Annotated in this window: 42 protein-coding genes and 1 pseudogene (2 of these 43 running past the window's edge); 13 read left to right on the forward strand and 30 right to left on the reverse strand. The window is 33.9% G+C overall.

The genetic code is table 11. The features are described 5' to 3' along the window. Nucleotides 1–448, reverse strand: partial view of a BamA/TamA family outer membrane protein gene (locus IPN31_00725; GenBank protein ID MBK8680442.1) — the start only. Its footprint begins 860 nt before the window's first position; 448 of the gene's 1,308 nt are visible here — the first part of the coding sequence; its start codon is at nucleotides 446–448; the stop codon falls past the left edge of the window. Between the two features lie 220 nt (nucleotides 449–668). Between IPN31_00725 and IPN31_00730 the strand changes: the two genes are divergently transcribed. Beyond that, nucleotides 669–1,676: a T9SS type A sorting domain-containing protein gene (locus tag IPN31_00730; protein MBK8680443.1), complete on the forward strand. Its 1,008-nt coding sequence runs from the start codon at nucleotides 669–671 to the stop codon at nucleotides 1,674–1,676. 75 nt (nucleotides 1,677–1,751) lie between these two features. Here IPN31_00730 and hppD read toward each other — a convergent pair whose 3' ends face one another. The 3 genes from hppD to IPN31_00745 all read right to left on the reverse strand — a co-directional run bounded on the left by hppD (nucleotide 1,752) and on the right by IPN31_00745 (nucleotide 4,575). After that, nucleotides 1,752–2,882, reverse strand: a complete 1,131-nt coding sequence (hppD, locus tag IPN31_00735) for a 4-hydroxyphenylpyruvate dioxygenase (GenBank protein ID MBK8680444.1) — start codon at nucleotides 2,880–2,882, stop codon at nucleotides 1,752–1,754. 60 nt (nucleotides 2,883–2,942) lie between these two features. Beyond that, the gene (locus IPN31_00740; GenBank protein MBK8680445.1) at nucleotides 2,943–3,293 is read right to left on the reverse strand and encodes a four helix bundle protein; all 351 of its coding nucleotides are present in this window, start codon (nucleotides 3,291–3,293) and stop codon (nucleotides 2,943–2,945) included. Between the two features lie 124 nt (nucleotides 3,294–3,417). Further along, entirely contained in the window at nucleotides 3,418–4,575 is a 1,158-nt protein-coding gene (locus IPN31_00745; protein MBK8680446.1) for a homogentisate 1,2-dioxygenase, read from the reverse strand. Between the two features lie 196 nt (nucleotides 4,576–4,771). Here IPN31_00745 and IPN31_00750 point away from each other — a divergent pair, with 196 nt between their 5' ends. Then, nucleotides 4,772–7,309: a T9SS type A sorting domain-containing protein gene (locus tag IPN31_00750; GenBank protein MBK8680447.1), complete on the forward strand. Its 2,538-nt coding sequence runs from the start codon at nucleotides 4,772–4,774 to the stop codon at nucleotides 7,307–7,309. On the opposite strand, the gene IPN31_00755 is transcribed toward IPN31_00750, so the two are convergent. Beyond that, complete coding sequence (locus IPN31_00755) at nucleotides 7,290–8,486, reverse strand: proline dehydrogenase family protein (protein ID MBK8680448.1); 1,197 nt, start codon at nucleotides 8,484–8,486, stop codon at nucleotides 7,290–7,292. The genes IPN31_00750 and IPN31_00755 overlap by 20 nt on opposite strands. A 68-nt stretch (nucleotides 8,487–8,554) precedes the next feature. On the opposite strand from IPN31_00755, the gene IPN31_00760 reads away from it, so the two are divergent. From IPN31_00760 to IPN31_00785, 6 genes are all read left to right on the forward strand, one after another. Beyond that, on the forward strand, nucleotides 8,555–9,856 hold the full coding sequence (locus IPN31_00760; GenBank protein MBK8680449.1) for a Type 1 glutamine amidotransferase-like domain-containing protein: 1,302 nt from the start codon (nucleotides 8,555–8,557) through the stop codon (nucleotides 9,854–9,856). Between the two features lie 10 nt (nucleotides 9,857–9,866). Then, complete coding sequence (locus IPN31_00765) at nucleotides 9,867–10,511, forward strand: hypothetical protein (GenBank protein MBK8680450.1); 645 nt, start codon at nucleotides 9,867–9,869, stop codon at nucleotides 10,509–10,511. A gap of 2 nt (nucleotides 10,512–10,513) precedes the next feature. Continuing rightward, on the forward strand, nucleotides 10,514–10,987 hold the full coding sequence (locus IPN31_00770; protein ID MBK8680451.1) for a tryptophan-rich sensory protein: 474 nt from the start codon (nucleotides 10,514–10,516) through the stop codon (nucleotides 10,985–10,987). 59 nt (nucleotides 10,988–11,046) lie between these two features. Beyond that, a complete protein-coding gene (dnaX, locus tag IPN31_00775; protein MBK8680452.1) occupies nucleotides 11,047–12,771 on the forward strand; it encodes a DNA polymerase III subunit gamma/tau in 1,725 nt (574 codons plus the stop codon). Nucleotides 12,772–13,125: 354 nt separating this feature from the next. After that, nucleotides 13,126–15,900, forward strand: coding sequence for an insulinase family protein (locus IPN31_00780; protein ID MBK8680453.1), 2,775 nt, complete (start codon nucleotides 13,126–13,128; stop codon nucleotides 15,898–15,900). An 87-nt stretch (nucleotides 15,901–15,987) separates the two neighbouring features. Beyond that, nucleotides 15,988–17,313, forward strand: a complete 1,326-nt coding sequence (locus IPN31_00785) for a pyruvate dehydrogenase complex dihydrolipoamide acetyltransferase (protein MBK8680454.1) — start codon at nucleotides 15,988–15,990, stop codon at nucleotides 17,311–17,313. Between the two features lie 209 nt (nucleotides 17,314–17,522). Here IPN31_00785 and fabD read toward each other — a convergent pair whose 3' ends face one another. From fabD to IPN31_00830, 9 genes are all read right to left on the reverse strand, one after another. Continuing rightward, on the reverse strand, nucleotides 17,523–18,401 hold the full coding sequence (fabD, locus tag IPN31_00790; protein ID MBK8680455.1) for an ACP S-malonyltransferase: 879 nt from the start codon (nucleotides 18,399–18,401) through the stop codon (nucleotides 17,523–17,525). Nucleotides 18,402–18,422: 21 nt separating this feature from the next. Beyond that, a complete protein-coding gene (gene folE, locus IPN31_00795) occupies nucleotides 18,423–19,034 on the reverse strand; it encodes a GTP cyclohydrolase I FolE (GenBank protein ID MBK8680456.1) in 612 nt (203 codons plus the stop codon). 269 nt (nucleotides 19,035–19,303) lie between these two features. After that, on the reverse strand, nucleotides 19,304–21,718 hold the full coding sequence (locus IPN31_00800; protein MBK8680457.1) for a TonB-dependent receptor: 2,415 nt from the start codon (nucleotides 21,716–21,718) through the stop codon (nucleotides 19,304–19,306). Between the two features lie 60 nt (nucleotides 21,719–21,778). Continuing rightward, nucleotides 21,779–22,141: a hypothetical protein gene (locus IPN31_00805; protein MBK8680458.1), complete on the reverse strand. Its 363-nt coding sequence runs from the start codon at nucleotides 22,139–22,141 to the stop codon at nucleotides 21,779–21,781. A 107-nt stretch (nucleotides 22,142–22,248) separates the two neighbouring features. Further along, the gene (locus tag IPN31_00810) at nucleotides 22,249–23,214 is read right to left on the reverse strand and encodes an NAD(P)-dependent alcohol dehydrogenase (protein ID MBK8680459.1); all 966 of its coding nucleotides are present in this window, start codon (nucleotides 23,212–23,214) and stop codon (nucleotides 22,249–22,251) included. Nucleotides 23,215–23,268: 54 nt separating this feature from the next. After that, the gene (locus IPN31_00815) at nucleotides 23,269–23,640 is read right to left on the reverse strand and encodes a VOC family protein (GenBank protein MBK8680460.1); all 372 of its coding nucleotides are present in this window, start codon (nucleotides 23,638–23,640) and stop codon (nucleotides 23,269–23,271) included. A 175-nt stretch (nucleotides 23,641–23,815) separates the two neighbouring features. After that, entirely contained in the window at nucleotides 23,816–24,190 is a 375-nt protein-coding gene (locus IPN31_00820; protein MBK8680461.1) for a cupin domain-containing protein, read from the reverse strand. A gap of 96 nt (nucleotides 24,191–24,286) precedes the next feature. Continuing rightward, nucleotides 24,287–24,640 (reverse strand): ribose-5-phosphate isomerase, encoded by a 354-nt coding sequence (locus IPN31_00825; GenBank protein MBK8680462.1) that lies wholly within the window; start codon nucleotides 24,638–24,640, stop codon nucleotides 24,287–24,289. Between the two features lie 591 nt (nucleotides 24,641–25,231). Next, a complete protein-coding gene (locus IPN31_00830; GenBank protein ID MBK8680463.1) occupies nucleotides 25,232–28,666 on the reverse strand; it encodes a pyruvate carboxylase in 3,435 nt (1,144 codons plus the stop codon). Between the two features lie 197 nt (nucleotides 28,667–28,863). On the opposite strand from IPN31_00830, the gene IPN31_00835 reads away from it, so the two are divergent. The 3 genes from IPN31_00835 (at nucleotide 28,864) to IPN31_00845 (ending at nucleotide 32,272) form a co-directional block, all read left to right on the forward strand. Beyond that, nucleotides 28,864–29,088: a hypothetical protein gene (locus tag IPN31_00835; protein ID MBK8680464.1), complete on the forward strand. Its 225-nt coding sequence runs from the start codon at nucleotides 28,864–28,866 to the stop codon at nucleotides 29,086–29,088. 102 nt (nucleotides 29,089–29,190) lie between these two features. Continuing rightward, entirely contained in the window at nucleotides 29,191–31,575 is a 2,385-nt protein-coding gene (locus IPN31_00840; protein ID MBK8680465.1) for a DNA translocase FtsK 4TM domain-containing protein, read from the forward strand. Nucleotides 31,576–31,627: 52 nt separating this feature from the next. Continuing rightward, entirely contained in the window at nucleotides 31,628–32,272 is a 645-nt protein-coding gene (locus tag IPN31_00845; GenBank protein MBK8680466.1) for an outer membrane lipoprotein carrier protein LolA, read from the forward strand. Nucleotides 32,273–32,358: 86 nt separating this feature from the next. On the opposite strand, the gene IPN31_00850 is transcribed toward IPN31_00845, so the two are convergent. The 16 genes and pseudogenes from IPN31_00850 to IPN31_00925 form a co-directional block, all read right to left on the reverse strand. Continuing rightward, nucleotides 32,359–36,399 (reverse strand): lamin tail domain-containing protein, encoded by a 4,041-nt coding sequence (locus IPN31_00850; protein ID MBK8680467.1) that lies wholly within the window; start codon nucleotides 36,397–36,399, stop codon nucleotides 32,359–32,361. Nucleotides 36,400–36,652: 253 nt separating this feature from the next. Then, nucleotides 36,653–37,018, reverse strand: a complete 366-nt coding sequence (locus IPN31_00855; protein ID MBK8680468.1) for a DUF1304 domain-containing protein — start codon at nucleotides 37,016–37,018, stop codon at nucleotides 36,653–36,655. 72 nt (nucleotides 37,019–37,090) lie between these two features. Next, nucleotides 37,091–37,771 (reverse strand): hypothetical protein, encoded by a 681-nt coding sequence (locus IPN31_00860; GenBank protein ID MBK8680469.1) that lies wholly within the window; start codon nucleotides 37,769–37,771, stop codon nucleotides 37,091–37,093. Nucleotides 37,772–37,789: 18 nt separating this feature from the next. Continuing rightward, nucleotides 37,790–38,419 (reverse strand): hypothetical protein, encoded by a 630-nt coding sequence (locus IPN31_00865; protein ID MBK8680470.1) that lies wholly within the window; start codon nucleotides 38,417–38,419, stop codon nucleotides 37,790–37,792. Next, entirely contained in the window at nucleotides 38,416–39,444 is a 1,029-nt protein-coding gene (locus tag IPN31_00870) for a GNAT family N-acetyltransferase (protein ID MBK8680471.1), read from the reverse strand. Before IPN31_00870 ends, IPN31_00865 begins: the two co-directional genes overlap by 4 nt. A gap of 1 nt (nucleotide 39,445) precedes the next feature. Beyond that, nucleotides 39,446–41,716, reverse strand: a complete 2,271-nt coding sequence (locus tag IPN31_00875) for a hypothetical protein (GenBank protein ID MBK8680472.1) — start codon at nucleotides 41,714–41,716, stop codon at nucleotides 39,446–39,448. Then, nucleotides 41,706–42,551 carry a hypothetical protein gene (locus IPN31_00880; GenBank protein ID MBK8680473.1) on the reverse strand — a complete coding sequence of 282 codons (846 nt, stop codon included), beginning with the start codon at nucleotides 42,549–42,551 and terminating at the stop codon, nucleotides 41,706–41,708. Before IPN31_00880 ends, IPN31_00875 begins: the two co-directional genes overlap by 11 nt. A gap of 2 nt (nucleotides 42,552–42,553) precedes the next feature. Next, nucleotides 42,554–43,630 carry a DUF3419 family protein gene (locus tag IPN31_00885; protein ID MBK8680474.1) on the reverse strand — a complete coding sequence of 359 codons (1,077 nt, stop codon included), beginning with the start codon at nucleotides 43,628–43,630 and terminating at the stop codon, nucleotides 42,554–42,556. 141 nt (nucleotides 43,631–43,771) lie between these two features. Then, nucleotides 43,772–44,545 carry a CDP-alcohol phosphatidyltransferase family protein gene (locus tag IPN31_00890; protein ID MBK8680475.1) on the reverse strand — a complete coding sequence of 258 codons (774 nt, stop codon included), beginning with the start codon at nucleotides 44,543–44,545 and terminating at the stop codon, nucleotides 43,772–43,774. Nucleotides 44,546–44,704: 159 nt separating this feature from the next. Next, entirely contained in the window at nucleotides 44,705–45,001 is a 297-nt protein-coding gene (locus IPN31_00895; protein MBK8680476.1) for a MerR family transcriptional regulator, read from the reverse strand. Next, nucleotides 44,998–45,891 (reverse strand): DnaJ domain-containing protein, encoded by an 894-nt coding sequence (locus IPN31_00900; GenBank protein MBK8680477.1) that lies wholly within the window; start codon nucleotides 45,889–45,891, stop codon nucleotides 44,998–45,000. Before IPN31_00900 ends, IPN31_00895 begins: the two co-directional genes overlap by 4 nt. A gap of 291 nt (nucleotides 45,892–46,182) precedes the next feature. Continuing rightward, entirely contained in the window at nucleotides 46,183–47,337 is a 1,155-nt protein-coding gene (locus IPN31_00905; protein MBK8680478.1) for a DUF1016 family protein, read from the reverse strand. Between the two features lie 147 nt (nucleotides 47,338–47,484). After that, nucleotides 47,485–49,680: a glutamine synthetase III gene (locus IPN31_00910; GenBank protein ID MBK8680479.1), complete on the reverse strand. Its 2,196-nt coding sequence runs from the start codon at nucleotides 49,678–49,680 to the stop codon at nucleotides 47,485–47,487. A gap of 120 nt (nucleotides 49,681–49,800) precedes the next feature. Continuing rightward, nucleotides 49,801–50,385, reverse strand: a pseudogene (locus tag IPN31_00915) (virulence RhuM family protein). A gap of 230 nt (nucleotides 50,386–50,615) precedes the next feature. Beyond that, a complete protein-coding gene (locus IPN31_00920; protein ID MBK8680480.1) occupies nucleotides 50,616–51,872 on the reverse strand; it encodes a hypothetical protein in 1,257 nt (418 codons plus the stop codon). A 93-nt stretch (nucleotides 51,873–51,965) separates the two neighbouring features. Continuing rightward, entirely contained in the window at nucleotides 51,966–53,201 is a 1,236-nt protein-coding gene (locus tag IPN31_00925; GenBank protein ID MBK8680481.1) for an NAD(P)/FAD-dependent oxidoreductase, read from the reverse strand. Nucleotides 53,202–53,419: 218 nt separating this feature from the next. Between IPN31_00925 and IPN31_00930 the strand changes: the two genes are divergently transcribed. Together IPN31_00930 and purL are read left to right on the forward strand one after the other, a co-directional pair. Then, nucleotides 53,420–55,417 carry a cation:proton antiporter gene (locus tag IPN31_00930; protein MBK8680482.1) on the forward strand — a complete coding sequence of 666 codons (1,998 nt, stop codon included), beginning with the start codon at nucleotides 53,420–53,422 and terminating at the stop codon, nucleotides 55,415–55,417. 73 nt (nucleotides 55,418–55,490) lie between these two features. Continuing rightward, nucleotides 55,491–57,671, forward strand: the 5' portion of a protein-coding gene (purL, locus tag IPN31_00935; GenBank protein ID MBK8680483.1) for a phosphoribosylformylglycinamidine synthase subunit PurL. Its footprint extends 54 nt past the window's final position; only the first 2,181 of its 2,235 coding nucleotides appear in the window; the start codon lies at nucleotides 55,491–55,493; its stop codon lies off the right edge, out of view.

A 57,671-nucleotide genomic window follows, 5' to 3' on the forward strand; every position in this document is an offset into this window, starting at 1 on the left:
CTAAACCATAAGTAGATTGAGAAAATATTTGATAGCGCCAGTCGCCACTTAAAAAGATACGTTCATTTTTGGTGTAGATATTATTCTTTAATAGGATAAGAAACTGACCTTTTGTAGTTAATTGAAGGCTACCTGATAATAAAGAATATAATTCGCTACCTAAAGTTTGAAATGCAAATTGCCCACCTACACCAACCATAAAACCGGTTGCAGGATTTGATCCGATAATGGGCAGTAATATCAGCGATGCACTTTTGGATGTTGTATCTATTTTTGGTGGTTTATTTAGCATTCCACGCAATACATCTCCCAACTCTTCTTGTTGGCAATCTTCAGTTTCCACTTTAAGTGTATCTGTAGATTGAGAATAGGAAAATGATATCACACAGATTAGAGCTGTAGGTAAATAAAATAATTTAAAACTATTGAGTGAAGTAATCAGGCGCATTCTTTTCATTTGCTTCAAAGATATATTATAATGAAAGGAGTTAAATTATTTATAAATCCATTATAAAATAATTGCTATAGAAATGTAAAAATTTTATCTTCATTTCAATAGTGTTATTATAATTGTACCATAGTCAGGACAACCGCATAATTTTAAACATGTCTATTGAAATTAGTAAAAGAGTAAGCTATTAAATTTGTTGTCAACTAAAAAAGTTACTATGAAAAAAATAATGTTCTCTTGCTTATCTATGATACTCACACTTTCTGTTTTTGCACAACCCACTTTCGACAATTCTTTAATGGGCACTATTGGAGGTTCCTATACATTGACCGATTGGGATGCTACGGATTTTAATCCGGGTGAAGCTGGTGCAGGGGTTATTTGGGATTTTAGTGCTATAACTATCACCGGACCTGTTACAGTTTTTAATAATGTGAATCCTGCTGCAACTCCTTATGCTGCATCTTTTGGTTTAGCTACTTTAGCAGTCACTCCTGATAATACTAATTTCGGTTATTTCCAGGTAACTGCAGCGCAATACAATAGCTTAGGTGTAGGTACACCGGGTGCTTCAATTTCTTATAGTAATGCGGAAACAATTTTCAGTTTCCCGCTAACTTATAATACTACCAATGATGACACTTTTGCAGCATCTTTTGTTTCTACGGGAGTGGGTTTTAATAGAAGCGGAAATGTACACATGGAAGCCGATGGCTATGGCACTTTAATATTGCCTAGCGGCACTTTTACAAATGTGTTGCGTGTGAAAGTAGAAGAAGATTATTCTGACGAATCAATAGGGCTGCCGGTACCCTTAAGTATTGAATATGAAACTGAATTATATTACTGGTTTATGGAAGGGCTAACCGGACCTTTATTTTATTATGCTAATATGGTAACCTCTTCAATTACCGGAACTACTACCACAGAATTAGGATCATTAAATCCGGAAGCCGTTGTTTCTATTCAAAATGTAACATTGCCGGAGAATTTAATTCATGTATTTCCAAATCCGGCTACAGAAAATTTGTATATCCAGAACATGAATAATATTGAATTTGAAAATATTGCATTGTATAATATGATGGGACAATCTGTATTAAATCAGACAATGAATAACGAGACCATTACAGCAATAAATATTGAAGAATTACCAGCAGGTATTTATACTTTACAACTAAGGAATGAAAGCGGAACACTTTCTAAAATGATAAGTATCGAATAAGTATAAATGTTTTGTTATTACAATAAAAAACCCTTTCGATATCGAAAGGGTTTTTTATTATTGATATGTTTGGAATTATAATGTTCCTCTCAGTTCCTGTTCTCTTTCAATAGATTCAAACAAGGCTTTAAAGTTTCCTTTACCGAATGACTTTGCACCACAGCGTTCAATAATTTCAAAGAATACTGTTGGTCTGTCTTGTACAGGTTTGGTAAACAATTGCAATAAATATCCTTCCTCATCACGATCAATCAGGATATTTAATTTTTTAAGCTCTTCATAATCCTCATTTATTTCACCCACTCGCTCCATTGCTTCAACATAATAAGATTCAGGTACATATAAAAATTCTACACCACGGTTGCGCATTTCTTTTACTGTGGCTATAATATCATTTGTTGCAACAGCAATATGTTGAACACCTGCACCTTTATAAAATTCTAAATATTCTTCTATCTGCGATTTTTTCTTTCCTGCAGCAGGTTCGTTTATCGGGAATTTTACATATCCATTTCCATTGCTTACCACTTTACTCATCAGTGCAGAATATTCAGTAGAAATATCTTCATCATCAAATGTAATCAGCAGTTTAAAGCCCATTACTTTTTCATAAAAATCCACCCACATATTCATGCGACCTAACTCAACATTTCCTACACAATGATCAATAAATTCCAGACCGATAGGTTTTACTTTGAAGGGTGATTGTTTAGGTTTATATCCCGGTAAAAAAGCACCTGTATAATTTTTGCGCTCTACAAATTTGTGAACGGTATCACCGTAAGTTTCAATAGCTGAAATAATTACTTCGCCATTTTCATCTTCAAATTTTGTGGGAGACATATAAGGCTTAGCACCTCGTTTCACTGTTTCTTCAAATGATTTTGTAGCATCATCTACCAATAGCGATAAAAATTTAACGCCATCACCATGTCTGCGAACATGATCTGAAATATCTGAATCCGGATCGAATGAGCTGGTAAATACAAGGCGTATTTTTCCTTGTTGTAATACATACGATGCTCTGTCTTTTACACCGGTTTCAAGTCCGGCATAAGCCACCAAATCAAAACCAAATGCACTCATATAAAAAAATGCAGATTGTTTTGCATTACCACAATAAAATTCGATATGGTCGGTGCCATTTAATGGTAAGAAATCTTCCTGAGTTTTCTCTTCCTGTTTTGTTAATTCTTTTAATTCCATAATTTTTTAATTTAATGTGCAAATGTGCAAATGTGCGAATTGCGTCTTTGCGTGTTGTTTCTATTTTTTTGATGAATAAATTATTTTTCCTAATATTTTTTCTATCACATTAATTTTTTCCAGTAATGTATCTACCGGAGGATAGCTATCAGAATGTTTACATAGTAATAACCAATATTCAGTTTCTCCGGCTTCTTTAGATGCAATTTTCATTTTATGAATAAAATCTGCACGACTTTCCGCATTTTGGGCTTCTCTAACATTTGCTCCAATAGATGTTCCTGACCGAAATAACTGATTTATCATATTATACTTATTCGCTGTTTTAAGAATCTCAGAATACTCCATAATTTTTAATGCAAATTCAAAAGTGTATTGTAAAATTATATTCTCCTCATTCTTATTATGCATAATTATTTGTTATTGAATATTGAATTAATCTTCTTTTAAAGAATTATAAAATCTCCTACATTCTCACATCTGCACATTCTCACATTTGCACATTTGCACATCAGCACATTTGCTCATCGGCTAATCATTCAAGCCAACTCAAATAATAATCCTTCTCTTCAATACCCAATGCTTCTTCAGTTAATTGCAGTGGATTAAACGGATCAATCATCACAGCCAATTCATGTGTTTCTTTTTTGCCAACACTTGCTTCATAAGTACCGGGATGCGGACCATGTGGAACTCCACCGGGATGTAATGTAATCTGTCCACGCTCTACACTTTTTCTGCTCATAAAATCTCCATCTACATAATATAACAATTCATCGCTATCAATGTTGCTGTGATGATAAGGTGCAGGAATAGATAGTGGATGATAATCGTACATACGAGGAACAAAAGAACATATCACCATATTGCGGGCTGCGAATGTTTGGTGAATAGGAGGAGGCAAATGCACACGACCTGTTATTGGTTGAAAATTATGAATGCTGAATGCATAAGGATACATATATCCATCCCAGCCAATTAAATCAAACGGATGATTTGCATAATGATATGGATACATAACACCTTGCTTCTTAATAAGAAAAAAGAAATCACCTTTTTCATCATGCGTAATTAAATTCTGTGGTGTTTTAATATCACGTTCGCAGAAGGGTGCATGTTCTAATAACTGACCTACTTTATTTTGATAATGACTTGGAAAAGTAACCGGACTGAATGATTCAATAATCAGCAAACGATTTTTTTCATCATTAAATTGAATCTGATAAACTATTCCTCTTGGTACAACAACATAGTCACCATATTCAAATGCAATTTCGCCAAATTCCGTAAGCAATTTACCACTGCCTTCGTGAATAAAAATTACTTCATCCGCATCTGCATTTTTATAAAAATAATCCGTCATAGATTTACGTGGTGCAGCAAGTGAAATATGCAAATCATTATTCACCAATAATGTTTTACGACTCTTCAAATAATCATCTTCCGGTTGAATTTTAAACCCCTTAAAACTGCGGGGTTGTAAATGTTTACTCATAACTACTTTTGGCGCTACGCTAAAAGGTTCTCCCACTTGTTTAATCCGGGTTGGTGGATATAAATGATAGAGTAAAGAATAAATATTTGAAAATCCTTCGGTAGAAAATAATTCTTCCTGATAAAGACTACCATCAGGTTTGCGAAATTGCGTATGTCTTGTGGGCGGTATTTGCCCAGCTTTTATATAGTATGCCATGTTTATGCTTTTGTTCAAAGTTAAGGAATCAACCACGGAGTAAAATGGTGATTTTTATCAAATGCATAAATGGAGAAAAAAAGCCAGTATTAGTAAAGGGTATGTCGCTTATATGTAAATAAATTTCTAATACTTTGGATAAAACAGATGCTAAAATATTTTAAGTGTTAAATTTATTTTTTTAAAAATTACTAAAATGAAAATCCGAATTACTCAAATTATTTTAATTGCAAGTGTATTTTTTCTTTTATTTTTTTCTCTAAAAGTAAATGCGCAATCCAGCAACGTAACTATTTATGATTTAGATACACCACTCACAATTGTAATTGATGTGGCTCCACATTGGGATGGTGGGTATATGATGGCATGCAGAGGGGGAAATCCCGGTATTCCTTATGAGTTTTTTTTGTTGCGAACAGATCCTTATGGCAATATTATATTCAAGAAAACTTATTTGCGCAGCACCAATGCAACAGTAGTAAGATTAAAAGAAACTGCTGACGGTGGATTTTTATTATTTCATTATCAGAATAATCCTACTCCTTATAACACAGATTATCCTGCACTGATGAAAGTGGATGCAAATGGTGATTCTTTATGGATGAAATTATATCTTGACTATCCCATCAATGGTGAGTATGTGGATGTAAGCTGGACTGATGACGGTGGATTTATAGCAGGGTTTTTTAATAGCTATGCACCAGATGATATTGTGGATTTAGTGAAAGTGGATTCTGATGGTGAAATTGAATGGGAAGAACAAATTTTGGAAGATCCATCACCCTATTATTTTGGTTTATTTACTGTAAGGCCAATTGAAGATAATTATGTGGTTGTTTTTTCTGAGGAAATTGATGATGTTATAATAGGGCAAGTGCAGTTATTCAGTTCCTCCGGAGAATTACTTGACAGCTATTCTCGTGAAGCATCATTTTCCGGGATACGAAGTGAATATCCTACAGGGTTTAATAACTCATTTTATTTATTAGAAGTGGTAAATGCCGATACATTAATCGGTTACCGGGTAAGCAGAATAAATGTAGACCTTGAAGAAATATGGCATCTTGATATCCCTTATGAATTTCTGGAAACTATTCGTACATATTCTGTAGATGATGCAGGTAATCTTGTTTTTGTTACACAGTCTACTACTGTAATTGATGATCATACTATGCACTTGTTTAAGGTTTCACATTCAGGAGAATTATTATGGAGTAATACAATTGCTGACGATCTGGATTTAATTGGTGCAAAAACAAAATTTATACCCGATGGAAGAATTATAATTTCAGGATATTATACACCTGATTTTGTTTCGTTTAAAGGCATGGTTTCTCTTGCAGATCAATTAGGAAATTTACACTATTCCACTTTACAGGGAAATATATTTTATGATATGAATGGCAATGATGAAAAAGACAGTGGTGAACCGGGTATTCCGGATTTAATTGTGCAAAATGTTCCTGGAAGCTTATATGGCGTAAGCAATGAAAATGGTGACTATAAAATTCATGTTTTTGATACTGCAGAGTATCAGATTTCAACAGACACACCTTTATATTTCAGTTTAAGTTATCCTGATGATTTTCATACAGTAATTGTAGATACACCTTATGATTCAATTAATAATCTTGATTTTGCCTTCGTTGCTGATGAACTTGTATCAGATATTTCGGTGCATTTAAATAATTCAATGCTTACACCCGGCTCGGTTAATCATTATCAATTAACTATTAATAATTTCGGAACTATAGCGGCAACTGCACCGGATTTAAATTTATCCATACCGGAATTTCTTTCAATAGATTCTTCTTCAAATATTTTTATTGATTCTATTGTTCCTGACCTTAAATGGTCGCTGTTGGATTTATCTCCGTTTGCAGAAATACAAGTTGATTTATATTGTTCCTCAGTATTTGATACTCTATGGATTGACTCAGTTGTTACATCAATTGCGTCTGTTAACAGCTTAACGGAAGATGCTAATATTTTAAATAATACAGATACACTTAACCAAATCGTTTACTCAAGTTTTGATCCTAATATCATTTCTGTTTCACCCTTACCTGAACAACCTTCCGGATTCACCAACCCTGCAATTGAAACTTTAGAATATACTATCGAATTTCAAAATACAGGAAACTATCCTGCGCATTTTGTGCATTTGGAAAATCAATTACCTGAAGAATTACAAGTGTTATCTTTTCGGATGTTAGCTTCCAGTCATCCTTACAATATCGAGTTGGACAATTCCGGATTAATTAACTGGTATTTTAATGATATTATTTTACCCGATTCTTCTGAAAATTATTTGGAGAGTATGGGTTTTGTAACTTATGCAATTGATGTGGTTCCAGACTTATCTTTAGGAACTACAATTATTAATAGCGCAGAAATTTACTTCGACAATAATCCGCCGGTGTTTACCAATAATGCAATTACGATTTTGGATACTGTTGTAGGTACAAATGTTGAAAATAATTTTGATGATAAAATTCAATTGCTAACTCTGTATCCGAATCCTGCAACTTCTACTATTTGTTGGCAACAAGAAAATCAAGTGCAACAAATTTCAATATTTTCCTTAGTAGGTGAATTAGTTTTCTTTAAAATAAATATTGAAAATAATTGCATTGATATAACAGCATTGCCTCAGGGAATTTATGTATATCGAATAACAACTGGGGATGGAATGGAACAACAGGGAAAAATAATTAAATCTGACGTCTGGTAATTTCCTTATGAATCAAATTTAAATCTCTGCTCATTTGTCCGGCTACAGAAGTATTTTCTTCTGCACGACGCATTAAGTAAGGCATAACATCTAATACAGGACCATACGGTAAATATTTAGTTACGTTGAAACCCGCTTTTGCAAGATTATAGGTTATCTGGTCATTCATACCATACAATTGTGAAAACCAAAAATGAGAATGGTCTCTTGCAATATTTCTCTTATCCATTTCTGTAGCAAGTAATAAAGCACTTTTTTCGTTGTGAGTTGCAGCACAAAAACCAATCTGTTCTTTATTATCTAATGCAAGAATTATTACGGCATCATAATCACGATCGGTAGCTGCTTTATCCGGCTGAATTGGTGAAGGATATCCCATATCGGCAGCTCGTTTTCTTTCCTTCTCCATATATGCGCCACGCACAGGTTTCAAACCTAAAATGTAATTATGTTTTTTCGCATCTTCTAAAGAACGTTTGCAAAATTCCAATCTGTCGTGCCGATACATTTGTGGTGTGCTGAATACTACTGCTTTTTCTTTATTGTATGTGCGCATTAAATCAAAAGTAAGTTCATCCACCGGATCCTGAATCCATGTTTCTTCTGCATCAATAAACAATCCGATCCCGGCATCTTTTGCATGTGAAGCTATCTGATGCATACGCTCATACAACTGTTGTTTTTCTTTTTCTTCTTCTGCATGTAAAACTTCACTCTTCTGCATTTTTTCTAATAATGCAAAACGCACTAAGCCGGTTATTTTACTGCTGATAAATGGAATATTCGGATTGCCTTTTGCAAACTGAATAGTATGGAGCAATTGTGATTTAGTGCGCTCAAATTCTGCTTCATTTTCTTTTCCTTCCACACCATAATCCAATATGGTTTTTATATTATAATTTTTCAGAGTATCTATTACATGTCGGGTTTCTTCTAAAGTTTCACCACCACAAAATTGTTTATAGATAGTAGCCTTTATAAGCCCCTTTACAGGCAATCCGTATTTTATGGCAAACATGGTCGCTTTAATTCCTATGCTCACCAATGTGTTGTTATTCATTAATTTAAAAAGCCGATATTCCTGCTTCAGTTCAGAATTTGTTTTGCCCGAAAAGGCAATGGAAGTATCATCAAAAGAAAAAGAATCCACAGTAAATATTTTGATGCAAATATACATGTGCAATCGCATAGATATTGAAGCCTATATCACAGTGAGATACATTGTAATTTAGCAGAATGAATTACATGAAAATTTTGATGCTTTTATTTACAGTGGTTTCACTTGAAACGGGAATAGCACAATCTTATACCAACTATATCACCGGCGATAGTGCAGATGTGGTAACCATTCCCTTACCCGGAATTGTATTGGCAGGCGGTGCCACCGACAATGATGATGCAATGATTTGGATGTTGCAACGGGCAGCCGGAGGTGATGTGTTGGTGATTCGTGCTTCGGGTGAAGATGGGTATAATGATTATTTCTTTTCGGATTTAGGAGTGGAAGTAAATAGTGTGGAAACCATTGTTTTTAATTCTTCAGATGCATCTTATGATGAATATGTATTACAGCAATTAGAAAATTGCGAACTGCTATTTATTGCCGGTGGCGATCAATGGGATTATGTTTCCATGTGGCGCAATACTCCTGTGGAGGATAAAATAAAATATTTGATTCACGATAAAAAAATAACTATCGGTGGAACCAGCGCCGGATGTGCAATAATGGGTGATGCTTATTTTTCTGCAGAGTTTGGTACAGTTACTTCTGCGCAATCTCTCAGCAATCCTTATCATCCTGCAATGGCAATTGGTTATCATGATTTTATTGATCATGCAATTTTATTAAATACAATTACCGATACACATTATAATAATCCCGACAGACAAGGAAGGCATGCTGCTTTTCTTGCAAGATTAGTTACCGACTTTTCCATTCCTGCAAAAGGTATTGGTGTGAATGAATATACCGCAGTTTGTATTGATGAAAATAATTTGGCAAGAGTGTTTGGAGATTATCCTGACTATGAAGATTTCGCATATTTTATTCAGACGAATTGCATTGAAGATAATATTCCTGAAACTTGTGAATCGGGAAATGATCTTACCTGGATTGCAGAAGAACAAGCAATTAAAGTTGCAATAATAGCAGGCACAACAGACGGCAGTAATTATTTCGATTTGAATGACTGGCAAACTGCAAATTCTGTTTTTGCATGGCAGGATTGGTGGATAGATAATGGTGAATTAGAAATACTTTCAGAAAGCACTCCTGCTGATTGCAATGCAGTTACTAATATTTCTGAATCAAAAGGAAATAGTATTTCTGTTTATCCCAATCCGGCAAGTGATTATATTGTAGTGAAAAATATTACGGACGATATGCAAATAATGCTATATGATATTTTTGGGAAACAAATTGCAGATGAAATAGTGGGTGTAAATAACTATATCACATTTGATTTAAAAGCTTTTACTCCCGGGATGTATTTTATATTTGTTCAGAATGGAATACAAAATAAAATGTTTGCTTTTCAAAAAATATAAAAAATATTAAATGAAAATTCCTGATCGAAAAATATTGAAAACATTGTATTGGATTCATGCTGCAATCCGAAAGGATGTGGTACGCTTAGAAACGATTGTAATTAAATTGGACTTATATAACGCAAACGGAATGCGCTATGCACAACACTGGTTTCAACATCATGTAAAAGCAATGCACCATCATCATCATCTGGAAAAGGATTTTCTCACTTTTGAATTACACAAACACTTATCAGATTCTAAAACAAAAATGGATTTGTTAGAACGACAGTATAATGATTGTACTAAATGCATGCATATTATTGATGATTCATTTAAATTATTGACAATGGATAATGATGATGCAGCGGAAAAAGAAAAATTAAAACAATCCATACTAAAATATGGAGATGCTATTGCGTCTCTTTTAAAACAAAAGGAATTGCTGATAGAAAAAATAGTGGCAAATGTAAAAGAAGAAGAAATACTTAATTTAGATCAGAAATTTATTGAAACTATGCCACTAGAAATTAAAGTGCATACACTTCCCTGGATATTTGATGCAATGGCCGAAAATGACAAAAATGATTTAATGAACAGGTTGCCTTTTAAAACTAAACTGATGTATAATTTTAGATTAAAATCAAAATATAATAAACTAGTAAGTAGCCTGTAATTATGAAAATAACAAGACTAATTCTTTGCGTTTTTCTTTGTGTAATCGTTGGCAGTGTCAGCGGATTTTTTACCGTTGGTGAAATTGAGGGTTGGTATGCTACATTGAATAAACCCGGTTTAAATCCACCAAATTGGATTTTCGGTCCGGTATGGACATTATTATATATCATGATGGGTGTTGCACTTTATTTTTTTTGGATTACAAAATCAGAAAAAAATAAGCGCAGTGGATATGTTTTATTTTATATTCAATTGGCGTTAAATTTTTTGTGGAGTCTGTTTTTTTTCAAAATGCATAATCCTATAATTGCATTGGTGGACATCGTGTTATTAATTATTACAATTCTTACAACGATGTTTTTATTTCGGAAAATATCGGTTAACGCATTTTATCTTTTAATACCTTATCTGTTGTGGGTTTGTTTTGCTACATGGCTGAATTATCAGATAATACAATTAAATCCCGGCATTTAATTTCTGCATTTGCTTAATGCGCAGTGCATATCTGCCTTAGTATTTCTATCTTTATGACTATGCAAAGTTTTGTTGTATCTGCGAGAAAATACCGCCCTGCCACCTGGGACGATGTGATAGGGCAGGAGCATGTGGTTACTACATTGCGCAATGCAATTAAAAATAATCATCTTGCACAATCCTTTTTATTCTGTGGGCCAAGAGGTGTAGGTAAAACTACTTGTGCAAGAATTTTAGCTAAAACAATTAATTGCGAAAATCTGCAGCCCGACGGAGAGGCTTGCGATACATGCGAATCTTGTAAATCATTTCGACAAAATGCATCTTTTAATATCCATGAAATTGATGCGGCTTCCAATAATTCTGTAGAAGATATTCGCAGCCTCACAGATCAGGTGCGATATGCGCCTCAAGAAGGAAAGTATAAGATTTATATTATTGATGAAGTACACATGTTATCCGCAGCGGCATTTAATGCATTTCTAAAAACATTGGAAGAACCGCCGGCGTATGTAAAATTTATTCTTGCAACTACAGAAAAACATAAAATTATTCCCACCATACTTTCACGTTGTCAGATTTTTGATTTCAATCGCATTCATGTAAAAGATATGATTAAGCAGTTGAAAAAGATTTGCAAAAGTGAAGATGTGAATTGTGAAGATGAAGCTATTCATTTAATTGCGCAAAAAGCGGATGGTGCCATGCGGGATGCACTTTCTATTTTTGATCGCATCACCACATTTGCGGGAAAAAATATTACTGGAAAGGATGTAATTGAAAATCTGAATATTTTAGATTATACTTATTATTTTAAAATTACTGATGCATTATTAGCGGAAGATGCCGCTTCAGTATTATTATATTTTGATGAGATAATTTCCAAAGGTTTTGATGGTGATACATTTCTGATTGGTTTATCAGAACATTTCAGAAACTTACTTGTGTGCAAAGATCCAAAGACAATTAAATTGTTAGAACTCAGTGAAACTGTTATTGAAAAATATCAGCATCAATCGGAAATTGTTTCTGCTTCATTTTTACTCAGCGGATTAAATATTTTAAATCAAGCAGATGTACAATATCGCATAAGTAAAAACAAACGCTTACATGTAGAGCTGGCACTGTTGAAATTATGTTATATCCACGGCGCTATTCATACTTATCAAACAGAAGGAACTTTACCGGAAAAAAAAACTCCGGTAGTTAAAACTCCAAAACAATTTTCACCGGAAAAAGTAAAAACAGAAACTACATCTGAAGAAAAAGCGGAATATATTCCTGAAAAGAAAAAAGAAATATTACATTCTGCAGAAACGGTGAGCATGCCTAAAAAAGGGAGTTTAAGACAAAACATTCTCAATAAAAATTCAGAAATATCCGCAGAGAATAAAGAAGAAATAAAGCTCGATAAAAAAACGGTTATACCTGAGTTATTTATTTTAGCTTGGAAGGAATATGCAGATAGTATTCGCAGTGATTTGCAAAGAGTAGCAGTATTAATGGATCATGCAGTGTTGACATTTAGCAATGAAGCAGAAATAAGTATTGGATTGGATTCGCAGGTGGAAATAAATATTATGCAAACGCATATCACCGATTTAAAATCATTTTTGTACGATGCAATTGACAATAATACTTTTGACATTCAGTTAAACGTAATTGAAAAAACAAAAGCAGCAAAACGTCCTTATACTGCTATTGAAAAATTTAAAAAAATGGCAGAAGCAAATCCATTGATACAAGAAATAAAAGATACACTTGGTTTCGAATTAGATTATTAAACAACAATTATGATGAACAGAATTTTTGCACTAACTATTTCAATTATTTTAACAACAGCTGTTTGGGGGCAAGTGCCACCTTCCAAGTCTTCCACCTCCAATTCAACTTCTAACAATCAAAATAACGGACAATCAAATACACCTCCTCCGGGGCAATTGGCAACACCGCCGTATGAACCGGGTAAATCATCTACCAACACTCAACAGATTCCCGGATATACAAATCCATTAGATTTATATACCAATAAACCTTTGTTAGGAGCTGCACCAGGAAAAGCACCGGTAAGAGATGTACCTTATATATCTGTGGAAGGTGATCTGACCGGTACCAGAATTTATCGCCTCGATAATGGAATGTTGGTTTATCTGTCGCAGAATAAATTAGAGCCTCGTGTGCAAACGTATATAGCAGTGAAAGCAGGTTCAAAAAATGATCCGCCACAAACTACAGGTCTTGCGCATTATCTGGAACACATGTTATTTAAAGGAACAAGTAATATCGGTACAATTAATTGGGATCGTGAAAGATTAATTATTGATGCCATTGCACAGAAATATGAAGAACATCGCAAAGAAAAAGATCCTGAAAAAAAGAAAGCAATTTATGATGATATAAATAGATTATCGCAAGAAGCAGCAAAATTTGCAATTCCGAATGAATATGATAAAATGATTTCGTCTCTTGGTGCAAAAGGAACAAATGCTTATACAAGTTTAGAACAAACCGTGTATGTAAATGATATTCCTTCTGCTGAATTAGAAAAGTGGTTGATATTGGAAAGTGAAAGATTTCATCAAGTAGTATTGCGGTTATTTCAAACAGAATTGGAAGCCGTGTATGAAGAATATAATATGAGTCAAGATCGTGATTCCAGAAAAGTATGGAAAGCATTTATGCTAGCGATGTTTCCGACATATACTTATGGAACACAAACAACAATTGGTGAAGGGGAACATTTAAAAAATCCCTCTATGTATAATATCACTAATTATTTTATTCAATACTATGTACCCAATAATATGGCGATTTGTATTTCGGGAGATATTAGTTATGAGCAAACAATTGCATTGGTAGAGAAATATTTTGGTGATTATAAATCTCGTATGATACCTGAATGGCAGGTGAAAAAAGAAGCACCTATCACAGAAGTACAACGCAGAGAAGTAGTTGGGCAGGAAGCTGAGAATTTGGTAATGGGTTATCGCTTGCCAAAGTCTTTGGACAAAGACGTAATGGTTGCAAAGCTTGTTGCTGCAATCTTATATAATGGTCAGGCGGGCTTAATAGATCTGGATTTAAATCAATCGCAAAAAGTACAATCAGCATTTTCGTATGTATATGAATTAAAAGATTATGGTGTTTTTGAATTTGGTGCAACCCCTCGTGAAGGTCAATCCTTAGAAGAGTGCGAACAATTATTATTAAAAGAAATTGATAAAATTCGCAAAGGTGAATTTGATGAATGGCTGATGAAAGCTGCAATTAATGATATGCGTTTATCGCAAACAAAATCTTTTGAAACAAATCAAGGAAGAGCAAGTGCATTTGTAAGTTCTTTTATTCTTGGAAAACCCTGGGATGTGTATTTGAATGAAGATGATAAGATGGATAAACTTACTAAACAGGATGTAATAAATTTTGCAAATACTTATCTCGGTACTGATAATTATGTGATTGTTTATAAACGCAAAGGTGTAGATACAAATATTGAAAAAGTAGACAAGCCTGTGATAACCCCGGTAGAAGCAAATCGTGATAATGAATCTGCATTTTTAGAGCGTTTTTCTGAATTGCCTTCACAAAATACAAAACCTGAGTTTGTAGATTTTCAATCGAAAATTAAAGCAGGTACGCTAACATCCGGTGTTTCTTTATCCTATATGAATAATGAGTTGAATGATTTATTTGAATTGTATTATATACTTGATATGGGTAGTGATAATGATAAAATGTTATCGCTTGCAGTGGAGTATTTGCCATACTTAGGAACAGATAAATATTCAGCCGCACAATTGCAGGAAGAATTTTTTAAATATGGATTAAGCTTTAATGTATTTACATCGCAGGATAGAAGTTATGTGCAGTTAAGTGGCATGGATGCAAATCTGGATAAAGGCATTGAATTGTTTGAAAATATTCTGGCCAATGTGCAGCCCGATAAAACGGCGTATGCAGAATTAGTTACCACTATTTTAAAAGACAGACAAGATGCAAAATTGAATAAGGGAATAATACTGAATGCGGCATTGGCAAATTATGCAAGGTATGGTGCTGTTTCTCCTTTCACTGATATTATTTCTGAAAAAGAATTGAATAGTATTAATCCAAATAAATTAGTGGAGCAAATAAAAAGTATTACATCTTATAAGCATCGTATTTTTTATTACGGACAAAAATCGCAGGAAGAAATTACGCAAGCATTAAATACATATCATAAAGTTCCGGCACAATTGCAATCTTATCCAACAGCAAAAAAATATCCTGAACTACCCACCAAAACCAATACTGTATTATTTGTAAATTATGATATGGTGCAAGCACAAGTATTGATGATGAGCAAGGATGCATTAAATGATAATGCATTGCTGGCACCGAGCCGTATATTCAATGAATATTTTGGCAGTGGTTTATCCTCTATTGTATTTCAAGAAATTCGTGAAACCCGTGCTTTGGCATATAGTGCTTATGCAAGATTTAGCACACCACTAAACAAAGACGAAGCACATTATGTGAGAGCATTTGTTGCAACACAGGCAGATAAAATGCCCGATGCAGTGACGGCTATGGAAGAAATTATGAATGAAATGCCTAGAGCAGATAATCAATTTCAACAAAGTGTAGAAGCGGTTACAAAACAAATTGCAAGTGAACGTATTACTCGTTCCGGAGTTTTCTGGACGTATGAATCTTTGCAACGCAGAGGAATTGATTACGATATCCGAAAAGATATTTATCAGCAAGTGCAGGGCATGACGATTGATGATATGCAAACTTTCTTCAATAAATATATTGCAGACCGTACTTACACAATTTTGGTGATTGGCGACCGCACCAAACTCGATATGAATTATTTGCAAGGTTTAGGAGAGTTTAAAGAATTGACATTACAGGAAATATTTGGCTATTGATTTCATTGAATTTAAAATACCATTTAATATGACTTTTATAAAAAGCAAAAGTGGTATTTGTATCTTCGCAACACAAAATAAAACACTATGGCGGAAGTAATTCGAATGCCTCGTATGAGCGATACCATGACTGAAGGCGTATTTGTGGAATGGCATAAAAAAGTAGGAGATAAAGTAAAGAGCGGTGATGTACTTGCAGAAGTAGAAACCGATAAGGCCACTATGGAATTGGAAAGTTATAACAATGGCGTTCTGTTGTATGTAGGTGTAGAAAAAGGAAAAGCAGCACCGGTGGATTCTGTAATCGCAATCATTGGAAAAGAAGGTGAAGATTATAAAGAATTGCTTGCAAAAGAAAGTACGGCAGATACTTCAAAAGAAAATAAGGATGAACATAAATCTGCACCCAAAGAAGTGAGTGAAGAGAAAACAGAAAATAAAAGTGCAGAGAAAAAAAATGTAGCAGAGGAAAAACCCGAAGTGAAAGTAAAAGAAGTGGAACCTCAAGTAAAAGAATTAAAAGAAGAAGATGAACAAACTGAGGCCGATGAGAATGGACGAGTAAAAGCATCACCACTTGCAAAAATGATTGCCAAAGAAAAAGGTGTTGATCTTGCAAAAGTGGAAGGTAGTGGTGATGGTGGTCGTATTGTTAAAAAAGATATTGAATCCTATACACCTGCTGCGGATAAAAAAGAAAAGTCATTAAGTTTTGCACCTGTAACCGGTGAAGAAGGATATACTGATGTAGCAGTTTCTCAAATGCGCAAGACAATTGCAAGTCGTTTAGCACAAAGCAAATTTGCTGCACCGCATTTTTATCTTACGGTAAGTATTGATATGGATAATGCAATAGCTGCAAGAAAAAGTATGAATGCAGTTGCACCCGTAAAAATTTCATTTAATGATATGATTGTGAAAGCTTGTGCTACAGCTTTAAGACAACATCCGCAAGTAAACAGCAGTTGGTTGGGCGATTTAGTGCGCACATACAAACATATTCATATCGGAATTGCTGTTGCAATTAATGATGGATTAGTGGTTCCTGTTATTCGTCATGTAGATGGAAAATCATTAGCGCAAATTTCAGTGGAAACTAGAGATCTTGCAGAACGGGCACGCAATAGAAAATTACAACCACAAGATTGGGAAGGAAATACATTTACCATTTCTAATTTAGGTATGATGGGTATAGAAGAATTCACTGCAATCATAAATCCACCGGATGCATGTATTCTTGCTGTTGGTGGAATTAATGAAGTACCTGTAGTGAAGAACGGACAAATTGTTCCTGGAAATATTATGAAGTTGACGATGAGCTGCGACCACAGAGTAGTGGACGGCGCAACAGGTGCAAAATTTCTACAAACACTAAAAGACTTTTTAGAAGATCCGGTGAGGATGCTTATTTAGTTTTTTTTAGGAAGGCTGTTAGCTAAGTAAATTGACAGTTGACAATGGACAGTTGACAATGAAAAAAAACTTAGACTATTGGCTTTTTAAATTGACAATGGAAAGTGGACAATTGACAATGAAAAAAGTTTCGGGTTTCGTGTTTCAGGTTAATTAAATTCATTACTGATTACTCATCACTGATCTTTTCATTCACCACTCACCATTCACTATTCACCAAAAAAAACTTCCACTTCGGGACTTATTTTTTTTACTAATCCTTGCAGTACTTTTCCCGGACCTACTTCAATAAAATGTGTTGCTCCATCTTGCGTCATTGCCTGCACACTTTGTGTCCATCTTACAGGGGCTGTTAATTGTGCAATTAAATTTTGTTTTATTAATTCAGGATCAGTTACCGGAAGTGCAGTTGCATTTTGATATATGGGACATATTGGATTATTAAATGTTGTGTCATCAATTGCTGCCCGTAATTCATCTTGTGCAGGTGCCATTAATGGTGAATGAAATGCACCACCAACCGGTAAAATAATTGCTCGTTTTGCACCGGCTGCTTTCATATTTTCACATGCAGTTTGCACTGCTTCCAATTCACCACTTATTACTAATTGTCCCGGACAATTATAATTTGCAGCTACTACAATTCCCGGAGTGTCTGCACAAATTTGTTCTACCATTTCATCGGCAAGTCCTAACACTGCTGCCATTGTGGATGCTTGTTTTTCACATGCTTTCTGCATCGCCATTGCTCGTTTGCTTACAAGCAGTAATGCATCTTCAAATGATAATGTATTGTTTGCAAACAATGCCGAAAATTCGCCGAGTGAATGCCCTGCCACCATATCGGGTTTGAAATTTTCTATGGTAGTGGAAAGAATTACTGAGTGTAAAAAAATTGCAGGCTGCGTAACTTTTGTTTGTTTTAAATCTTCATCCGTTCCGCTAAACATAATATCTGTAATTCGGAATCCGAGTAATGTATTTGCTTGTTCAAATAAAAGTTTTGCATGGGAATTCGTATCGTACAACTCTTTTCCCATGCCGGAAAATTGAGAACCTTGTCCGGGAAATATATAAGCTTTTTTCATGCTTAAATTTATTAAAAATACTTAACTCAGTTTTGCTGCAATCAAGCTGATAAATTCGCTGCGGGTTTCTACTTTTTGAAATTGACCTGTGAATGCAGAAGTAGTAGTAACACTATTTTGTTTTTGCACTCCCCGCATCATCATACATAAATGACTTGCTTCAATAACCACAGCAACACCAAATGGCTGTAATGTATTTTCAAGGCATTGCACTATTTGATGAGTAAGCCGTTCCTGCACTTGTAATCGTCTTGAAAAAATATCTACTACTCTTGCAATTTTACTTAAGCCAACAATTTTATTATTTGGAATATAAGCAACATGTGCTCTGCCGAAAAAAGGCAACATGTGATGTTCACACATGGAATATAATTCAATGTCTTTTACAATTACCATTTCATTACACTCCTCATGAAACATCGCAGATCTAACAACCGCTTCTGCATCTAAGGAATATCCTTGCGTCATATATTGTACTGCCTTTGCAATACGTTCAGGTGTTTTTAATAAGCCTTCTCTGGTAACATCTTCACCAATGCTATCAATAATACCTGAATAATGCCCTATTAATTTTTCAGTAATCTCAGGATTATATTTTTCCTGACGTGTGTAACCTTCTTCTATACCATTCATAATTTTGTTGTTTTAATCGCCGAAGTATTATGTATAAATATTTTCGGTTTCCTGTAATTTAATTGATTGTAATTTTTACTTGGTGATATGGTTTTTAAATATCACAGATTAGCTTAACAAAGTTTTTGCAAGAAGGTTGAACATCGCTGAAAATTGGAATACGCATATTCAGTTTCTTATTATCTCACCTTTTAAAATGTATTAACCTTGTTTGGCCTATCCTTCTACAAATTTAAAAATTAGATAAAAGAGATCTGGGTAATTATTTTTTACATATTGAAAATCAGTTTCAAACTAAAATTTCTTCCCATATTATAAACTCCCATCCTTCCTGTGAATGGATTTTCGGGTGCATACTTCAACCTGCTTAAATGACTTTGATAAGCAACATCCGCCAGGTTTTCTGCATTGATAAACACACTTAAAATATCTTTTTTACCAAATATAGAAATATCAGCACCTACTCCTGCACTTAATAAAGTATATGCAGGTGTTGCTGTTTCGGTGCCATAAGCTGCAAAGTATTTATTCTGTGGGAAATAATAATCTATACCGAACTTGATAAAAGTATTGTTCAGTTTTTTTCCTGTGGTTTTAAATTGTGCACGCAGCACACCACTGTATTTTGGTGCAGGAATAAAAGGTAAATACTTTGTGCTGTCCGGTTGATTTTTTTGAATGGCCTGCACAAATGAAAATGCATTTTCAATATGTAACCAATCGAGTGGATGCGGATGGACATCTACAAAAATTTCAGCACCTGTTAATTGCGCATTGCCCTGAGTAAATTGAAATGCAGGAGTGGGGTTATCAATATCAGGAATTGAGTCGCCACCAAAAACACTATTTAATTTTTCAGAAAAAATATAATTGGAAATAAGATTTATAAACGGTGTTAATTCAATTGAAATATGATCGGCATTTAAAAAATAAGCAATATCAAATTGATGACTTATTTCTGCTTTTAAATCTGTATTACCATATTCATAACGGAAGGTTCCTTCATGTTGTCCGTTAGAAGCAAGCTCTGCAATATTAGGTGCACGAAATCCTCTTGAAATATTTAATTTAAAAGTAGAGTGTTCATCTGCTTGATAAGAGGCGCCAATACTTCCGGAAAAGCTGTTGTAAGTATTTTTAAATCCGGGGAATTTTAATTCGTTTGTATAATTAGAATTTGCAGGTAAGCCCAAACTATCTAAATATAATTCATCACCTTCAAGTTGTCGGTTATCATATCTTAATCCACCGGCAAGCATCCATTGTTTATTTATTATTTTTTGTGTGAATACAAACACACCAAAATCAAAGAGAGTATAATCAGGTATAATAAATTCAGAGCCTTTATTGGTATTTATTTGATACATGCCACCTGCACCAATAGATGTGGACCAACCATCCGCTTCATTAAAATTATAGCGGAGATTATAATTAAAAGTTTGCAAATCAAAATATAAATCCGGATCATCTAGATTTAATACATCACCAAATTCTTTGCGGATATTTTTCTGATAGCCCAAATCAAAATTCAGAGTCCCTGCATTTAGAATCAGATAATTATTTGTCAATGCTCTATAATGATTTACTACCTGATGCGGAAAGCCAATGTTATAACCTTTTAAATCATCATCTGTTGCTGTTACAATTATTGCAGAATCTTCAGTAATAGGTTTTTCAAAAATAAAATTTCCAAGACTATCTCTATCACCTTCCACTATATTTAAAGTTGTATTGAAAATGCTGAAATCAAAATTTGAATAGCCCCAACTTTTATTTACACCTGCAAATACACTTGCAGCATATTCATTGAAACCGGAATTATACACTTTGCCATCATAGTTGTTTTGATAGTTGCCTGCATATTTATTGCTGAATCTTCCCAGCCATTGAAACCCATTTTTATTTCCGGAGTTTGAAAGCGAATAACCAAATAAATTATTATTGCTTTGATAATTACTGATAAGTTTTGTTTCTATTTTTCCTGCAGGCGGTGTAACATCTGCAAGAAAATTTATTACACCTGCAATGCCATCAGAACCATATAATAAACTGCCGGGTCCTTTTACTATCTCGATTCTATCAATTGCATATTCATCTATTTCAATTCCATGTTCATCTCCCCATTGTTGACCTTCCTGCCGAATGCCATTATATAAAGTAATCACACGATTATAACCTAAACCACGAATAGTAGGTTTTGAAATTCCAACACCTGTTGTTATCTGATTAATGCCCGGAATATTTTTTAGCGCATCAATTAAATTGGTAGAACTGTTTTGATTTAACTCTGTAATATCAACCGGTTTTATAATTACCGGACTTAATTTTAATTCAGTGGAATGTGTAACTGCCGTAACAACTATCTGATTTAATTCTGTAGGTGATTCTTCTAATATAAAGTTGAGAATAGTATCGCCGGTAATCTGATAACGGTTAACTATTCTTTTATAACCTACATAACTAACTTCAATTAAATATGCACCCGGTTTAATATTATTAATAGAATATTTGCCATTGATGTCTGTTACACTTCCTGTTTTTAAATCACTGATATAAATAGAAACACCGGGTAAACTTTCTTTTGTTGCCTTATCATTTATAGTTCCTTGAATGGAAATTTGAGCATAGATGCTATTATAAAAAATTATAAATACTGCGAATAGTAAGAATTGAAAATATTTCATTTGCTTGAATTAAATAAATAAAATGAATTACAAATAATTGTCGGCTATTGAGCAAAACAATTACACACTTGCAAATGAAACTTCCGGCGGCCCCCGGTTAGTGTAGGGAATAATCTTCGAATAATTGTGTATTGTCGCTGAAGGAATAGAAATAGAATAATTATGTGTACTGATATTCTCTGTTATAAATACAGAACTTGCATGAACGGATAACGTATGGTTATCACACAAAGCACAGCGTTTTTCTAACTGATGTAATTCAGAATTAGATTGAAAACCAGAAACACCATTTTCTATAGTTGTAATAGAATAACTTTCCTGTGAACTATTGTGGTGATGAAATTTTATAAACGGACTGTTGCTGAATGTATATAACAACAACAGCAGAATTGCGCAGACCTGTTTATATGAATTGTATTTCAAGAATTATAGATGTGCTTCAAAATTATAAAAACATTCGGGACTACTTTTTTAATTCACATAGATTAACACAATGATATTAAAATAAAAAAAGTATTGTAAAAGGTAAATTATATAGCTATATCAATTATTACATTCCCTGTCTTCTGCCCACTTTCTACATAAGTATGCGCTTCCATAATATTATCAAGCGGAAAATGTCTGTCGATTACCGGTTTAAATTTACCGGATATTACCAGCTCTTTTAAGAATATTACATCCTCTTTTGTAATAGTAGGAATTGGAAACAACACTCGTTTGCCTTTAGCAAACTGAGTAATTATTGCATAAAAAACATTCTCTGAATTTTTACCCAATTCTGTGGAAATATAGATTCCTTTTTTAGTAAGAATAGGTTTGCATTTTCCAAAGGAAGTTTTGCCAACAGCATCAAAAACAAAATCAAATTTTTGTTGTGTTTGTGTAAAGTCTTCTTGCAAATAATCAATCACAGCATCTGCACCAAGTGATTTTACTAACGCCACATTATTTGTATTACAAACTGCGGTGACATGTGCTCCAAAATGTTTTAGTAATTGTACAGCAGCGGAACCGATTGCACCTGTGGCACCATACACCATTACATGTTGACCGCTCTGCACTTTTGCCGCCCGAATATCAACGAGTGCATAATGCGCACCTTCAGTAATACAAGCTGCTTCAATAAATGAAATAGTATCAGGAATAGATGCAATTGCATCCGCTTCCCGCACGATCATATATTCCGCATGTCCACCAAAATGTGTATCATTAAATCCAAAAATTCTATCACCAATTTTAAAAGAGGAAACGCTGCTGCCAATTTGTTCAATTACACCGGCAAATTCATTACCCAACACTTTATACTTTGGCTTAAACAGTCCTGTGAAAAAACGTGAAATAAAATATTGTGCACTTCGTAATCCGGTATCGGTTCTATTTACAGTGGAAGCTATTACTTTAATTAAAATTTCATCTTCTTTTGGAATAGGTTTATCTATTTCCTGAATAGAAACAACATCGGGAGGTCCATAGTGATTATAAATTGCTGCTTTCATTTTATTTTATTTCAACTATCGGTTGGTATATCACCAACCGAAAATTTTTATAAATTATCTATGCTGATCCAATAATATTTGATTGCCATCCGGATCAATTAAAACAATACTTGCCGGACCACTTGTTTTTTCATCCGCTTCTGAAACTAAAGTAACACCTTTGCTTTTCAACTGCTTTTGAATATCTCTTATATCAGTAAATTCTTTCACCTCTTTTGCATTTTCATCCCAACCCGGATTAAAGGTTAGAATATTCCCTTCAAACATTCCTTGAAATATACCGATGAGTGCATTGCCATTTTTCATGATGAGATAATTGTTTTTAATGTCACCACCAAAAACAGTGAATCCAAGATTTTCATAAAATGTTTTTGAAGCATGAATATCCTTGACATTCAAACTCATTGAGAATGCGCCTAATTGCATATTTTCTAAATTGTTTGGTTGTTGATTAATTTGTAATGGATTATTGTTTGGTAATTCAGAATTTGTATTTGCAAACAAATTGTATTTCGCAAAACCAATTCCTGTGATTAACAAACTCATTTTCTTTATCCAGTTTCTTCTGTTTGTTTTCATAATATGTATTTTAAAAAGTGATTTAAATCCAGTCTAATTTTTTTACTGTCAATGCACTCTCCACATCTCCTGTATGCTGTGTGGCTTTCGGTTCGAATAATAAATTAAAAACTATTTCACCGTTAGTATGTGGCCTGTGTTCAACACCTTTCGGTACTATTATTATTTCGCCTTCTTTTACTTCTACTGTTTTCTCATCTCTGAAATCCATAAGTAAAGTGCCTTTAAAAACCATAAATAATTCATCTTCATTTGCATGACTATGCCACACAAAATCATCTTTCAGTTTACAAAGTTTTACATACTGACCATTCAGTTCACCAATTAGGTGCGGCGTCCATAGCGAGTCGAATAATGAAAATTTTTGTATGATGTTTATTGGCTTAATATCTTGCATAGTGTAATGTTTTATATTGAAATAAAATTGAAATAGAAAGTGTTGAATATGCAAATTAAAAGTATAAATTATTTTCGAATGTGGAAGTAATTGCACTTAATTAAACCAAACAGCATATCCTTTTCTGCGCAGATTCCAGGCGAGTTTTTCTTCCATCTTTAAAGCTTCTGCTCTTGTCATTGGTTTTTCATTAATGGCATCGTATAAACTTGGTCGAAGATAGGTTCCATATTTTTCTACAATATTGGATGAGAGTTTATTTCCATTTTTATTTCTGTAACCTGTTTTGTGTTGTTCAAATCGCTCTTTCGGTGTTTTGCTTGTCATACCTACATACAAACATTCGAGGACGCCATTGAATTGTGGATTGGCATTTCTGAATTTATAATTTTCAGTAAATACCCGTTTGGATAATTCAATTACATATACTTTGTAATTCAAAATTGAAATCAATTAATTTATGGAAGGATATATATTTTTTTTATCATTAGCATTCCAATAATGCACAGAACGGAAATTATAATCATGATATTATACTTGCGGTAATAGTTAAGTATAGTCATACATAATATTACAAAAGCACATAATAAAGACGCTAATAAAAAAGGTTTAACTTCTATATAACTTATGCTGATTGCAGAAATACTTTGTAAACGGAATGGTTCGTACAAGCTGCGAAGTAATGCTATAAAAATAATGATGGTAGCAATTTTTGAAAGCTTCTTTCTGTCTTTAAAAAAATGTTTGAGTGCCACGGTATTTATTTATAACATCAAATTTCAACTTATTTTTTGAGAGTGAAAGAAATGCAGCCACTTATGTATAAAAGAAATGAAGCCTTGAATGCAAATAAAAAAGCAGCCACAAATACAAAAAGAAATGCAGCCACGAATGCACGAATATTTATATTACACGAATGCACGAATAAATTTTTTATTTATAAATAATTAAAGACGATTCGTGCATTCGAGTTTTTTATTCGTGCATTCGTGGCTGCATTTCTTATTAGTACGATTTGCAATTCGAATTTAAATTTCAAACTTACTCCATCTCTACTACCACATCATCGGCTTCCAACATAGTGCGTTCTGCTAATACAATTGTTTTTATTTTACCATCTGCATTTGCAGTAATCGTAGTTTCCATTTTCATTGCTTCAATAGTAAACAGCGGTTGATTTTTTTTCACTGCATCACCTGCTTTCACAAATATTTTAGCAAGGCTACCTTGTAAAGGAGCACCAATTTCTTTATCGCCGCTCACCTTTTTATGCAGCACTCTTTTTACCTCAATATTTTTATCAGCACATTCAATTACTCTTGTTTGTCCGTTTAATCTGAAGAACACAGCACGCATTCCATTTTCATCCGCAGGTAAAATATTCAGCAAGCGCACCATAATGCTTTTGCCTTTATCAATGGTGATGAGTATCTCTTCATTTTGTTGCAAGCCATAAAAGAAATAAGGTGTAGGAATTACACTTACATCACCGTATTCTTTTTTATGATTGAAATAATCTTCATACACTTTCGGATATAATTTATAGCTCAGAAAATCTGTCATTTCCACACGGTTACCAAATTTTTCTTTGAATGCAGCAAACTCTTTTTCGAAGTCAACAGGTTCCAAATGTTTATTCGGTAAATCAGTATAGGGTTTTATATCTTTTAAAATTATTTCCTGCAAGGTTTTTGGAAATCCACCATATGGCTGACCAAGATCACCTCTGAAAAATCCAATTACTGATTGCGGAAATGAAAGTGTTGCGCCTTTATTAAAAATATCTTCTTTCGTAAAATTATTGGTTACCATAAACATCGCCATATCGCCAACTACTTTACTACTTGGTGTAACTTTTACTACATCGCCAAACATTTCATTCACATCTTCATACGCTTTTTTAATGTCGGGTAATTTTTCTCCCAATCCTAAACCAAAAGCCTGTGGACGTAAATTAGAATATTGTCCTCCGGGAATTTCATTGCGATATACTTGTGCTGTTCCTGCTTTTAATCCACTTTCAAATGGATAATATATTTCACGCACATTTTCCCAGTAATCTGAAAACTGATTTAAAGAATGTAAATTAAAATCTGTTTGATACGGCGTATTACGCAAACTCTCCACCAAGCTTTCAAAATTCGGTTGCGATGTAAGTCCACTCATACTTCCCAAAGCAACATCCACCACATCCACTCCGGCTTCAATTGCTTTTAAATAAGTGGCAGCTTGCACAGATGAAGTATCATGTGTATGCAAATGAATTGGAATATCAATTGCCTTTTTTAATTCGGTAACCAATAGAGAAGCAGCATATGGTTTTAATAAACCGGTCATATCTTTTATAGCAAGAATATGTGCACCGGCATCTTCTAATTTTCGTGCAAGATCTAAATAGTATTGTAAATTATATTTTGTTCTGTTCGGATCCAAAATATCACCTGTATAACTGATAGCAGCTTCTGCAATTCCACCCGTTCTTTCTCTCACCGTTTTTATACTCACTAACATACTGTCCACCCAATTCAATGAATCGAAAATGCGGAACACATCATTGCCATTTTTCCACGCTTCTTCAATAAATTTTTCTACAAGATTATCGGGATAAGAAGTATATCCAACTGCATTAGAACCACGCAACAACATTTGCAATAAAATATTCGGCATTGCTTCACGCAGTAATTGTAATCGCTTCCATGGATCCTCATATAAAAATCGCATCGCTACGTCAAAGGTGGCCCCACCCCATACTTCCATACTAAAAGTTTGCGGATGATTTTGTGCATAGCTCGCTGCCACTTTCATCAGGTCTGTTGTGCGCACTCTTGTTGCCAATAAACTCTGATGTGCATCCCGCATTGTGGTGTCCGTAAACATCACTTGCTTTTGCGACTTTAACCATTGTGCAAATTTTTCAGGGCCTAGTTCATCCAATAATTGTTTGGTGCCTTTTGCTGGAATTTTATCTGCATCATAATCAGGAATAATTGGTGTAATAAATTTTTTATTCGGGTCATAATTTTTTACATCCGGATTTCCATTCACACATACTTCCGCAAGATATTTTAAAATACGTGTGCCTCTGTCGAGCTTTGGTGGAAATTGCAATACATCAGGATGTTCCTCCAAAAAGTTTACGGTAATATTTCCTTCCTGAAAATCAGGGTGATCTAAAATATTTTCTAAGAAAGCAATATTTGTTTTTACACCACGAATTCTAAATTCAGCAAGTGTTCTTCGCATACGTTGAATCGTACCTTTAAAAGTGCGACCGGAGGCAGTAACTTTTGCAAGCATAGAATCAAAGAAGGGAGAAATTTTTACACCGGGATACGAACTGCCTTCATCAATACGAATTCCAAAACCACCTGCATTGCGATAAGCAATCACAGTCCCGTAATCAGGTTTAAAATCTTGTGTCGGATCTTCTGTGGTAATTCTACATTGCACTGCAAAACCATTCAGCGCAACTGTTTCCTGTGATTGAATAAATATTCCTGACGAATCCAAACGATGACCGCTTGCAATTAAAATTTGCGAACGAACAATGTCAATTCCTGTAATTACTTCTGTAACTGTATGCTCCACCTGAATACGTGGATTCACTTCTATGAAATAAATATTCTGGTCCTTGTCCACTAAAAATTCAACAGTACCTGCATTATTATAACCCACATGTTTTGCAATGCGCAATGCATAATCATATAATTTATTTTTTACTTCCTGCGGTAAATTTGGTGCAGGAGCAATTTCAATTACTTTTTGAAAACGGCGTTGCAATGAACAATCTCTTTCATATAAATGCACGATGTTGCCATGGCGATCACCCAGAATTTGCACTTCAATATGTTTTGGCTGCACCACAAATTTTTCCATGAACAGTGTATCATCTCCAAATGCATTTCCCGCTTCTCGTTGTGCTTCATTAAAACCTTTTCTTAATTCTTCATCACTATACACTCTGCGCATTCCACGACCACCACCACCGGCAGCAGCTTTCAACATAATAGGATAACCGATTATTTGTGCTTCCGCCAATGCAATTTCTACTGAAGTTAGCGGCTCTTTATTATCTGGAATTACAGGCACCTTTGTTTCAACCGCAACTTTTTTTGCAGCGATTTTATCACCCAATTGCTCCATCACTTCAGGATCTGGTCCAATGAAAATAATGTCCTCATCACGACAGCGTTTTGCGAATTGTACATTCTCACTTAAAAAACCATATCCCGGATGAATGGCATTTACACCTTCACGTTTTGCGACACGTATTATTTCTTCAATATCCAAATAAGGTTTCAGCGGATCAATATCTTTTCCTACCTGATATGCTTCATCGGCTTTGTAACGATGCAAAGAATAGCGGTCTTCAAAAGTGTAAATAGCTACCGTGCGGATTCCCAACTCGGTGGCGGCTCGCAATACACGTATGGCTATTTCACCCCGGTTTGCCACCATCAATTTAGTAATTTTCATAAAATGGATTTGATTTTAAGTAATGCAATATTATAAACAGAACAGGATTAAAATACAAAAAATATTAAAGTTGGAAATTACAAGATTGTTTTTGTGATTTCTTTTTTTAGCTAAAAAGAAAATGTATTTAAAAATATGTGGATACCAATTTCTCTTTCTATTTAGCGAAACAGTAATTTCGCAGCGCAAAATAAATCATGAAAAAATCTGTATTACTCTTAACTCTTTTAGCTGCCTTCAGTTTCTTATTCAGCGCTTGTCAGCAATGTTCCACCTGTACATATGAATATACAGTGAGTGGCAATCCCGCTACTTACTCCGAAGAATATTGCGGAAGCAAAAGTGAAGTGGATAAATTTGAATCCGACTTTGAACAGGATGCAGCAGCAGTTCAGGCAAATGCGGCATGCACTCGTAAATAGAATGTATAATTCCGTTTCCATTTTCGACTACACCGGATAACAGTGGTGTATAAAATGCGTTTCTTCTACCTATACCTTTCATTACTTTAGCCCGCAGAATCCATGGCCAAATCCAAGAAAAATACTACTGCCAATAAACTCACTTTTAAAGGCTTTATACGTGATGAACGCACTCGTCAGATTAGCGGGGTGATGATGATATTATTTAGTTTCTTTTTGCTGGTAGCATTTATTTCCTATTTGCTTACTTGGAAGCAAGATCAGGATATGGTGTGGACTCAGCCATGGAAACAATTGTTTAATTCTGAAGTGAAAGTGAATAATCATCTGGGGAAATTGGGTGCAGTGGTAAGTCATCAATTTTTTTATCGCTGGTTTGGAATCAGCAGTTTCTTTTTTGTAGCGTGGTTTTTTACATTAGGGATAAATACATTTTTTGGAAAACGTGTTTTTAATAATCGTAAAATTATCGGGCAAGGAGTTATCATACTTATATGGTTAAGTACAACGCTTGCATTTATTTTATACAATACAGGTTTCCCTTGGGGTGGGGCATTTGGAAAAGGCACTTATTTAACTCTGGAAGGATTGATGGGGAAAATTGGTGCTGCCGCTTTTCTTTTAGTGTTTGCAGTTATTTATCTGATTGTTTTTACAAATATTGATTTCAAGGCGCTTTTAGAATTATTAAAGCCCAAACCAAAACCCATATTAAGCGAAGAAGAAATTGCTGCTGAAAAAGCTGAAGCTGTTCCTATTCCACCAACCTATTCTTCTGTAAAAGATTTGGAAGAGAAAAAGGAAGTGGAGATGGAATTGAAAATAATTGAGCCCAAACCTGTTCAACAAATTCCAATTGAGTTGGAGAAAGAAGAAAAAATTGAAGTGGAAGAAGTGGAAGAACCGGAGTCCGAAGATGAACATGAATTAGAAGTGGCAGAATCCGTGGATGAAAAAGTATTGCATGAATATTCCAATTATAATTTTGATCCGACATTAAATTTACCGGGATATAAATATCCGGTGATACAATTATTAGAGGAATATTCCAATGATGGAATTTCTATTAATACCGAAGAATTAGAGCGCAATAAAGATCAGATTATCGGCACACTGAATAATTATAATATTCAGATATCAAAAATTAAAGCAACGATAGGTCCAACGGTTACGCTGTATGAAATAATTCCAGCAGCAGGTGTGCGCATCAGCAAAATAAAAAATCTGGAAGATGATATTGCATTAAGTCTTGCCGCTTTAGGAATTCGCATTATTGCACCCATTCCGGGTAAGGGAACTATTGGTATTGAAGTGCCAAACGTGAATAAAGAAATTGTAAGTATGCGTTCGCAAATTGCATCTGAAAAATTTCAGAATGCAAAAATGGATTTACCCATTTGTTTGGGTAAAACAATTTCATCTGAAAATTATATTGCTGATCTCACTCGTATGCCGCACTTATTAATGGCAGGCGCAACCGGTCAGGGAAAATCTGTTGGTATCAATTCCATTTTGATTTCATTATTGTATAAAAAACATCCATCGCAATTAAAATTTGTAATGGTGGATCCAAAGAAAGTGGAGTTGAGTTTATTCAGTGCAATTGAAAAACATTTCTTAGCAAAACTTCCGGGTGAAGAAGATGCAATTATAACAGATACCAGAAAAGTGGTGAATACACTAAATGCATTGTGTATTGAAATGGATACCCGTTATGAATTATTAAAAAATGCACAGGTAAGAAATATAAAAGAGTACAATGCAAAATTTACTCGTATGAAATTAAGTCCGAAAGAAGGACATATATTTCTTCCTTATATTGTATTGGTGGTGGATGAGTTTGCAGATTTAATTATGACTGCAGGTAAAGAAGTGGAAATGCCGATAGCAAGAATTGCACAATTGGCAAGAGCAGTAGGAATACATTTAGTAATTGCAACACAACGGCCATCTGTAAATATTATCACCGGAACTATTAAAGCAAACTTCCCTGCACGTATTGCATTTAAGGTTGCTTCTAAAGTTGATTCAAGAACTATTTTAGATACGAGCGGAGCCGATCAATTGGTTGGTAGGGGAGATATGTTGTTGAGTATAGGCAGTGATATTTTGCGCTTGCAATGTCCCTTTGTAGATACCCCGGAAGTGGATCGGGTTGTGGAATTCATTTCCCAACAAAAAGGATTTGATGTAGCATTTTTATTGCCGGAATATGTAGATGAAAAAGAACAAAAAGAACGCATTGAATTCGGCAGCAACGATAGAGATGATTTATTTTCTGAAGCTGCAAAAATAGTTGTACAACATCAACAAGGTTCTACATCATTAATACAACGTCGTTTAAAATTAGGTTATAATCGTGCAGGTCGTTTAATGGATCAATTAGAAGATGCAGGTATTGTTGGACCCAATGCAGGAAGCAAAGCGAGAGAGGTGTTATACTCTGATATGGCTTCACTGGAACGGTTTTTGCAAACTTTGGTTTAGCCAAAAAATCAAATCAATTACAGTATTTAATTTTGAATCATATAAATAATTTATGAAAAAAACATTTTTAGCCATTGCCGCATTTTTTATTGCATTTACAACTATCGCTCAATCAAATGCAGAAGCTGTTAAACTTTTAAAAACAGTTACTTCAAAATATAATGGTTACAAAACCATGAGCATGGATGTAAACCTGACTATTGAAAATCTGGAATCGAAAACAAAAGAACAACGCAAAGGAAAGGCAATGTTAAAGGGAAATAAATTCAACCTGAATTTAGAAAATCAACAAGTGATTTGCGATGGAAAAACTATTTGGGTGTATGTAAAAGATTATAATGAAGTGCAGATAAATAATTTTAATCCCAAAGAAGAAATGATTACTCCTGATCGTATTTTTAAAATTGCAGAAAAAGATTATCTGGTAATGATGGGAGAAAAGGTAAGTGAAGGTGGAAAAAGTTTACAGATAATCGAATTGACACCCAATGATAAATCACAGAGCTATAGCAAAATAAAAGTATATATAGATCCATCAGATAACTCAATTCAAAAAGGTGTTGTGTTTGATAAGAATGCTATTCATTTAACTTATGCTATCAGCAACTTTAAAGCAAATGGCGAAGTGAGCGATACAAATTTTACATTTGATAAATCAAAATATTCTGGGGTTGAAGTAATAGATCTCAGACAATAAGTTACCCCATTCTATATATAAGAAGAAAACCACAAGCGCATCGCTTGTGGTTTTTTTTATAATTATTTTTTATCCAGAATATCACTTTATAGCTTGACTACTTGTTCAATAAATTGTTCGCCGTTAATGGTAATCTCTACCAGATAAATTCCTGCATTTATTGTTTCCAGATTGCAATACAATGTTTGAGATCCTGTTGCAACAATTCCATCATAAAATATTTTCACCATTGCACCTTCCAAACTTATCAGTTGAATTTTAAGTGTGGATGATTTTGGAAAATCAGATTCTATTGCTAAATAATTACTCGCCGGATTTGGATAGATTACAATATTATCCGTAATCATCTCTTCAAGAAAAACAGGAACAGTATCTACCACTTCACATGGTTTACTTGGTGCAGAACCTGGCGAACCTTCCAAACAAATCGTTGTCCAGTTTTCACCTGCATTCATTTTACCTAATGCATCTACAAGTTCTAAGGTATAACCTGCACCATCAGCATCAACCGGCCAGGGTGATTTATCATTGTAATACACAGATAATTGTAATCTGCCGGAGGTATCATACATTCTTATCCATTCGCCATTGCCATTCAGATTGAAATAAAATGATGCATCATAATTTGTAACAAACGGATGTTGTGCAGTAAATTTTGAAAGTGTTTGTGCAAATACCCATCGTTCATCCGGATTTAAAATTCTTCCTTCGGGAATTATATAAGTATGTTCATCGCCGATAGAATCATCCATAAATATCCAGTTTGAAATATCAATTGCTTCATCAGAAATATTCCATACTTCTATCCAATCATCTGCATCTAATGTATCAGAAGAATTATAATTTATTTCACTAAAAACAAGTGGTACATCACAAGGTGTATATGGTAAACCCGGTGAGCCGCCAATGCAACCGTCAAACCAATTCAACGGATTATTTAAATCTGCTGTCGGATCATTTAATTCCAAAGTTCTGCCTTGTGCATCTGCACCTTTTGGCCAGGGTAATGAATCAAAATATTGAATTTCTACTTTTGGAAAATCTTGTTGTGTAAATAATTTTACAAAATCTGTTTCTCCCGAAAATCCAAAACCAATCGGACCGATAAAATTTGTTATCTCCGGATTTTCTGCTTTAAACAATGCAGTATCTTCCACTAACACCAATCGTTCTCCCGGCAATAAATGAATACCATCAGGAATTATAAATTCATGTAGTGGATTTGCATCCTGAATTTTCCATTTACTGATATTTACTTCTGCTTCACCATAGTTATATAATTCAATCCAATCTCCTGCATCCACACTTGCTTCCGAATTATAATTTATTTCACTAACTGTAATTTCTTCCGGCATTGCACTGCCAGTAAATACTGCTGTAAATGTGGTGTTGTAGTTTAAGTTTAAAGTTTGTCCGGGAATAGTTTCATCATCAATTAATGGATGCGAACTCCAATGCGAAAATGTATAACCGGTATTTGCTTCTGCAGTCATTGTAATAGGTACCGCTTGAAAATACACTCCTTCCCAACCTGTATTATAAATTGTCAATGTATTTAATTGAATGCGACCAGCACCTTCAGGTTCAATTTGTAAAGTGATATCGTTTTGTTCTTCCAAATCAAAATAATCTTCTAAATGATTGCGCACTTCCGGCGTACGATATTCAAAATCGCTTCGGATTGCAGAACGATAATCTAAAAAAACATTTATCTGATCTAAAATTGGAGAGCCATCTCCCCAAGTATCTAATTGTCTTCCCATTGCAGGCATCACTTGAGCGAAAATAGAATCTTCAATTGCTAAAGTGCGCTCGGGTAAAAAAGTAGAGTTCATTAAATCTGCATAGCGATTAATAAAGTAATCATGAAACTGCGGATTCGACATCAATGTAATTATCGGACAAGTGTATTCATTGTAATCCATCATATAACTAATCATATCCGAATAAATATTACTCCAGCCATAACCAATTCCCCATTCCAAATCTATCACTGCATATTTCCATTTATTATCGCCACCACGATCACGATACATTTTAATATTATTCCAGGGCCAATCATAATTTCCCATCCATGTTTCAGCAATCATATAATCTGTAAATGATTTCAAATCAAGTTGTGCATCGGCAAGATTATAAAATAATGTATCCGTCGGTGTGGGATATTCATAAATAAAATCACGCATGTTATACCAACTTGTATCCGAACCTTGGAGAGTACGCAGAACTAAACCATACCAATAACTCATGCTCAATAAATCGAGATCATCTTTCTCAATTAAATTCGCTTGTTTGTATCTGCCCGGATCTAATTTTTCACGCAATTCATAAAGGCCCCAATATTCTCCATTCAGATAAACTATCACCGGCGTATATGCCATTGGATCATTGAGAGTGCCATCTAAAGTGCGTTCCATAAATGCATCTTTGTAAGGCAACACATTCCAGAAATTACTGCCGTTGCGTAAATAGAAAGTTTCATAATTCTGGACAAACCATTTACGGGGAATTAATGGATAATTTAAAACACCATCACCATAAGAATCATTGAATGGTTCTATACGAAAACTTTTTTGTGGAAGTGATCGACTACCACCTGCACCCCCATCAATTTTAATTGCAGAATTCCATCCAAACTGTTTTATTTTATCTTCATTAAAATATTCTATGTAGCATGGTTTTTTCCAATCCAACCACCAGTAATCATAAATTCCATTGTCGCCAAATAAATTTTCTTCATCCGTTGTAATTGAAATTACTGGTAATGAAACTGCATCCTCAATAAAGTAAGTTTCTATATGTGGTTTGCTTTGTAAATAATTTTCATCTTCATCCACACACACCGCTTTTAATGCAGTGGTTTCAAAAAGTGTAATTGCTTCCGAATAAAAATTATCATCCGTTGTTGGCGTATTCCCGTCTGTTGTATAATATATTTCTGCAAGTGGATTCGGACATGTAATTCCAATAGTTAAACTATCATTATAAAACCCACCAATACTATCGAATGTTGGCATTTCCATATATCCCAGATAAGGTGTAGAAGTATTATTACTTGCATTAGGTGTTGCAATTTCAAACACAGCAAAATCTGTTGCACCATCCGTGGCTCTTCCATATGAATTATCTGTTTGCTGATTGATTACAAATACAGAATCTATCATTATTCCATCTGCATTACTCAAGAAAATAGTTTCACCTTCGGGTGCAATTTTAAAATTTGTATGTATTGCATCAAAATCAGAATTGGCATCAAACCAATCAGGGGTTGCATCAAATAATGTTGTTGAATCTGCAATACCAAATAATAAAAATGGCTTTGCTGTCAGGTCTGTTGAGAATTCTGAATTATTATGCACTTGCACAGCAAATACATTTGTGCCTTCTACTACTAATAATTTAAAAGCTGACCAATCCAAATAAAATTCATCAGGAGCATATCCTTGATATAATAAAGCTTCATGGTTTGTTGAAGATGCAGCATTATAATCAGGTGTTCCACTTAAGCCATCCATTGCGAATGCAGTTCCATTTATATATGCAATAAATCCATCATCATAATCCATAAAAAAACGAGCTGCAGAAATTAATGAAGTATCGTCAATAGTAAATTCGAATCGTAAATAAACCGACATTGAAGTACTGGCAATCAAGGATGAATCATCACTATCTGCAAAACCAATACTTGCCTTTCCATTTAACCATTCTGCGCCCGTTATATAATCGGGATTCATCCAATCGCTTTCAGTTGCAGCTGTCGGAACTATATAATCATAATAAGTAAGGTCACCTGCCACAGTTTCCCAATGATTTACAAAGCCGGTAGGTTTTCTATCTTTTCCGGAGGCATAAATCAGCAGAAAATCAGAAGGTGATAATATTATATTTGGGAAAGTCCACTTTGCTAAATCTGTTACATCATCACTCAATGCATAATTATATAAATGCATTGTATCTGTGCTTGAATTGTACAGTTCAAGCCAATCTTCATACTTGCCTTCTTCATCTGTTATTTGAGATGCATTGCGATTGCCTGCTTCATTAATTACTACTTGTGCATTTGCGTTTGATAAATAGCAAATTGATAGAAGAAGTATTAAAACAAATTTAGAGAAGACTTTTTTCATGCAATAAAAATACGAAGGGTTTTGATGTAAGTGGGAGAGGTGAATGAGTGCAGGGTGGAAGGCACAGGGTAAAAGGCGAAGTGTGCAGGGCAAAAAGGCAGAAGGTAAGTGGTGAGGCTATTACGTTGAGATTTTTAGTTTTCAAACTAGTATAATTTGAAAAAATTGGCGAAATAATTTAATCTGATTTTGAAAAAGTTGCTATTTGCAAATAATAAAAATTGATTGCCTATTAAAGTAAAGGGAATATTTTTTAGTTGATATACATCAGTATAATCGTTATTAATGCCGGCAAAGCTTGTATATAAAATATTCTTTTCGAAACTGAATATGCGCCATATAATCCTGCGATGGAAACACAACTTAGAAAAAATAATGCAATGCAAAAATGCCAATGCATATCTTGAATAAAAAATGTCCAGGTTAATCCTGCAGCAAGAAAACCATTATACAATCCCTGATTTGCAGCAAATGTTTTTGTCTTTGCAAACATCTCATCGGGTATCGCTCCACGAAAAGTTTTTTTACCCAAAGTTTCCCATGCAAACATTTCCATATAACAGATATAAAAATGTTCGAAGGCGATGAGTGCGATTAAGAGTTTGATTAGAATTTCCATAGTGGGTTATTTGATATTTGGATTGTAGTTAATGTAAACAGTGATGAAGCTAAAGAAATCAGTTCAAAATATTTATTTGTTTTTCACAGATACACCGTCACGCCATTTCATATACCATTTACCAAATGATTTCCACTCACTTTTAGTATTTATTTGTTGAGCGGCAAAAACCTGTCGTTGATATTCAATAGCCTGTGCAGGTGTTAGATTAAAAGTTCTTTTTGCATTACCATATAAGCCGGGTACAACAATCCAATTGCCATTAATAAAAAATAAAGTGTGTGCTGTAAAATTTGTTTTATCCGGACTGTTTAAATACACATGTATGTGATTTTCTATTCCTGCTAATTTTTGTTTTGCAGCGTTACTGAATTGCGCATTTGCCATAGCAGATTGTGTAAGCGGCGTAAATAATACACTCATAATATTAAAGGATTCAATTGAATCTATTATGCCGTCCTTGCCATTCTCTTCCATAGTAGAAATATTATACAGAGATAGCTGCACATTATAATCCACCTTCCCCGAATCTATCCCTTTTACAATTTCAAAATGATCACTTTTATTCAATACGGTAAATTGCTCACCAGTTTCAATAACTATAATTCCCAATGAGTTGAATATGCCGCTAAAATATTCAGTCATGCCCGGCATATTAAGTAGCTTATCCCAACTTCTATATATTTCAGTTTGAGAGTAAACGAGCACTGTGCTGTTAAGTGCAATAAGTGCAAGAAGTATATATTTTTTCAATTTATTCGCTTTAAAAAATTATGCAATAGCTAATAATAAAATACCACCGGCTGCTAAAGGTACTAACAGGTTGTCTATTCCTTTTGTCGAAAACAATTCTATTCCACCTAACAGAATAATTGCGCCAATTAAATCTATGTTTAAATTAAGTTTGAATGCAATACTAACTGCAATGGTCCCAACAATAAATGCCAGTAAGCCCGCTAACGTTTTGTGATTATATTGTAACAACACTTTTGATTTTAAATATTTTCCGGCATACTCAGCAAGTGTATCGCTCACGCCCAACACAACAAATCCAAATTGAAAAGCTTTTATGTTTTCCGGCAGAAATAATATTGCACTTATTCCTACTGCAATTGGAAACCATACCTCTCCCCAAGTAACTCGATTTACTGTATGTAATGCATGTAATAGTTTTGTTAAATGACTCACCGTTAAGAATGCTGAAAATAAAATAGCCATTGCCACAATTTCAATTTGACTTAGATATACAGGAAGAAAAACTGTGAGAGTTGCAGAACTTACATGTATCAATTTCCGTGTATGATCCGATGGTAAATTGGCAAAGCGTTTTAATAATTCTGCAATGATAAATAGAATTGAAAAAGCTACAGTAAAATATAAAAAGTATACGCTTATTATCATGATATAGCACTTGTTAAATTAAATTCATACACTGCATAATAACGAAATATAACTGCATCATCATGAGGCATATTTTTAACTCGGTTATCTAATTGAATGAAAGAATAAATACATTTATTTATCTGATTTTCTTTTGCCCAAAGATGTATCCATGCCACACAGGCATTGCCTAAACCATGTTTCTGAAACGCCGGATCCAATGCCAGTGTTTTTACAATTAAAGCATTATCATAATTGGTTTGGAAATATGCAAAGCCCACAAAATTATTTTCAATAGTAATATTTAAAACAGTATTTCCCTGATGCAATTTACATTCGTTTTGATTGTAGTGAGAAAAAAATCGTTTGCAGAAAACATCGAAATTTATGGGTTCATATCCCCAGTTATTTTGAAATATTTTTTCGGATGCATCATACATATTACGGGCAGTTTGTATCGGTATATTAGTATATGTTGTAATATCCAATTCTTTCAATACATACTTATCTAAATATGGTTTTGATATTTTAATAAGATTATCAAAATAAGTGCGCAACCCGGACTTGTATTCTATAATTTGTGTCGGGTTGCAAGACATCACTGCTTTGTGATAATCCAAACGTTGATTAAGTTCACCCGTAAAACCGGGTTCATTATTTATGCTTTCAGAAATAAAACGATACGGGAGAAAAGTGCTGCCATTTACAGGGCCTTTTAACTTGATGTAGCCTTCCTTTTTGCAGGATTTTATAAGTGATTCAAAAAATTGTGTAATTGCATTTTCTGTTCCGCTATTTTCAAAAAAACCAAAAAATATTTCTTGAGAATTCTGCGATGGATAAATAATACATAACCCTGTGCAGAAAGAATCATTAGTTTCCATAAATGTTTTTGTGTCTTGACGATTTGCTATCAGATTAAAACCAAGTTCCAGATATGTATTCTCTTGAGTAACATGAAAACTGTCGGAATAGATTTTTTTTCGCAATTCAAAAAGCATCTTCAAATGCTGATGGGTTGTATTTTCTATTAGATATGTTGGCATATTAAAATTCAATTTTCCCTTCATCAGCAAATAGGTGTACATGCATACCATCTTGAATAAAGTCTGTCGCATTTTCAACACCAATAATTGCCGGAATTTTTAATTCTCGGGCAATAATAGATGCATGTGATAATACGCCACCGTATTCAATAATTAATCCTTTTGAATTTGCTATTAATGGTGCCCATCCGGGATCTGTGTGAGATGCTACTAAAATTTCAAATGTTATTTTTCTTTGAATATCATACTTTTTAAATACCCCGGCTTTCCCTGATACTTTTCCTCCAAATACAGGTATGCCGGTAAGTTGGTTGTTATTTATATTTCTTGTAGTTGTGTTGCGCACAGGGGCTTCTGTATTTTTCTCTATTGCAAAATGTACTTCAGGTGTTATATTTTCATACGTTTTATATTGATGTATTCGAGAGGCAATTATTTTTTTGTAAGCATCAAATTGTCCCGTGTTATTACATAATAATTTCACTTCTTCATACTCCAAATAGAAAATATCTTCTACTGCATTCAGTTTGTTTTCAGCAACAAGATTTTCAGCAATGTTTAAAAATATCTTTCGCACAATTCCCAGCATGTTTGAGCGAAACATGCGCAATTCCTCTCTTCTTGCTACAAATTTTTTAAGCATTTTTTCTGAGAAAGTAAGTTGCAAATGCGTTTTCTTTTCTTCCTGTTTATTTGGATTAAAAGAAGCCATTAGTTTCAGAGTATTTAATAATTGCTCAGCATGTTCATCTATTCCAGGACTTTCTAATTTTAATTCATTTGCAAACCGGCCACCAAATTGCAGAATATAATCAGACCACATTTGTTGCAATGACGGTAAAGTATTAAGCGAAAACTTAAAACCAATAATATCATTTTGTTCAAGATGAGAAGTTAAAACACTATTATTTAAAATATCTTTTGCCAAAAGATGAAGTGCAATTAATTGATCACCACTTTTTGTTTTAGATTGTAATACCTCATTTATTCTTTGCGGATTTGTGGTTTTACTTTGCTTTCCAAGTATTGTCATTAATATGGTATCATTCTCCACTGTAATATACCACTTGCGTAAAATGCCTGTTTCTAATTTTTCTAAGTATTGCAGGCACGATGCATTTGTTTGTTTCTTCTTTAAAATATTTATTGATTGATTAAGAATTTTATTAGTTGCTTTAGTGAATTGCCAAAGTGTTATGGGGAAAAACAGGATTTTAAAAAAGACAAGAATTGTATATTTAATTGTAAAAAATTTAGTTGGAGCAATCTTTTCAGCAGTATGAATTTCAGCTTTTGTTTTTGCTGTAATCATGCGTTCCAGATTTACTTTATTCTTTTTATAAGCCGGTAAAAATTGCATCATTCTATGCCAGTTGTTCATGTTGTAATACATTCTTCCATAAAAGCATGCAATCATATTATTAAAAATTTCTGATTGATGTTTTTTAAGTTTGACTTTCGAAACACCGGAATACTTCAGGAGATCAAAATATACATAGGCGTATAACTGTTTTACATAAGTGTAAGTTAGTGGCAGCACTATGCCATTATAACTTTCTGAAATATTGGAAGAATCATAATAAATAATTTCACTGTCTGGAAATGGAACACTCACTGTAATGGGTCTGATTTGTAAAATATATAAAGTATCATTTTTAAAGGTCCATTCAACATCCGCATCGAAAGAGAAATCAAGTTTTAGTTTTTTAGAAATTTCAATTAGTTGTTGAATATGTTTTTTATTTAATGATTCATGTATAATAGTTTTGTTTTCAATTGTATTGCCATTCCAAATATGTGCAGATTTTTTAGAAGTAATATGTTTTCTCAATATATCTCCATTCATATTAATCCAATATTGATCACAAGCGGCTCCATTAACAACAGTATCGCATAGTCCTGTATTCGCATTAATTAATATTCCTTTCCCAAGTGAAAAAAATACACCGCTTACCTCACCCGGAATAAACTCCTGTACAATAATTCCACTGTGATTTTGATTAGGCATACTCGCAATTACTCTTTGAATTGCCAATTGCAAATGATGTGTAGGAACTCCAATTTCCGAATGATATTTTCCGGCAGCACTTGATATAACTCCATCTTCTTCCGCAGAAGAACTGCGTACCGCCCAATATTTTATATCGGGATGAGCGTTTATAATTGTATCGAAAATTTTATCAGTTTCTGAAATATCAAATGCTAAAAATGCAGGTACATTATAATTGACTTTTACAAGTCTTTTCAGATTTTCCGCTTTATTACCATGCATGAAATGAGAAATTTAAAGTAACGTAAAGCAAAATAATTCCAACTAAATATATTTTCTGCATCTGTACGTTTTGTTTATTTATATATTTGAAACTGATAACAACAAATAGCATAACGGATAATATGTTTGGAAGAATATATAGCTGTGCTGATAAGAAATAAGATAATGTTGCTATTAAATACAATGCAACACATAACCCTATTGCAGCTTTAAATCCCAATCGTGATGAGTAAGAATCATTTGCTTCGCTCTCCAAAGAAATTGGAAATGTTTTTCTTCCTACTTCAATTAATAAACTTAAAAAATATACACCTGCACAATGATAAAAAATTTGAACGGTCCATAATTTAGGATGTACAAATACAGTGTAGGAAATAAGTTGTAGCGCAATAAGTTGGAAGGTATTAATAATATTATATCCCCAAAAACGAGTTTTAAATTTTGCCGACATAAAAAAATCATACCTGCCTAACAGAGAATATAACAGCAACATAAATGATAGAATACCGGCAAGTGTATCTAAGTAAAAATGTATAAGAAAAAAAATGCTGCCATTGATAAAGCCAATTGTATTTAATTGTTTTATAGAAATTAATCCTCGTTGTACAGGGCGATCCTTGTGAAATGCATCATCAATATCCTTGTCTCTGTTTTCATCAATAATGCGGATATGCAATAAAAAAGAAAGAGCGGAAATAAGCAATAAACTCCATTGCCATAAAGCACCCGGTTTAGCTAATACAATATAGGTGGAATATAAAACAGACGAAGTAGTGAGTGTAAGTATAGCAACCGGGAAACGCTCTTTTTGATATTGATAAAATTGTTTAATCATTCTTATATGTGCTTTTCATACACTTTTACACGATGATAGAAAAAGGCTCTGCCTGTTTCCGGATTCTCTTCATGCGTTATTTCTTTCCAGTTTTGCAAAAAAATATCGGGAGGTATTGTTTTATACCGATGATCCCAATACAATACTTTGGAGCCAACAGAACTTATTTTATCAATTCGTATAAATATATTGTTGCTTTCGGTTGTAAACATACTATCAAATATATCAGATAAAATGTATGTGTTGAAAGTATTTTCCAAAGTAGTATTTAAGAATATATTTAATTCGGCACATACCAATTCTAATTTTTCAATATCGGCTTTTACATTGGGATAGTTCGGGTTTTGTAAAAAGCAAGGATTTATATTCTTCGTATAATAGCCGAATAATATGTATTGCAAAAAATAATTTTCTGAAGCTAAGCAATTTGTGAAATTGAGTTCGGTTTTTTGAAAATAGTCTGCAGGGATTGTCTGTTTGTCTGACTTGTTATGATTAAGTATGCGGGCAAATTTATTAATGAGAAAACCAGTAAAAAATAATTTAAACATAATCCGCCAGCGTAAGGTGTTTATTTTTTTTTGATAATAGAATGTTTGTTCCTCAACATTTTTAACAGCCATGAATTTTTTAAATACAAGTTTTGAATGCACTAACGGAAATAAATATTTTCTTGCTGTGCGAAAGTATCGTTCTAACTTTCCCGACTCTGTCAAGGGCAATTTAGTATCAATATATGTTGTCAGAAATTGCAATTGATCATTAGAGCAAACAGCTTTGAGTTGATTGTAAGCTGAAGTTAAATTTGGTTTAGAGCATTCCATACCACATAAGATTTCCACCGCCTCTTTACTTAAATATGTTATTGCCAGAATTTTTAACTCAAGTAATTTAATTTGAGAAAAATTAAAATCAATTGCAATTAACTTTTCCGGATTTTTTGATGTGAGATACAGTGCATTACATCCTCCTGAGGCAATGATACATATTCGAGAATGAGAAGAAATATTAAGATACTTATCAATCAGAGCAGGGTCTTCCCAACTTTGACCATAACCAATTGGAGTTTTATTTTTCACTTATGAACAATATATTTTCAGCGCTTAATTTATTTTCTATAACAATACGTGTTGCTTAATTATCGGATAGCAAATGAAAAATACAAATTCTAAATTAAACCTTGTGTTTATAAATGATTGTTGCGTATTAAGGTGAAATATTTATTTCACTATAAATATTTTTCTAATTCCTATCAATATAAGAATGAAGACAGAATAATAGATAAAGAAAGGGAGAATGATTTCTACATATCCTGTTATTAATAATGACCCAATAATGAGCAATTGAAATCCAAGTCCGTATATGGAAACTAAAGACATAAACCATTTTGGAAAAGCAACCACATTTTTTGCAGAAGAATCAAGTACATAAATAATGTTATCAAATACGCCGTACATAATTTTATAACTGACAAATAAAATATTGACGAGTTTTTGATTTTCACCAGTTAATGCTTGAGGAAATCCGCTTTCTTGAACTCTGCTCGTTGTATCACCTCCGGGTATATTATTTCGGAGAATAGTGTAGTAATAATTATAAAGAGTTCCTTGTAGTTGCATGGAAAAAAAAGCAAGAACCATAATTAAAAGCGAATTACTTGTAATGCTGTAAATCGAATATAGAAATCCGAAATTCAACAGTATATCGAAATTGGAATCTAAATAGCGACCAACGAGTGAAGGCTTATTTTTTATTCTCGATAATTCGCCATCGGCAGCATCCATTATAGATTTTAAGATTAATAAAAAAAATGCGGCAAAAAATAATTGATTAAGAATACAGAAAATAGCAAGTATGCCAAGAAGTAAAAATAAAAAGGTAACATGAATGGAGGTAAAGCGTGTATTCAATAATAACTCTGCAAATAATTTCGCTGGCTTTCTACCGTAATCTGAAAGATCTAAAAATTTATTTTCTCTGGATACTTTTGACATTATTTATTTAAGCCCTGCAATTTCAATGTATAAATCTTTTGCATTTTTTGGCTATAGTGTTTTCGTAAAAATACCAAGTAGGATTTAATACATGATTTGTAAAATGTGAAGAATCTATTTCAGAGCAGGTTTAATGTATTACACTGATTAACATATTTATTAATCTTGCTCATAAAGCCTTAATCTATTTCTTAATGCATTTAATTCATTGCGCAATATTCTTTCTTTTTCCAATAAATTAAATACTACATCAATGCCTTCAAGGTTCACATTTAATTCATTGTGTAGTCTGATTATTTTTTCCAGATTGCTGATTTCATCCTGATGAATAAATTTCTTGCGCTCTATAATTTGTATCTGGATAAGGCCCATTTGGTTTAACGCATCCACAAATGAAATCTCAATGTTATAAAGCGAACAAAGTGTTTTTGTCGGTATCAGTTGCTGTGATTTCATTTTGTTTTTAATTTTTGTAATTCCTTAAATAGAGCAATTTCTTTTTCACTTAGATTGGTTGGCATTGTGATATGATAAGTGATTATCAAATCACCGAATTGTCCTTCTTTTTTATAGATGGGAAATCCTTTTCCTTTCAACCTTACTTTTGTTTCATTATTTGTTTCAGGTTTTATTTTCAGTTTTACTTTACCATCAAACGTATCAACTATCATTTCTCCACCTAAAACTGCAGTGTATAGATCCAGATCAACATGCAGATGTAAATTATTTCCTTCACGCTTAAACTTTGTATGATTGGTAATTATGAATTGTAGGTATAAATCACCATTTGGTCCTCCGTTAATTCCTTCGCCTCCTTTGCCTTTTATTTTTATTATCTGACCATTTTCAGCACCGGCAGGAATTGTCAATCTGATTTTTTTACCATTCACTGTCAGCACATGTTGTTGGGTTGTGAATACATCATTAAGCGTCAGATGTAATTCTGCATTATAATCCTGCCCTTTAAATTTTGTATTCTGCGATTGACGGAAAGAAGATTTACCTCCTCCAAAAAATGATTCAAAAAAATCAGAATAATCTGCATTCGAAAAATCCTGCTGACCAGAGTATTGTTGCGATTGACGGCGTTGTTCATTTTGTGCTTGTTCGTATTGTTCACCGTGTTTCCATTCCTTGCCATACTTGTCGTACTTCTTGCGATTTTCAGGAACACTTAATACTTCATTTGCTTCATTTATTTCCTTGAATTTTTTTTCTGCTTCTTTATTATTCGGGTTTACATCCGGATGATATTTTCTGGCCAGTTTCCGATAAGCAGCTTTTATCTCTTTATCCGTTGCTGTTTTAGCAACTCCCAACACTTTATAATAATCTATGAATTCCATGAATTGCTTTTTAATAAATTTTAATAGAGCCTAATGTTTTTTCCTGCAATGAATAAAAATAAAACTTCTATTTCATAAAAGTAAATACTGCCAATTAAGCACAGTAGAAAATTAACAATGTGATTATATGTTTTGTTTGAAGAATGGTGTGGTGGTAATATTATTAATAATAAAATAGTACCGCACATTCTCTATTACATCTTTGATCTATCAAATAGTATTTTATCTGACAAGCATCATCCCTCGCTATTTTGGTAGCGGCAATTGTACTTGCATTTAATGCAATCAGCTTTATTGTATTTCTGAATTAGAGAATTGTTCCACTAATTGATTCAGTTTTTTGGCAAGGATATTTTTTGGAATCAGTTTAGTTTCATAGTCGGCAATGAGTGCAGGTGATGTATTTCTTGCCATTGAATATTCCACCACTTCATTGTCTTTCCCTTTGCATAGTAAAATGCCAATACTGTTTTTTTCAAACGATCGCTTTACATCTCTGTCGAGTGCTTCTAAATAAAAATTCAACTTGCCTAAAAACTCTGGTTCAAATTCCTGAATTTTTAATTCAAATAAAACAAGACATTGCAAATCTCTATGGTAAAAAAGCAGGTCTGTGTAGTAATCTTTATTCCCTACTTGTATGCGATATTGATTACCCATGTAAGTGAATCCTTTACCCACTTCAAGAATAAATTTTTGTAAATTTTTTATAAGTGCTTTTTCTAAATCCTTTTCTGAGTGTCCTTCCGGTAAATCAAGGAATTCAAAAATGTAGGGGTCTTTGAAAATGCCTTGAGGTAATTGTGTCAATACTGTTGACACAAATTGATTTCCCATCATAAATCGCTCAAAAGAGCCAGTATTCAATTGCCTTCTTAAATCTCTCATTGACCATTTTTCTTTGATGCTATGGACCAGATAAAAGAATTTTTCTTCGGATGATTTTGTCTTTGAAAGAATTTCCAAATGATTAGTCCACGTTATCTTGCATAACAACTGTCTTACAAGTTGATTTTCTGAATTTTCTAATTGTGTCGGCACTGCCGACACTTTTTTAGATTTTGATTTAGAACTAATAATTTGTGTCGGCAGTGCCGACACTTTTTCAAATTGATTTTCGCTATCAAAATAAGTTTTCAATTGTATAGCTATCGGCGAAACAAAATCAGGGGAAGAATACACTTCATAAAATTGCTTCATTCTATAAAGCCCTCTGCGATTAAAACCCTTCATCTCGGGGTATGCTTTTTCAATAAAAGCAGCCAGTTCATTTACGGTTCCATCACCCCAACTTCCTTCAGTAACTTTTTCAGAAACAATTTTTCCAACCTTAAAATACAACAGCACCAGTTCTTCATTTACTTTTTGATAAGCTCTGTTTCTTGATTCATTAATTAAGGTAACAATGAATTCAAATTCGGAATTATTCTTTATTAATTTTTTCATTGGTGTTGGTAATGAATTTAGTTGCTATTATTTTTTTATTCATATATTTATTAGTTGCTAAAGTTATTTATTAATCACTACTATAAAAATCGAAAATTAAAAAGGCCATACGTTTCCGTACAGCCTCTATGATTAAGCAAATAGATTTTATTTTATAAACATCAACTCACGATATTTTGGTAGTGGCCATTGTGCATCGGGCATGTAGCGTTCTATGCGGTCAGCATTGTAGCGGATGATGTCGAATAATGGTTTTACTTTAAAGCAATATGCATTGGCTTTTTCTTTTGCATGTGTCAATTCATTTGCTTTCTTGCGCTCTTCTACCATTTCTTCTAATGCAAAACGCATCTTATTAATATGTACGCTTAATTTTTTTACCAAGTCTAACTGACTTGCATAACTTTCCTGTTCTAATCCAATTGCTTTTAAGCTTGTGATATTTTCCATTAATTCATTTTGGTAATGAATTGCGGCAGGTAAAATATAATTATAGACTAACTCACCAAATACTCTTGCTTCAATCTGTATTTTTTTTGCATACGCTTCCATTTCAATTTCGTAGCGTGCATGTAATTCACGTTTGCTGAAAATTTTATTATCTACAAATATGCGTTCTGCTTTTGGAGTGATATACATTTCCAAGGCTTCGGGTGTGGTTTTTAGATTTTTTAATCCACGCTTTTCTGCTTCTTCATGCCATGCTTCACTGTAATTATCACCTTCAAATAAAATAGCTTTACTTTCGGTAATCATCTGGCGCAGTACCATTAATATAGCATTGTCTTTTTTCTCACCATCTTCTATTTGTTTATCTACTTCAGTACGAAATTTATTTAACTGATCTGCAACTATACAATTTAAAACTGTCATAGCACTTGAACAATTTGCAGAAGAACCCACAGCACGGAATTCAAATTTATTACCTGTAAATGCAAATGGACTTGTGCGATTTCTATCTGTATTATCCAGCATCAAATCCGGTATCTTATTATGGATATCTAATTTCAAATCTGCTTTCTCCAAATCATCTAATCCACCTTCATTTACACGTTCTTCAATTTCATTTAATACAGAACGTAATGCAGTTCCTGCAAACACAGAAATAATTGCAGGAGGTGCTTCATTGGCTCCTAAACGATGATCATTATTTGCAGATGCAATTGCTGCTCTTAATAAATCTGCATTATCATAAACTGCTTTAATAGTATTAATAAAAAAAGTAAGGAATTGTAAATTGGTTCTCGGAGTTTTTCCCGGTGTCAATAAATTTTTCCCAGTGTTGGTACTCATGCTCCAGTTGTTATGTTTGCCCGAACCGTTTACTCCTGCAAATGGCTTTTCATGAAACAGCACTCTCAACTTATGCTTGCGTGCAATTTTTTCCATCAGATCCATCAACAAAATATTATGGTCAACCGCAAGACTACATTCTTCAAACATAGGCGCACATTCAAACTGTCCCGGTGCCACTTCATTATGACGTGTACGAACCGGAATTCCGAGCTTTAAACATTCGGTTTCAAAATCAATCATGAAATTATATATCCGCTCAGGAATAGAACCGAAATAATGGTCTTCCAACTGCTGCCCTTTTGATGGGCCATGACCTGTTAATGTGCGACCTGTCATTAACAAATCCGGACGAGCAACATACATTGCTTCATCCACTATAAAATATTCTTGTTCCCAACCAAGTGTGGCGGTAACTTGAAGTATGTTTTTATCAAAATATTGACATACAGGTACGGCTGCATTTTCTAAGAAGAGTAATGATTTTAAAAGTGGTGCTTTATAATCTAGTGCCTCGCCGGTATAGCTCACAAAAATTGTAGGGATACATAAAGTCTTGCCGCTGCCAACCTCCATAATAAATGCCGGTGAAGTGGGATCCCATGCCGTATAACCTCTTGCTTCGAAAGTACTGCGAATACCACCTGAAGGAAAACTGGATGCATCGGGTTCTTGCTGCACAAGAGAGCTGCCTGTAAAACTTTCCATGCCCTTACCATTTTCAGTAGGAACAAAAAAGGCATCATGCTTTTCGGCTGTAGCTCCTGTTAAGGGTTGAAACCAATGGGTGTAATGCGTTGCTCCTTTTCCTATTGCCCAAGCCTTTAAACTGGCTGCTACCTGATCGGCAACTTTGCGGTCAATCTTAGTTCCGTTTTGAATACTTGATTTCACACTGAGGTATGCTTCTTCACTTAAATGTTTCTGCATAGCTTCATCATTAAATACATTGCATCCAAAAAATTCTGAGATGCGCACTGATGGTGCTTTCACTTCCCGGTATTGGCGGTTAAGTACTTGTTGAATGGCGGACGATCGGCTGTTAGGCATAAAAATTAAAATTTTATTTTGTGCGAAATTATAATGTTGCAAAGCAAAACTTTAAAATTTGTGCAAAATATTTGGTGAATAGTGGAAAAAATAAAGAAGTGTCTGGAAATAAAACACATATTATTTATTGCCAATTGAGAAGAGGGTAATGTCGGTGTCTTTGATGTAATCGGCACTGCATGATGAATAGATATCGGTTATTTTTTGATAAAATCTGCGTTCGCTGCTGCGAATATCCCGGATGCGGGAAAGTTGTTCTTCAAAATAATCTTTGCCAAAAATGTTATTGGGATTTTTTAGTCGTTCATCATCCATTGTAAAACCTTTGATGATGTATTCCTTCAATCGTTCTGTTGCCCAAATACGAAATGCTGTTGCCTGTGCGCTGTTCACTCTGTATCCAACAGATATGATTGCATCCAGATTGTAGAACTGTGTGGGATATGATTTACCATCCGAAGCAGTATGTGCAATTTTTGCACTAACTCAATTTTGGTTGAGTTCATTACTTTCAAAAATATTTTTCAGGTGCTTTGTAATTACACTTCGTTCCACTCCAAACAAGTCTGCAATTTTTTGTTGAGTAAGCCAGATAGTTTCGTTTTGTAAATAAATTTCAACCTTAACCTTTCCGTTAGGAGTGGTGTAAAGCAATATTTCATTGAATCCTTGTGGCGATGAGATACTATTTTTTCTTTTGCTCATCGCTTAGTCAATAAAAGTTTCTGAAAGTATAATCTCTGGTGAGATGTTGGTTTCAATATCGGATGATTTGTTATCTTGTTCATCTTCTTCTTTGTTTGACATTATTTTCTACAATTCAAATATTATATGCTTTGCTAAAGTAAATCCATAATCATTTAATACAAACAAAATTATACTCACTACATCACAACACCTTTCACTTTTAAATTATTTCTCACTCATCAACCTCATTAATTCCCTCTCATCTTCTCATCCACAACAACACTACACCTCGAACTTGAAATAATCCCAATTATAAATAACAGAAAAAGTGGAATTACCCGGTAGCGACTCATCGTATCGGCATCGGTTACAACTATGCCATACATCAACAATAATTCAATAGCGATAAAAATAAATAGCCAGGCATTGGCAGTAAGTTTTTGACCGATACCGGAATACAGCCAGAATAAAACTGTCCAGCTTAGCATTAATTCAACAGCCATATATAATCGAAATAGGGAAGTGCTGTGAAGGATGTTTGGTCGGAAGAAAATATTATTTAAGGTGTAAGGAATTTTTTGAATGGGCTCCCATAATGCATAACCTGTAAACACATGATAATTATAATCGGGATCGGGTTCTAATAAAATAAAATACTGTTGTGCTTCGCATACGATTTCAGAAATAGTGAATTGATAAGTGAGCGCATCGGCAATGATTAAAAATATTGCTGCCAAAAAAGTAATTCCCAAAAAAGTAATCGCAGGTTTTTTATTACGTCGTGCAATCAACCATAAAATTAAGTTGGGGATAAAAAGTAAAACAACATATTCTCTTATAAAAAACATACTGAAAAATAATACGACAATTATTACAATTGTTTTGGTGGTGATGTATTCTTGTAATTTATAAAATTGAATAATCAAAAGCGAAAAAATTGCCAGTGCAAATCCTTCTTTTAATAAACCACTGCTCCATATAGTGATTGATGGAATACAAAAAATTACAATGAAAAACAACCATATCTTTTCAGGAAAGCGAGAGGATAAAAATTTAAATAATGCTATTGATGCGCTAAAAAAACCAAAACATAGAATTACAATATTCCCCCATACATTGCCGAAAGTAAATACATACAAAATAGAATTTATCCGCACCATAGTATATTCCACACTATCCCATGAATATTTCAGTGGATCAGAGATATAGCGCAGATATTCGGGATACACATTGGTAGTGCCATAACCAAAAGTGAGTTGTAAATAATGCAATGGATCTGTAAATAAAGTCCCGTAGATCATGTCGGCATCATGAATATAATTAATACTATCACCACGGCCAATTACATGCACCCAAATAAAATAATTTGCAAGTCCGAGAATTACTTTAAAAATAAATGCAGCAGAAATAAAATTCTTAGCAATACCTGTTTGAAAAAATTTTGCTTTGCGGATAATCCACAAGGAGAGCAAAGTATATACTAAAGGCATTATCCAAACAGGCATTTGTAAAACTAAACAGAATATGGTTGAATGAAACTTAATTTGAGTAATGCAAATATCAAATGAAAAATAGTATGCAACACAAAAACAGAAATACTAATTGTGTTTTGCTGCAATTGCTTCGGCTGCTATGTATGCGCCTGTCCATGCTGCCTGAAAATTAAATCCACCGGTTACCGCATCAATATTCAAAACTTCGCCTGCAAAATATAATCCCGGAAATAATTTACTTTCCATTGTTGTAAAATTTATTTCTTTTGTGTCCACACCACCGCAGGTAACAAACTCTTCTTTGAAAACACTCTTTCCGTTAACAGGCAAATTACAAGCGCAGAGCATCTGTACCCATGCGTCAGTTTGTTTTGTATTCAAACTTCCGTAATTCAGATTTTCTGTTTTTAAAATTTCAGCCATGCGCTGCCATAATCTTTTTGGAATATTAAATAGTGGGTAGAGAATAATATTTCTTTTACCGTGTTCGGTGCGGAATAATTGAAAAGTATTGCGAATCACTTCAGCATCCTGTGCACAAAAATTTATATGAATATTAAAGCGATAATTTTTTTCTGCAAGCACTCTTGCTGCCCATGCAGATAATTTTAAAATAGCAGGGCCACTTAATCCCCAATGAGTAATGAGCAACGGACCTTCGCTTTGCAAGGTTGTTTCCGGAATTGTGATATACACCTTTTCAATTGCAATTCCCTGCAAGCCGGTGAGCAAATGATGCTGAATATTAAAAGTGAATAATGAAGGTACCGGTGGAATAATAGTATGACCAATATCTTTCAGAAGTTGCCATGCTGCATTACTGCTTCCTGTTGCAAATAAAATATTAAATGCAGAATAATTTTCATTGGCAGTTTTTAAATTCCAAATGTTATTTTCAAAAAATACATGTTGAACGGCGCAACCTGTTTTAATTTTTATTTTATAATCATGACAACAATTTTCAAAACACCGGATAATGGATTCACTATTATCAGAAACAGGGAACACTCTACCGTCAGATTCTATTTTTGTTTCCACATTATGTTCGGATAGCCAAGCCATCATATCGCCACATAAAAACCGATGAAAAGGGCCGAGTAATTCTTTATTACCACGAGGATAATTTCCGGTCATTTCCTGCGGATCGAAACATGCATGAGTTACATTACATCTGCCACCACCACTCACCCGTACTTTACTCAATACTTTTTCTGATTTTTCGAGAATGAGAATGCGTTTGTTTGCTTTGCGCTCGGCATATTGTATTGCGCCGAAGTAGCCCGCAGCTCCTCCGCCGATAACAATTAAATCAAAATGATTTGCTGTGGTTTCTGATTGCAATTTCCTGAGAATTAATTTTGATAAGCTTCTTTTTAAAAATTAATAGAATTATTATCACTGTAAATAAAGCGATAAATTTATTAACATTGAAATGCTTGTGGAGTTGAAAGTTAAGCTTGCAAATTTGACTGTCGAAAATATACCAACAACATTATTTTTAAACAGGCATTGAAAAAAACCCTTTAGCTAAATTTTATTTTTCGTAATTTTTACCAAACATGCAGCTATCCATATTACAAGGCATCGTAGTCATATTAGGCTTATCGGTTCTTATCAGTTTACTTTTTCATCGGTTTAAAATTCCGGCAATCATTGGTTTTTTAGTAACCGGTGTGGTTGCCGGTCCTTATGGTTTAAGTTTAACAAGCGCCACTCACGAAGTGGAATTACTTGCAGAAATGGGAGTGATTTTTTTACTATTTATTATCGGTATTGAGTTCTCTCTAAAAAGTCTTTCTGCAATTGGTAAAACAGTATTGTGGGGTGGTCTGATGCAAATGGGTGGTACTATTTTAATTACTTTTTTAATTGCATGGCAAACAGGATTTCAATGGAATGAAGCTTTGTTTATTGGTTTTTTATTATCGCTGAGTAGTACTGCAATTGTTTTAAAAATGTTGATTGATCGTGGAGAGATGCATTCACCGCAGGGAAGAATTGCATTGGCAATTTTAATTGCACAGGATATTATTGTAGTTCCATTAATGCTGATAACTCCACTTATTGCCGGCAACTCAGATAATATGTTGCAGGATGTAATTGCATTAGTAATAAAAGTGGTGGTGGTGTTGGCAGTGGTTATTTTATTGGCAAAATATATTATGCCTTTTATTTTAAAACAAGTAGTGCGCACAAAGAGCAGAGAGCTTTTTATTCTTACAATTATTGTAATGTGTTTTGCTACTGCATGGTTTACTTCATCAATGGGTTTATCACTTGCCTTGGGTGCGTTTTTCGCCGGACTAATTATTTCCGAATCAGAATACAGTCATCAGGCAATGGCCAATATTATTCCCTTCCGAGAAATATTTATCAGTTTCTTTTTTGTTTCCATTGGTATGTTACTCGACATAAATTTCTTTTTCGATCATATACTTATCGTACTCTTATTAACAGCAATTGTTATTGTAATTAAAGTATTGATAAGTGGTATTGCGGCATTTGTTTTAGGCTATCCTGCACGCACTGCAATTATAGCAGCGTTGCTAATTTTTCAGGTCGGGGAATTTGCCTTTGTACTTTCTGTTACCGGCATGGAAAACAATCTTATTCAGGCGGATATATATCAATACTTTTTAGCAGTTTCAATTTTAACCATGGGCATTTCACCATTCATTATAATGTTTGCTTCGTCAATAGCTGATGTATTAATAGAAGCGCCTTTACCCGGACCTGTGCGTAGAAGATTCGACTCAATGAAAAGATTAAAAGCGGTGGTGCATCAAGATAAGCCGCTATTGAAAAATCATTTGGTGATAATTGGTTATGGAATCAATGGAAAAAATCTTGCAAAGGCCGCAACCAAAGCAGCAATTCCATTTGTAGTTATTGAATTGGATCCGGAATTAATTGAAGAAGCAAAAGCGGATGATGTTTCTATTGTTTTTGGTGATGCAACAGATGTAATGATTTTGCAACATGTTGCCTTACCGGATGCAAGAGTGGTTGTGATTGCTATTTCTGATCCGGATGCCACTTTAAAAATTATTAATGAAGTGCGTAAAATAAATGTTACGGCACATGTGATTGTGCGAACCAGATATATAAAAGATGTAGATCAATATATTTCTTCAGGTGCAGATGTGGTGATACCTGAAGAGTTTGAAACTTCTATAGAAATTTTCACAAGAGTGCTCACACATTATTTAGTACCCCGTGATGAAATAGAAGAATTCACAGAACAGATTCGTCAGTCGAATTATGAAATGTTGCGTTCTATTAAGCCAGAAAAATTTTCAAAAAATACTGGACTGCATATTCCGGATATGGAAATTTCTGTAGTTGTTGTGCGCAGTATTGCAGGTAAACTTGGCGGTAAAACTATTCAGAAAATAGCCTTCCGATCACAGCATAATCTTTCCTTACTCGCTATTCGCAGAGGTGAACAATTTATTTCTAAACTCTCGGATGATTTTGAATTGGAATTAGACGATGTGATTTATATAGCCGGAAATCCCGAAGCAACTTTAAAGTTTAATAAATATTTGGCGAGGTGAAATGTGGTTTATAAAAATGTGAATAATTCATCCTTTTAAGTCTTGCTATCTTTGTGATTCAATAATATAATTCATGAACGATAATAAACCGGAAGTAACATTAGCTGTAGCAAAAGAATTGGGTTTGCTGCCAGAAGAATTTGAAAGAATAAAAGAAGTATTAGGTCGCACACCCAACTTTACAGAGTTGAGTATTTACAGCGTAATGTGGAGCGAACACTGCTCCTATAAAAATTCTATTTCATGGTTAAAAACATTACCTCGAAGCGGAGCAAAAATGTTAGTGGAAGCCGGTGAAGAAAATGCAGGGTTAATTGATATCGGTGATGGATTGGCTTGTGCATTTAAAATTGAAAGTCATAATCATCCTTCTGCAATAGAACCATATCAGGGCGCTGCAACAGGTGTCGGTGGAATTCATCGTGATATTTTTACAATGGGTGCTCGTCCGATTTGTGCTTTAAATAGTTTGCGTTTTGGAAATATCAATAATAAAAAAACACAGCATTTATTAAAAGGTGTTGTAAAAGGAATTGGTGATTACGGAAATTGTTTTGGTATTCCAACTGTGGCGGGTGAAGTATATTTCGAAGATTGTTATCTCACCAATCCATTGGTAAATGCGATGAGTGTAGGTATTGTAAATGTTGGAGAAACAGTTAGTGCAATTGCAACAGGTGCAGGTAATCCGGTTTATATAGTGGGCTCTGCAACAGGTAAAGATGGTATTCATGGTGCTTCCTTTGCGAGTGCAGATTTGCATAAAGAATCGCACGAAGATTTACCTTCTGTGCAAGTGGGTGATCCATTCCAGGAAAAATTGTTATTGGAAGCTTCATTGGAAGCAATTAAAACAGGTGCAGTTGTAGGCATGCAGGATATGGGTGCTGCAGGAATTACTTGTTCTACTTCGGAGATGAGTGCAAAAGGTGAACATGGAATGAAAATTTATTTGGATCGTGTGCCTACTCGTCAGCAACATATGAAAGCATGGGAAATACTATTGAGTGAAAGCCAGGAACGTATGTTAGTAGTTGTAGAAAAAGGAAGAGAAAAAGAAATAGAATCAGTATTTGAAAAATGGGATTTACATGCTGTAATTATTGGTGAAGTAATTACAGGTGGCAGATTAGAATATTATATGCATAATGAATTAATTGCAGATGTGCCTGCGGAAAGTTTAGTATTAGGTGGTGGTGCACCGGTGTATAAAAGAGAATATAAAGAGCCTGCGTATTTTGCAAAGTTGCAGGAATTTGATGCTGCAAAAATTTCGGTACCAAATGACTTAGTTGCGGTTGCAAAAAAACTTACAGTGAATCCGAATATTGCAAGTAAGCGTTGGGTGTTTACTCAATATGATAGTATGGTTGGTGTGAAAAATACTTCTACCAATGAAGCAAGTGATGCTGCATTAGTAAGATTGATCGGACACAATAAGGCATTGGCAGTTACAGTGGATTGCAATGCAAGATATGTGTATGCGGATCCATATAAAGGTACTATGATAGCAGTGAGTGAAGCGGCGAGAAATATAGTTTGCTCAGGAGCAGAACCCGCTGCAATTACAAACTGTCTCAACTTCGGAAATCCATATAATCCGGAAGTGTATTGGCAATTTGTAAATGCGATAAAAGGCATGAGTGAAGCTTGCCTAAAATTTGATACACCGGTAACAGGTGGCAACGTAAGTTTTTATAATCAAAGTGAAGAAGGACCTGTATATCCAACACCAACAATTGGTATGGTGGGTGTGCTTCAAGATTTTAAAAATAAAATGACGCTTGGATTTAAAAATGCAGGAGATGTGATTTTATTAATTGGTACTTCACGCAATGATATAAATGCTTCTGAATATTTAAAAACTATTCACAACATTACCGAATCACCTGCGCCTTATTTTGATTTGGATGAAGAATATCGTTTACAAAAAACTATACTTTCATTGATTAAAAATAAATTGATCTTCAGTGCTCATGATATAAGTGAAGGCGGTTTATTTATTACCTTATTGGAAAGTGTGATGGCAGGTAATATAGGATTTGAAATTGAAACAGATTCCAGTTTACAAAAGGATGCATTTTTGTTTGGTGAAAGTCAAAGCAGGGTAGTGGTAACTTGTGATGCAGCTATGGTAGAAGAAATAGAAATCATTTGTAAAAAGCATAATATTTCTGCAAATAGTCTTGGTACTGTTGGTGGCGAATATCTTGTAATTGATGGTGAAAATTTCGGTTCTGTTTATACCTACACG

Source organism: Bacteroidota bacterium (assembly GCA_016715425.1).
Lineage (GTDB): Bacteria > Bacteroidota > Bacteroidia > Chitinophagales > BACL12 > JADKAC01.

Coding starts and splice junctions, on each gene's coding strand:
- IPN31_00730 (MBK8680443.1), top strand. CDS start 669: ATGAAAAAAATAATGTTCTCTTGCTTATCTATGATACTCACACTTTCT.
- hppD (MBK8680444.1), bottom strand. CDS start 2,882: ATGGAATTAAAAGAATTAACAAAACAGGAAGAGAAAACTCAGGAAGAT.
- IPN31_00740 (MBK8680445.1), bottom strand. CDS start 3,293: ATGCATAATAAGAATGAGGAGAATATAATTTTACAATACACTTTTGAA.
- IPN31_00745 (MBK8680446.1), bottom strand. CDS start 4,575: ATGGCATACTATATAAAAGCTGGGCAAATACCGCCCACAAGACATACG.
- IPN31_00750 (MBK8680447.1), top strand. CDS start 4,772: ATGAAAATCCGAATTACTCAAATTATTTTAATTGCAAGTGTATTTTTT.
- IPN31_00755 (MBK8680448.1), bottom strand. CDS start 8,486: ATGTATATTTGCATCAAAATATTTACTGTGGATTCTTTTTCTTTTGAT.
- IPN31_00760 (MBK8680449.1), top strand. CDS start 8,555: ATGAAAATTTTGATGCTTTTATTTACAGTGGTTTCACTTGAAACGGGA.
- IPN31_00765 (MBK8680450.1), top strand. CDS start 9,867: ATGAAAATTCCTGATCGAAAAATATTGAAAACATTGTATTGGATTCAT.
- IPN31_00770 (MBK8680451.1), top strand. CDS start 10,514: ATGAAAATAACAAGACTAATTCTTTGCGTTTTTCTTTGTGTAATCGTT.
- dnaX (MBK8680452.1), top strand. CDS start 11,047: ATGCAAAGTTTTGTTGTATCTGCGAGAAAATACCGCCCTGCCACCTGG.
- IPN31_00780 (MBK8680453.1), top strand. CDS start 13,126: ATGTTGGTTTATCTGTCGCAGAATAAATTAGAGCCTCGTGTGCAAACG.
- IPN31_00785 (MBK8680454.1), top strand. CDS start 15,988: ATGGCGGAAGTAATTCGAATGCCTCGTATGAGCGATACCATGACTGAA.
- fabD (MBK8680455.1), bottom strand. CDS start 18,401: ATGAAAAAAGCTTATATATTTCCCGGACAAGGTTCTCAATTTTCCGGC.
- folE (MBK8680456.1), bottom strand. CDS start 19,034: ATGAATGGTATAGAAGAAGGTTACACACGTCAGGAAAAATATAATCCT.
- IPN31_00800 (MBK8680457.1), bottom strand. CDS start 21,718: ATGAAATATTTTCAATTCTTACTATTCGCAGTATTTATAATTTTTTAT.
- IPN31_00810 (MBK8680459.1), bottom strand. CDS start 23,214: ATGAAAGCAGCAATTTATAATCACTATGGACCTCCCGATGTTGTTTCT.
- IPN31_00815 (MBK8680460.1), bottom strand. CDS start 23,640: ATGCAATTAGGCGCATTCTCAATGAGTTTGAATGTCAAGGATATTCAT.
- IPN31_00820 (MBK8680461.1), bottom strand. CDS start 24,190: ATGCAAGATATTAAGCCAATAAACATCATACAAAAATTTTCATTATTC.
- IPN31_00830 (MBK8680463.1), bottom strand. CDS start 28,666: ATGAAAATTACTAAATTGATGGTGGCAAACCGGGGTGAAATAGCCATA.
- IPN31_00835 (MBK8680464.1), top strand. CDS start 28,864: ATGAAAAAATCTGTATTACTCTTAACTCTTTTAGCTGCCTTCAGTTTC.
- IPN31_00840 (MBK8680465.1), top strand. CDS start 29,191: ATGGCCAAATCCAAGAAAAATACTACTGCCAATAAACTCACTTTTAAA.
- IPN31_00845 (MBK8680466.1), top strand. CDS start 31,628: ATGAAAAAAACATTTTTAGCCATTGCCGCATTTTTTATTGCATTTACA.
- IPN31_00850 (MBK8680467.1), bottom strand. CDS start 36,399: ATGAAAAAAGTCTTCTCTAAATTTGTTTTAATACTTCTTCTATCAATT.
- IPN31_00855 (MBK8680468.1), bottom strand. CDS start 37,018: ATGGAAATTCTAATCAAACTCTTAATCGCACTCATCGCCTTCGAACAT.
- IPN31_00865 (MBK8680470.1), bottom strand. CDS start 38,419: ATGATAATAAGCGTATACTTTTTATATTTTACTGTAGCTTTTTCAATT.
- IPN31_00870 (MBK8680471.1), bottom strand. CDS start 39,444: ATGCCAACATATCTAATAGAAAATACAACCCATCAGCATTTGAAGATG.
- IPN31_00875 (MBK8680472.1), bottom strand. CDS start 41,716: ATGCATGGTAATAAAGCGGAAAATCTGAAAAGACTTGTAAAAGTCAAT.
- IPN31_00880 (MBK8680473.1), bottom strand. CDS start 42,551: ATGATTAAACAATTTTATCAATATCAAAAAGAGCGTTTCCCGGTTGCT.
- IPN31_00890 (MBK8680475.1), bottom strand. CDS start 44,545: ATGTCAAAAGTATCCAGAGAAAATAAATTTTTAGATCTTTCAGATTAC.
- IPN31_00895 (MBK8680476.1), bottom strand. CDS start 45,001: ATGAAATCACAGCAACTGATACCGACAAAAACACTTTGTTCGCTTTAT.
- IPN31_00900 (MBK8680477.1), bottom strand. CDS start 45,891: ATGGAATTCATAGATTATTATAAAGTGTTGGGAGTTGCTAAAACAGCA.
- IPN31_00905 (MBK8680478.1), bottom strand. CDS start 47,337: ATGAAAAAATTAATAAAGAATAATTCCGAATTTGAATTCATTGTTACC.
- IPN31_00910 (MBK8680479.1), bottom strand. CDS start 49,680: ATGCCTAACAGCCGATCGTCCGCCATTCAACAAGTACTTAACCGCCAA.
- IPN31_00920 (MBK8680480.1), bottom strand. CDS start 51,872: ATGCCTGTTTGGATAATGCCTTTAGTATATACTTTGCTCTCCTTGTGG.
- IPN31_00930 (MBK8680482.1), top strand. CDS start 53,420: ATGCAGCTATCCATATTACAAGGCATCGTAGTCATATTAGGCTTATCG.